This window comes from Luteimonas sp. A482 (genome assembly GCF_054072655.1).
The window spans coordinates 1-57,671 of the sequence record NZ_JBSVRO010000002.1 but is presented as its reverse complement, the minus strand read 5'-3'; the positions used below and the strand labels follow the sequence as shown (position 1 = coordinate 57,671).

The window sequence follows — 57,671 nt, the reverse complement described above, 5'->3', positions numbered from 1 at the left end:
AGCTTGCGGTCGATCTCGGCGATGTAGGCCTTGATCGTCTGCGAGACGTCGTCGGACACCACGTCGCCGCGGCCGAGCACCTGCTCGGCGAGCGTGCGCACGGCGGTTTCGACTTCTTCCTTGGCGCGCTCGCTCTTGGGCTTGAATTCCTTGCTCAGCAGCGAGGCGAAGTCGCCCGCATCGAGGCTCTTGGCTTCGGCGGTTGCGCCGGTTTCGGCAAGCTGTTCGGTGGCCATGTCGATTACTCCCCGTTGTCGCCGTCGGCGGGCTTGGCTGCGGACGTCAGCGCCTGCAGCAGCGCCGGATCGCGGATCGCCTGCGCGATCAGGTTCTCGGCGCCGGCCTTGCCGTCCATGTAGGTGTCGAGGTTGGCCAGCTGGGTGCGCGCCTCGAGCAGCTTGGCCAGCGGCTCGACCTTGCGCGCGACTGCGGCCGGCGAAAAGTCGTCCATGCTCTCGAAGGTCATGTCGACCGCAATCTCGCCCTCGCCGGTCAGCGTGTTGGGCACCTTGGCCACGACCCGCGGCTTCATCGACTGCAGGCGGCTGTCGAAGTTGTCGACGTCGATCTCCAGCGCCTTGCGCTCCTCCACTGGCGGCAGGTCCGCGGCATTGGCGCCGGACAGATCCGACAGCACGCCCATCACGAACGGGATCTGCACCTTCTTCTGCGCGCCGTAGACCTCGACGTCGTACTCGATCTGGACGCGCGGTGCCCGGTTCCGCGCGATGAACTTCTGGCTGTTTGCCATGGCTGTGGCCTCCGTCGGCGATGTTGGTGCAGGCCCCGCCCGGCCGCGCCTGTCACCGGCACGGCAGGCCGCCTTGCGGCAGGCCCGGGATACGCATCTGTCCGTCGCCGTCGCCACCCTGGTGGCAACCGGCCGACGGGCCCCGCTTGGCAACGATCCGCCCCATCCGATTCGTGTCGCGTCGGTGTGTGCCGGCTCCCTGCCCCGCGTACGGCCGGCCTGATGCAGGCCCGGCCAGCGCATCGACTTTAGGAACGCGCCTTCGGGCAAACCCGACATTTCGTCTCAGGCGCGCGCCGTGCGGGCCGGCCGGATGCCGGTGAAGGGTTTTGCCGCCCTTTTGCGCAATGGACAGGTAACGGGCACACGACCGCCCGCCCTGGAGACCTTGCGCAATGCACATGGACCGCCCCAACGACGCCGCCAGCGGGGGTACCGGCCAGCCCTTGCCGGCTGCAGCCATGCCGCCTGGCCTTGCCCGGCCCGCCGCACCGCCGGGGCCAGCGGCGCATCCGCGACTGCCGCGGATCCTGCGCTGCATCGAGGAGGAACTGTGCGACCCGGCGCTGGGCGGCGATGCCCTGCAGCGCCGATTCTTCGTCTCGCGGCCCACGCTGTACCGCATGTTCCGCCCGCTTGGCGGCGTCGCGCGCTACATCCGGGAACGGCGGCTGCTGCTCGCGCACAGGCGCCTGCGCGAGGAGCCGGACTGCACGATCACGTTCCTGCTGTACGACCTGGGGTTCGAATCGGAGCGCCAGTTCCAGCGCGCCTTCCAGGGCCGTTTCGGCATGTCGCCGGCGCGCTGGCGCAACGCCTGCCGCGCGCAGGTGCGTGCACGGGGCCAGACACCGTCGCGCCGCCGCACCGGGACCTGACTGGCGGCCGATGGCCCGCTCTAGGGAAGGTCTGAACAACTCACCTGTTCCGCGCGACAATAGCGCGACCTGATGCGGATGACGATCAATGCAGCTGACGTTCGGTGATGCCGAAGGCCTGCGCAAGCGCAAGCGGACGCGCCGGAGATCTTTCTGGCGGAGGTGGACCAGGTCGTCCCGTGGAAGGCGCTGCTAGCGCTGATCGAACCGCACTATCCGAAGATGGGCCGCCCTCGCCGGCAGCCGTATCCGCTGGCGACGATGCTGCGCGTCCACTTCCTGCAGCAGTGGTACGCCCTGAGCGATCCGGGCATGGAAGAGGCGTTGTCCGAGATCCCGACGCTGCGGCGCTTCGCGCAGCTGAGCGGCCTGGATGCGATTCCCGACGAGACGACGATCCTCAACTTTCGCCGGTTGCTGGAGACGCATGGCTTGGCCGCGAAGATCTTCGAACGGGTCAACGCGCATCTCTCGCGCAAGGGTCAGAGCCTGCGTGCGGGCACGATCGTGGACGCGACGATCATTGCGGCGCCGAGCTCGACGAAGAACGCCGACGGCCAGCGTGATCCGGAGATGCACCAGACGAAGAAGTCCAACCAGTAGCACTTCGGGATGAAGTCGCACATCGGCGTGGATGAGGAGTCCGGCCTGGTGCACCACGGGGAATGCACGGCAGCGAACGTGGCCGACGTGACCCAGGTACACAAGCTGCTGCACGGCGAGGAAGAGAGGGTGTATTGGCGACAACGGCTATACCGGAGCGGACAAGCGTGAGGAACTGCAGGCGGTGAAGGCGGGTTTTCTGATCGCTGCGAAGCCATCGAAACTGCGGACGATCAAGAGCAAACGCGAGCGTCACTATGCAAAGCGTTGGGAGCGGCACAAGGCCAGCATCCGCTCGAAGGTGGAGCACCGTTCCGGGTGGTGAAGTGTCAGTTCCGCCTCGTCAAAGTGCGCTACCGCGGATTGGCGAAAAACACGTCACAGATGTTGCCGCTGTTCGCGCTGTCAGGTCAGGCCGCCAACGCATACGCCTCAGCTGGTGTCTTCATACCCCGCCCCCAGCGCTGAGCCGCGCGTCGCGCCACTACTTCGATTCCCGCTGCTCGTGTCGCAGCCGCGGTCCACGATCGCTTCCGCCGGCCGGCGCCCGGGATGGACACAGCCAGTTCACTCCCCGCGTCGCGGCCGGTCAAGTGCGCATTTCGCGGCGGCTGGTGCGTGCGCGCCGGCGGGGGCGAGCGACCTTGGCCCGGGGTGGCGGGCCTACGCCACACCCACGCCGCCGTCGACGTCGAGTACCGCGCCGGTGCACATCGCAGCCTCGAACGAGGCGAGGAAGCGCACGGCGCTTGCGATGTCGCCGGGCTGGACCCAGGTGCCCAGGGGAAAGTCGGCGTCCTGGCGCCGGGAGGTCCGGGTCAGCTCCGTCCGCGTCGGTCCGGGACACACCGCATTGGCGCGGATCCGGTACTTCGCCCATTCGTGGGCGGTCTGGCGCGTCAACGATAGAAGCCCGGCCTTGCTGGCCGCGTACGCTGCGCCCCCGAGCGGCGAGATCGAATGCGCCGCGATGGAGGCGACGTTGACGATGGAGCCTCCGCCGCGGCGGCGCATGGCGTCGAGCACGCCGCGGGTCGCGACGTAGGCCGAGGTGAGGTTCAGGGTCAGCGTGTCTTGCCAGTCCGCGAGGGTCATCTGTTCCAGCGTGCGCCGCGCCCCGCCGCCCACGTTGTTGACCAGGATGTCGACGCCGGGCTCTTGTGCGTCGATCCGCCTGAACACGCTGGCGAGCGCTTGCGGATCGGTGGCGTCAGCCGCATGGGCGACACCATCCACCTCGCTGGCGAGCCGGGCGGCACACTTGATGTCGACATCGACGATCACCACGCGCGCGCCCTCTCGGGCGAGCTCGCGCACGATAGCCTCACCGATGCCCTTCGCACCGCCGGTCACGACGGCCACTTTGTCGGCCAGAGTGGCGCTGCCGGATGTCTGCACTTGTGCTCAGCCGTGGCCGACGCCGCGTTCCGGCACCGCTTGCGTCCTGTCGAACGTGCCTGCAAGCGCGGCCCGTTCGATCAGCTCCAGCTGCACGGGTTCGGGCAACTGCGTGAAATAGGCGCTGCAACCGCCGATGCGGACGATCAGGTCGCGGTACTCTGCGGGCGTGGCGCGCGCCGCGGACAGCGTATCCGGATCGATCACGTTGAACTGGAGGTGCTTCCCGCCGCGTGCGAAGTGCTGGCGCACGGCGCCCGCGACTGCATCTCGCTTCTCCGGAGTGGAGAACGCATCGGGCTGCAGGAACAGCTCAAGCGACATCGACTGCCAGCGCTGCTGGTCGATCTTCTCGGCGCTGCGGAGCACCGCGCCCGGGCCATGCCGCTCGCGGCCGCTCATGGGCGTGAGCGACTCGGCCGCCAGGTTCTCCCCCGCGCGGCGCCCGTCCGGCGTCGCGCCGGTCAGGGCGCCGCCGGGCCAATTCGCCGTTCCGATCGTGATCGCCGCCGGGATGAACCGGCCGCCGTACACGGTCGTGAGCGAGGACACCTGGTCCGCCCAGAAGGCGTAGAGGTCGGCCGCGATCGCGTCGGCGTAGTCGTCGTCATTGCCGTACTTCGGGGCGGCCAGCGCGCGCTCGCGCAGCCCCGCGCCACCTTCGTTCTGCCAGTCGCTCTCCAGTGCTTCGTGGAACTGCGCGGCGCTCACGCCGCCGTCCTCGAACACGAGCTTCTTGATGGCCGCCAGCGAATCCACGACGTTGATCATGCCGATTGGATTGATGGCCGAGCCGTTCTCGAAGGGCAACGTCCGCCCGAGGATGTTCTTGTGTGACTGCAGGCCGCCCTCGGTGAGGGCCGTCTCGATCGTCTGCGGAAAGCTCTCGGCGTAGGCCTGCATCGTGACGTTGTTGAACTCGCCCTGCAGGGCGATGAAGTGCGAGAGCTGCGTCTTGAGGCCGGACACGAACTCCTCGTAGGAGTTGCACTGGGAGAGCGGCCGGGTCTCGGGCCCTACCTGCGCTCCGGTGCGCGGATCCTTGCCGCCGTGTATGGCGAACTCGAGTACGCGCGGCGCCGTGAACATCGGCCAAGCGATCGTCCGCGACTGCCCGGGGACGTTGACGCCGAGCGAGCCGGCGACGGCGTAGTTGCGGGCGTCCTCGAGCGACACGCCCTGCGATACCAGATACGGGATCGTCGATTCATCGCTGATCAGCGCCGGCACGCCGATGCCTGTCGCGATGAGGTCGAGCGCCTCGGCAAGCAACGCGTCCGGCGTGGCCGCGTGCACGCGCATCGTCACGGTCGGATGGGGGGTGGGGCACTCGCGCGCGGCGCGCAGCACGAGATGGGACAGTGGAGTGGTTGCGTCCTTCCCCTCGGGCGTCTGCCCGCCGATCACGCAGTTGTGCCACTTGGCAAGACCGCCGTACTTCGAGCGGTGCGTGCGCCCGGCCGTGATCACGATCTGCGAATCCTTGATGCGCAGCCACTGGATCAGCTCGAGCGCTTCTGACTCGGTGATGCGCCCGGCTTCGAGGTCGGCCTGATAGTACGGATGGAGATACTGGTCAAAGCGGCCGAACGACAGCACGCCGGACGGCAGCACCATGAGGATCATGAACCACAATGATTGCAACGCCTCGCGGAAGGTGCGCGCCGGGTTGGCCGGCACGTGGCGGCAGATGCGCGCGAGCTCGAGCAGCTCCTCGCGCCGCGCGGGGTCGCGCTCTGCCTGCGCGGTCTGCTCCGCCAAGTCCACGAACCGGGATGCATAGTGCTTCACCGCCTCGAGGGCGATCAGGATGGCGCGCAGCTGGTCGATCTTTGCCACTGCCTCGGCACTGAAGATCCGTGTCTGGGCGAGCTCGCGCCTGGCCTCCCCGATCAGCCCGTCCAGGCCGGACTGGATCACCTTTTCGAACTGGAACACACCGATGATCTGGCTGATCTCGTGGTGGATCCCCCATCCACAGCCGATCATGCCACCCGGGCCCCAGCCTTCCTCCTTGCTGCGGAACGGAGGGAGCACCACGCCGAGCTGCGCGTACGGCCACAGATGCTCCTCGTCGTAGAGCGAGGTCATGCGCGCCGTCATGCAGCGTGAGCGCCAGTAGCCGTTCATCTCGCGGATGCGCGGCCGGTCGGCATCGGCGACGGCGAAGCCACCTGCGCACAATGCGTCCAGTTCCTCGTCCGGCCAAGTGGCCCACAGGCAGCTGAGTTCCACCGCCGCGGGGCGGCTGGCGAGGTTGCCCAGCAGGAGATCATCCGCGTCGATGTGGATCGGGATCTCGTCGAGGACGCGCGCAAGCGCACGACCGCAGCGAACGACCTGCGGCTCGCCTTCGCTGGCGCGGAATGCTTCCGTCACCAGGACGCCCTTCGCGATGCTGACGTCGAAACGGCAGTCGCGCACGTTGTCCAATGATCTCATGAGCCGCTGTATTCTGGGTGTCACGCTGTCCGAAGCCTCGCTGCCGTTGCGCATGGGGATAATGAGCCAGCTATACTATTTCTTGCTGCGCAAGTGCCGATACACCGGCACGGTCATACTGGGTATGCACAACTCGAATATCGCGAAGCTTGAGCTGCGGGCCCTGTTCGCTCTGGAGGCACTGCTGCGTGACCGCAGTGTCAGCAAGGCGGCGCAGCGCATTGGGTTGAGCCAACCTGCGATGAGCCACATGCTCGCGCGCCTCAGGAAGACGTTCGGCGACGACCTGCTCGTGCGCGGTCGCGACGGGTTCGTGTTGACCGAGTATGGCCATAGGTTGCTGGCGCACGTCACCCACCTTGTGCCGCAGATCGAGGTGCTGGGGCGTGCAAACCAGTTCGTGCCGGGCGACAGTGATGCCACGTTCCGCCTGGCGTGCACCGACCACGCGGCCGTTGTGCTGCTCCCCCCCCTGCAGCGCCTGTTCGCCGAGGCCGCGCCGCGCGCCACCTTGAAGGTGCTGTCGGTGCACAGCCGCCGCCTGGACATGAACCATCTGGAGGCCACCCGGTTCGACCTGCTGGTCGGGTGGTTCCAGGCGCTCCCCGCGGACTGGCACCTCAGGAAGCTCTTCGAGGAGCGCCTGGTCGTGATCAGCGGCGCGGACAACAAGGCGATCGGCGATGAGTTGGACGTCGAGACGTTCCTCTCGCTCAAGCATGTCGTGCTTTCGCCGGACGAGCGTACCGCGCAGAACATGGCGGAGATGACGCTCGCCGCGCACGGGTTGCAACGCAATATCGGCGCCCTCGTGTCCAACTTCTCGGCGACCCCGTTCGTCGTGCTCGAGTCTCCCCTGATCGCGATGGTCCCTGCGGCACTCGCGTCGCGCTATGCCCAACTGCCGGGGCTGCGCATCCACGAGTCGCCACTCGAGTTCCCGCCCTTTGCGGTGTCGATGGCATGGCACCCGCGCGTGCACGACGAACCCGGGCACCGGTGGCTGCGGGCGATGATCTCCGAGGCGGCGCGGCAGGCAGTCGGGGACCGCCCTTGAGGGGATATTCGCGGCCCGCATAGTCGAAATCGATGCGCGAAATTGACTTGGCGTCCCCTGCTCCTATCTGATTGCCGAAACGGCGGCGATGCCCGTCGCACCGCCGACGTCCATCAGGAATCCTTCACAGCATGCCCAGTCAGAACTCTGCAGCTGCCGACAGTTCCAACGCAGCGATCGCAGAAGTGTCGGCGGCGCGGCGCTATTACCTGCTCGCGCTCTTGACGCTCCTCAACCTGCTGCTAGTCCTTGACAAGATCGTACTCAGCATCCTGATCGAGCCCATCCGTGCGGAGTTCGGCCTGTCGGATGGCCAGCTTGGCGCATTGATGGGGCTGGTCTACGCCATCTTCATGGGCGCGGCCGGCCTGCCGCTTGGCATGCTTGCGGACCGCATGAACCGTCGCAATCTCGCCGCCATCTGTGTTTCCGCCTGGTCGGCCATGACGCTCGCCTGCGCGGCGGCACAGAACATGTGGCACCTGCTTCTCGCCAGGATTGGCGTCGGGGTCGGCGAAGCCGGCGGGGGGCCCACTGCGCTATCGATGATCGCGGACAGCTTCGAGCCGCGCCGTCGCGCGACGGCGATGGCCGTGTTCGCGACGGGAACGCAACTGGCGGCGCTCATCAATCTCACGTTCGCGACCCAGATCGCGCACACCTACGGGTGGCGCATGACCCTCGTGGCCGCGGCGCTCCCCGGGTTCGCGCTGGCGCTGTTGCTGCTGACGGCGCACGAGCCGGTCAGGGGCCTCGCCGACCGCAGGCAGAGCGCGGACGAAGCGCCGCCGCTGCGGGAAACGCTTGCCCACATCTGGCGACAACGATCGCTGCGCCATCTGTTGATCGGCGCCACGCTTTGCTACGTGGTCGTGGCCGGCATGGGGTCCTGGCACTTCTCCTTCCTCGTGCGCAGCCACGATCTCAAACTCCACGAGGTGGGACCGATAATCGGCATCGGCATCGCGGTGCTGGGGATGGCGTCCAACCTGATCTCCGGCACCCTGTCGGACTTCCTGGGCGCCCGAGACGAGCGAAACCGCACGCGCCTGATCGGGTTCGCCGCGATCGCCACCCTGGGAATCGGCACCTGGTCCGTTCTCACCACCAACCCGAATGCGGCGCTTGCGGGCGTTGTGGTTTTCGCCGCCGCGGTCTTGTTCTGGTTTCCGACCGTCGCGGCGCTAAGCCAGAGCCTGGTCGCACCGCGCATGCGCTCCACGGTGGCCGCCTTGCTGTTCGTGCTGTCCAATCTGGTCGGCTACGGAATTGGCCCGATTCTGGTGGGCGCGATCAGCGATCTGCTTGCACCGGCGCTGGGAGAGCACTCGCTGCGCTACGCGATGTTGTGCGTGCTCAGCCTGGCCGCATGGGCGGCTGTGCATTTCTTCCTGGCGGGTCGCGACCTGCGAAAGAATCTTTCGGCCGCCTAGGACATCTGGATCCAAAAGGGCGTGGCGTGGGACCGAGGCGTTCGCGCGCCTGGCGGTGTCGGCGCGCGCATCGCCGTTCGGAATATCCGGAATCACCCTCGTGCATGCCGACCCGGGGGGAACAGCGCCTATGATCGAAAACACAAAGAAAACGCCGATCCATTCGCTACCCGGTCGCTCGGATCGCGCCACATCCATTCCAGGTCGGTCGCCCGACGCCATCTCTTGGGGGAACCAATAGTGAAGAAGTTTGTACTCAGACCCATTCCTGGGATCAGCCTGCTGTCGCTGGCGGTCGCGTGTGCTTCGGCACTCGCGCAGGAGGTTCCCAGCACCGACGATGGTGAGGCGGAGACCACGCTCGAGAGCGTGGTCGTCACGGGTACGCGCATCCGCGGCGCGGCTCCGGTCGGCGCCCCGGTGCTGTCCCTCGGTCAGGAGCAGATCCGGTCCGCGGGCGTGACCACCCTCACCGACGTGCTGCGGAACGTGCCCCAGGTCGCAAACCTCGGCGCGGACGACAGCCGCTTCAACGCGGTCCAGGGTGCGAACGGCAACCTGACCGCCGGCTCTGCGATCAACCTGCGCGGGTTCGGTCCCGATGCGACGCTCAGCCTGATCGGCGGCCGCCGCGTGCCGATCTCCCCAACGCTCGGCACCACCGCGGGCACGGGTGCGTTCGACGTTTCGCTCCTGCCGACGTCGGCGGTCGAGCGCGTCGAGGTCATGGCCGACGGTGGTTCGGCCCTTTACGGCGCCGACGCCGTGGGCGGCGTGGTGAACATCCTGCTGCGCAGTCCGTTCGATGGCGCGGAGGTCGGCATGCGGCACGGCTGGGCCGATGGCTTCGACACCAACTCCGTCGACGCCGCGGTCGGCAGGACCTGGAGCTCCGGTGGCCTGATGATCGCCGCCCAGTGGCAGGAGCGCGACAACCTGGCGGCGGCCGACCGCAGCTACTTCACTGATGACCTGCGTCCCTACGGTGGCCCGGACGGCCGCTCGTACAGCGCGACGCCCGGCAACATCGTGGTCGGCGGAGTGCGTTACGCGATCCCGGCCGGCCAGGATGGCACCGCGCTGACGCCCGCCGACCTCATCGTGGGTGCGCCGAACCGGCAGAGCGCCCACACGCGCGCCGACGCCCTTCCCAGGCAGGAGCGGCGCTCGGTCGCGCTGAACCTCGAGCAGGAGTTCACCGAGTCGGTGCGCTTCAAGGCGCAGGGGCTGTACGCCGTGCGCGAGTCGGAGCGCAGCTCAGGACCCGGCAACTTCCTCCAGACGCTCACCGTGCCGGGCACGAATCCGTTCTTCGTGCACCCGACCAACCCGGCGGCGACGTCCGCGTCGGTGGCGTACAACCTGCAGGCGGATTTCGGCAACCAGGTGCGTGAGGCATCCGAGCGCGTCGCATTCCTGACGACGAGCCTGGAGTTCGACGTGGGCAGCTCATGGACCGCGGAGGTGTTCGGCAGCTACGGGTACAACCACCAGGAAACCACCCGGAACGAGATCAACAGTCGGGCCATGGCGGCGGCGCTCGCCGACAGCAATCCGGCGAACGCCTTCAATCCCTTCGGCGGTGGCGGCCTGACCAATCCGCAGACGCTCGCGAGCATCCGCGCGACCAACGAGATCGACTGGAGCTACGAGATGCTCCACTTCGGCGTCGGCGGCAGCGGCGATCTGTTCGAGCTGCCGGGTGGCAAGGTCAAGCTGGCCGTAGGCGTCGAGCATCTGCGCAGCGAGCTGGGCACCTTCGAGCGGCGCAATACAGGTACGGCGGACACGAGCCTCTACGCGATCAACGACGTCAGCGGCGTGCGTCGCCTGAACTCCGCCTACGCCGAACTGCTGGTGCCGGTGATCGGGCGCGAAAACGCCAGGCCCGGCATCCAGCGCCTGTCTTTCTCGCTCGCGGCCCGTCACGACGATTACAGCGACGTCGGCACCACGACGAACCCGAAGCTCGGCGTCAGCTGGGTGCCGACGCAGGGCGTGCAGTTCCGCGGCAGCTATGGCAAGTCGTTCAAGGCGCCTGCCGGCCCCGGCGCAGACAAGGGCCTGGTCATCTCCGTGATGGACTTCGTCGATCCGACCGCGGCGGGCGGAATCGCCCGCACGCTGTGGGTGCGCAGCGGCGTCGAGGGCCTGCGTCCCGAGACCGCGACCATCTGGTCGCTCGGCGCCGACCTGAGCCCGCCGTCCCTGCCGGGCCTCAACCTGTCGCTCAACTACTTCAACGTCGACTACACCGACCGGATCGCGGCGCCGGGCAACGACAACTCTCCGCTGACGAAGGAGGACATCCTCGCCGACTTCATCATGCGCAATCCGCCGGCGGACCTGGTCGATTACTATCTGTCGATGCCCAGCTACACGGGCCTGCCGCAGAATCCGGCGACGATCGTGGCCTTCGTTGACGGCCGTCCACGCAACATCGGGCGGGTCAGGACCGATGGCGTGGAGCTGAGCGCGAGCTATGGCTGGTGGAGCGATACGGACGACTGGACCATCGGTCTGGACCTGCAGCACGTGCGTGGCTACGAGCAATCGCTGATCCCGTCGACACCGATGGTCGACTTCGCGAACACGATCAACTACCCGCTCGGGTGGTCCGGGCGCGGGCGCGTGCGCTGGGAGCGCGGGCCCCTGTCCGTCGCGGCTTACCTGAACTACACCGGCAGCTACGACAACACGTCGGTGACGCCGGTGGCCTCCGTGGACTCCCACACGACCGTCGACCTCGCCCTAAATTACGTCCCCGCAACCGACAGTTCCCTGCTCCGCGACGTGAGCTTCTCGCTGGGCGTGAACAACCTGTTCAACGAGGAGCCACCGGTCGTGATCAACGGCAATCTCGCCTTCGACCCGCAGGTCGCCAGCCTCATCCAGCGCCAGATCATGTTCGGGATCCGAAAGCAGTGGTAACGCGTCCGTCGTGAAGCTCACCAGACGACAGCTTCTCGCCAGCTCGCTGGCCGCACCCGCGCTCGGCGCGGGTGCGGCGCTTGCCGGGGCGGTTTCCCCGCCGCCGCGCACGGGTGACGTGGCCGATCCCGACGCGGTTGCGGGCTTGTCCGCGCGTCTCGCCGAGTTCGCGTCGAGTCTGCGTTACGAGGAGTTGCCCGAGCCGGTCGTCTCGTGCGTGCGCCGCTCGATCCTGGATGCGCTCGGTGTGGGCCTGGCGGCCTCGGGGCTGGAGCCCGTATGCACGCCCTTCGTCGAGCACGCGCGCGCGCTCGCCGGGCAGGGGCGTGCGCATGTCCTGGGCTTCGGGTTCACCGCGCCCGCGTCGTATGCGGCGCTGGCGAACGGTGCCCTGGCGCACGCCCTCGACTACGAGGACGTGCACGAGGCCTCGTCGACCCATCCCAACGCCGCGACCATCGCCGCCGCGATGGCCCTGGCCGAGGAGCTCGGCCAGGTCGACGGCAAGCGGCTCATCGCGGCCGTCGCGGCCGGCAGCGAGGTCGCCATCCGGCTGGCGCTGGCGCGCACGGACGACTGGACGCGCCACGGGTGGTACATCCCGCCCATCGTGGGCGCGTTCGGCGCCGCTGCCGCGGCCGCCAACCTGCTGCGCCTCGACGTGCAGCAAACCCTGGCCGCCTTCTCCATGACGTTGTGCCAGTCCTCGTGCAGCGCCGAGATCCTGTACAGCCCGTCGGCGGACATCCGCGCCGTGCGCGACGGCCTGGCCGCGCAGGCCGGCCTCGTCTCCGCGCAGCTGGCCCGGAGCGGGGTCGTCGGGTTCGAGCGTCCGTTCGAGGGCCAGGCCGGCTTCTACGAGATGTTCGCGCGCGGCCTGTATCGGCCCGAGATGGTGGTCGACGGGCTCGGGACGCGCTTCCACAACGCGGACGTGGCGTTCAAGGCATGGCCGTCCTGTCGCGGCACGCACCTTTACGTGCAGGCCGCGATCGACCTCCATCGGCAGGGATTGACCGACCCGGAAGAGATCGTGTGCACGATCCATCCGCGCAATGCGGAGCTGTGTGCGCCGGAGAAGCAGCGACCGGTCAGCGCGATCGACGCCAAGTTCAGCATTCCATTCTGCGTGGCTACGGCGCTGCGCACCGGCCAGGTGACGCTGGCCTCGTTCAGCGACGCAGCACTGGGGGATCCCGCGACGCTGGCGCTCGCCGCCCGGGTGCGCGCAGTACACGACGCGCAACGCGCGCGCCCCGCCAGCGCCGGCGGCGGCGCCGTGGTCGAGCTCGTCATGGCCGATGGGTCCCGAAATGCACGCGATGTCCAGCACCTGCGCGGATCCGTCGAGGATCCGCTGACGCATCAGGAACTGCACGCGAAGTTCATCGAGTGCGGACTGCTGAGCGCGTCGCGTCCGCAGCGTGACCGGATCGAACAGCTTGCGTCGTCCGTGGCATCCTTGGATGAAATGGGCGACGTGGGAGCATTGTTGACAGGCATATGAACCGTACCTACCTCAAATTTGGTTTTGCCGCAGGCGCAGTTGCGCTGGCGTTCTTCTTCAGCCCGAAAGCCGTGGATGGCGCGCCCGGGGGCGCCGCGTCCGCGCAAGGCGACGGGCACGTCGAGGTCGTCCCTGGCGAGCGGAGGTGGTGGCGTCCGGGCGAGAAGCGCCATTGGCATCCGCACATGCGGTTCGAGGGGCGGAGCGTCGATATCGAGACCATCGGGCCGGACTTGCCGGTCGATGCGGCGGACCACCCGTTCTTCGCGCCGATCGGGGCGAACGGCCGGGCTTGCGTCACCTGCCACCAACCCTCGGACGGCATGAGCTTGTCCACGGCGACCATCCGCGAGATGTGGGCGCTGTCGGGAGGCAAGGACCCGCTGTTCGCGATGGTCGACGGGGCGAACTGCCCCAACGGCACGCCGGGCGAGCGCGAGTCGCACTCGCTGTTGCTCGAGCGCGGCCTGATACGTATCGGCCTGCCGTGGCCGCCGAAGCTACCGGAGGGCGAGGCGCTGGAGTTCTCGATCGAAGTCGTGCGCGACCCGACCGGCTGCAATCCAAGCCCGGAGTACGGCCTGGCCAGCGCGACGCCGACCATCTCCGTCTATCGCCGGCCGCGACCCACCGCGAACCTCCGCTACATCCTCACGGTGCCGAACCTGTTCAACATCAAGACCGGCGTTCCCGTGATGCGGGACCCGGAGACGGGCGAGCGCCAGAACATGAACCTCCTGTCCGATGCGAGGTTCCTCACGCTCCGGATGCAGTCGCGCGACGCGGCGAAGACGCATCTCCAACGGAGCGAGCCGCTCAGCGAAGCGGACATCCTGGAGCTGGACCGGTTCCTGAGCGGCGTCTACATGGCCGCCGTGAACCACCACGTGGGCGGTCGCCTCGATGCAGGCGGCGCGACCGCCGGTGCCGCCTCGGTGGTGGAAGGCAAGCCGTTGTTGGGCGACTACGTCGAGCGTCGCGTCTTCCCATACTTCGAGGCCTGGAAGACGCCGGCGGGTGGCGACGTGACGGCGGAGCAGCGCGCGTTCCGGGAGTCCGTCGCGCGTGGCGAGGAGATCTTCATGATGCGGCCGTTCTACATCCGGGACGTGACGCACCTGAACACGATCATCGGTATGGGCAACCCGATCAAGCGCACCTGCGCCACATGCCACAACATGCAGCACGTCGGCATCGACGGCGCGCCCGGGTGGATGGACCTCGGGACCAACACCCTGCCGTTCGCGGAGAAGACGGACGACCTGCCGCTGTTCAAGGTGACCTGCGCCCCGACGACGCGCCCGCATCCGTACCTCGGACGGACCATCCTGACGACGGACCCGGGCCGCGCGCTGATCACCGGCAAGTGCGTCGACGTGGGCGCCGTGAATCTGCAGCAGATGCGCGGACTTGCAGAACGTGCGCCGTACTTCGCGAACGGTGTGGCGGCGGACCTGATGGAGGTCGTCGATTTCTATGATCGCCGCTTCGAGATGGAGCTCGGCGAGCAGGAGAAGCAGGACCTGGTCAACTTCATGAGTACGCTGTGATGCGAAGGCGCGCGTGGTGGATCTTCCTGGCGGTGGTGTGTTCGACCATCGCGGCTGCCGGGACGCTCCCCGAAGCAGGGCGTCATCTGAGTTTCGTCGCTTGCCCGATCATCCGCGATACGGAGCTTCCCTGCTGGCTGGCGGAGTACGAGGACGAGCTGTACTTCCTGGGCCTGCAGGGCGACAGTGCGTCGAGCTTCTACTCGCCGCAGTTCAAGCACAAGGCCCTGATCGAGGCGAAGGTGGCGGGCGGCGCGCGCATCTGCGGTGGCATTCCGCTCGAGGCCGTCCAGGTCTCCGTGATGCACGAGATCGATCCGTCCTGCCAGACGATCCTGCCGACGGATGGCTTCGAGCCTCCGCCGTACCAGCGCGGCCCGGGCCCCGCCGTGCGGCCGCACCCGCCGACGCCGCGGGTCGATCCCGAGCCACCCTATGTGAGCCGCCAGTACGTGCTCGAACTCCAGTTCGACAGCGAGTTCCTGGCCCGACGCAACACGCGCAAGCTCGAGGAGTTGGTGCGCTTCATCGAGCTGAGCAAGCCGCACGCGGTTCGGATCGAGGCGACCCGTGGCGTCTCGCGACTGAACAATGGCGAGAACCTGGTCGAGCCCGCCGACATCGCGGAACGGCGCGCCACGCGAGTCAGGAGGACGCTGGTCGACCTCGGCGTCTCGGAGTCCCTGCTCGACGTGCACTGGTCGACGCAGCCCTTGCCGGGCAACGGCATCGACGACCACACGCGACGCCGGGTGACCATCACCGTCGAGGTGGGGACTTCCACCGAATGATGGCTGCGCCTTCCGTGCAGCGCTGAGGTCCTTCGCATATCCAGACCGGCTTCGGCGCGCCAGGTCGGACCGGCCCCTCCGACGGGCCGGGGGCGGACGAACTGGATACTTGCAGTGGGGGCAGTGCCGCGCGACACCCGGGATCCGTGGGGGGGGGGGGGGGGTGGACATGTCGCGTTGGATCGTCGGCGGCGTTGCTGCTGGTGGGCGTCATGGCAGGCGTGCGTGCTCAGGGCCGCCTGCCGCCACCGGACCCGGACCTGTCGAGTGTGGAAGAGATCCGGACCGACTACCGGTGCTCCGGATGTCTTCCGCGACGTAATGACCCGGTACACAAGCTGCTGCACGGCGAGGAAGAGACGGTGTATGGCGACAGCGGCTATACCGGCGCGGACAAGCGTGAGGAACGGCAGGCGGTGAAGGCGGGTTTTCTGATCGCTGCGAAGCCATCGAAGCTGCGGACGATCAAGAGCAAACGCGAGCGTCACTATGCAAAGCGTTGGGAGCGGCACAAGGCCAGCATCCGCTCGAAGGTGGAGCACCCGTTCCGGGTGGTGAAGTGTCAGTTCCGCTTCGTCAAAGTGGGCTACCGCGGATTGGCGAAAAACACATCGCAGATGCTGACGCTGTTCGCGCTGTCGAATCTGTGGATGGCGCGCCGGCAGTTGTTGCGTGCGGTGAGATAGTTGTGCCTGAAATGCGGGGAAACCCGCACGAACACGCCGAAAGCGGCGCGAATCAGGCTTGCTCAAGGTTGCTGACGCAGCAGAAGACCGAAATTACAGCGTCAGGGCGAACTGTTCAGAGATTCCCTAGGGAATCTCTGAACAGTTCCGGCGAGATCGGCATCCCGGCGTGGCGTGCTGCCGTCCGGGCAAGGGTTCATGCAGGGGATCGTGGCCTCACCGCCCATCGCGGCTGAAGGCGCTCCTGCAGACCGCGATTCGCGGCCGGCGCCGGGAGGGGAACGCTCGACGCGCGAACCCGCTGCAGGAGCGGCTTCAGCCGCGACCACCTTCGGCACAACCTTCGCCGGCAGCGCCATCCAGCCACCGCCGGTATCCACCGCGGTGCGCGCCGGAACGGACCAGCCGGCGCTGTCTGCCTACCCGCCCAGCATCCGTTCAAGCCGGTCGAGCACCCGGTAGCAGGGCAGCACGGAAGCGACGCTGGCCTGCGGCTCGCGGTTGCCGCGGATCGCGGCGAAGAATTCGCGATCCTGCAGCTCGATGCCGTTCATGCTCACATCGACCTTGCTCACGTCCACCGGCACCTCGCCGCCCTTGCCGCTGGACTGGACCAGTTCGTCGTAGCGGGCAATGTAGGTGGCGGTGTCGCCGATGTATCGGAAGAACGTGCCCAGCGGGCCGTCGTTGTTGAAGCTCAGCGACAGGGTGCAGATCGCGCCGGTGCTGCACGCGAGCTGGATCGACATGTCCATGGCGATGCCAAGCTCGGGATGGATCGGGCCCCGGATGGCGTGGGCCTGCAGGATCTCCCCGCCGGTCTGGTGCGCGAACAGGTCCACAGTGTGCGCGGCGTGGTGCCACAGCAGGTGGTCGGTCCAGCTGCGCGGATCGCCGAGGGCATTGATGTTGCTGCGGCGGAAGAAGTAGGTCTGCACATCCATCTGCTGGATGTTGAACTCGCCATTCTCGATGCGCCTGCGCACGTACTGGTGGCTGGGGTTGAAGCGGCGGGTATGCCCGCACATCGCGACCAGCCCGCTCTGCCGCTGCAGCGCGACCACCGCCTCGGCATCGGCCAGGCTGTCGGCAAGCGGGATCTCCACCTGCACATGCTTGCCGGCGCGCATGGCGGCCATGGCCTGGGCGGCGTGCATCTGGGTGGGCGTGCACAGGATCACCGCGTCCACCTGCGGCAGCGCCAGCGCCTCGTCCAGGTCGGTGCTGACGTGTGCGATACCGTAGCGGTCTGCGACCGCACGGGTCTTGTCCAGGTCGCGGCTGACCAGCGACACCACCTCCACGCCATCAATCCCGGCGATCGCGTCCAGGTGCTTGATGCCGAATGCACCGGCGCCTGCCAGCGCCACCTTGATGCTGCTCATCTCAGCTTTCCTCCAGGATCAGATGTCCCACCGCCGTGTTCGAGGCGGGGACATGATAGAAACGGTGCGCCAGTCGCGGCGCCGCGCCGCCGGCCGCGTCGGCCATCGCGCCGCGCGCGATCAGCCACATCACCAGCTCGATGCCCTCCGAACCGGCCTCGCGCACGTAGTCGATGTGCGGAATCTCCGACACCGCGCCCGGGTCCGCGATCAGCTGGTCCAGCCACGCGTTGTCCCACTCGCGGTTGATCAGGCCCGCACGCGGTCCCTGCAGCTGGTGGCTCATGCCGCCCGTGCCCCAGATCTGTACGTTGAGGTCCTGGTCGAAACTGTCCACCGCGCGACGGATGGCTCTGCCCAGGTTGTAGCAGCGGCGTCCGGAGGGTGCCGGGTACTGCACCACGTTGACCGCGAACGGGATGATCTTGAACGGCCAGGCCTGCGGCTGTCCGCACATCAGCGACAGCGGCACGGTCAGGCCGTGGTCCACGTCCATGCGATTGACGATGGTCAGGTCGAACTCGTCCTGGATCACGCTCTGGGCGATGTGCGCAGCCAGTTCCGGGTGGCCGTGCACGGTGGGCACCGGACGCGGCCCCCAGCCCTCGTCAGCCGGCGCGTATTCGGCGCCGGTGCCGATCGCGAAGGTCGGGATAAGCTCCAGGCTGAAGGCGGTGGCGTGGTCGTTGTAGACCAGGAACACCACATCCGGCGGGTTGTCCTGCAGCCACTGTCGCGAGAAGTCGTAGCCGGCGAACACCGGCTTCCAGTAGTCCTCGCCAGCCTTGCCCAGGTCCAGGGCCGCGCCGATGGCCGGCACGTGCGAGGTGTACACCGATGCGCTGATGCGGGCCATCAGTCGTTCTCTCCCCGGGCGCTGGTAGCGTCACCGTGCGGCTGCGCGTCACCCGTCTCGCCGAGGCGGCGATTGCCCTCGGCCGAACGTCCACCCTTGATCATCATTTCGCGGTACTCCTCTTCGGTCATGCCGGTCATGCTTCCGGCCATCTGCTGGAATGACTTGCCGTCGGTGGCGCCGAGCTTGGCCAGGAAGTAGATGTTTCCGCCCAGCGCCAGGCAGCGGTTGAGGTCGCGGTCCAGCAGCGCCTGCTTCTGCTCCACGCTCAATTGCCATTCGTCCAGGTAGGCGCGTTCGTTGGCCTTGAACCGCTCGCGGTTCTCGGCCTTGATCAGCGACATGCAGAACTGGTTGATCCAATACCCCTTGCGCGACTGATCGGCGTCGAAAATGGTCGTGCCGGGGATGTCCAGGTAGGGTTTTTCCAGTGCCATGGCTCAGCTCCAGTAAAGCCGCATCGGGTTGTCCACCAGCAACCTGCGCTGCAGGTCGGCGGTGGGCGCGATGTGGGGGATGAAGTCGACCAGCAGCCCGTCGTCGGGCATGTGCGTGGTGAGATTGGGATGGGGCCAGTCGGTGCCCCACAGCACCCGGTCGGGAAAGGTCTCGACGATGCGCCGCGCGAACGGCACCACGTCGCGGTAGGCGTGTCGCTCGCCGTCGAGAGCGGGCGGGCCGGACACGCTCAACCGCTCCGGGCAGGTGACCTTGCACCACACCGCCGGGTTGTCGGCCATGAAACGCACGAAGCGGTCGAACTCCGGGCCGTCGGCCGGCTGGCTGACGTCCGGGCGCCCCATGTGGTCGACCACCACCGGCGTCGGCAGCGAGGCGAAGAAGTCCCGGTAGCTGGCCAGGTCGGCCGCCTCGAAATAGACCACCACGTGCCAGCCCAGGTGCGCGATGCGACCGGCGATGGCGGCCAATTCCTCGCACGGGGCGGCGTCGACCAGCCGCCTGACGAAGTTGAAGCGCACACCGCGCACGCCGGCCTCGTGCAGCGCCTGCAGTTGCGCATCGGTGACCGTTGCGCGCACGGTGGCCACGCCGCGCGCGGTGCCGCCGGCGTGTCGGAGCGCATCGATCATGGCCCGGTTGTCGGCGCCGTGGCAGGTGGCCTGGACAATCACGCTGCGCGCGAAACCCAGCTGGCCGCGCAGGGTGAACAGCTGCTCGCGGCTGGCGTCGCAGGGCGTGTACTTGCGTTCGGGCGCATAGGGGAACAGGTGTCCGGGCCCAAACACGTGGCAGTGCGCGTCCACCGCGCCTGGCGGCAGGCGGAATGCGGGGTGGCTGGGCGCCGGATGCCAGTCCAGCCAGCCGGGGGTTTTCTCGAATGCCATCAGCGTGTCCCCGGCGTGCGGCCGAGAATGCGATCGGCCTCCACGCGCCAGTCGGCGCTGCGGGCGTAGCCGACGTCCTCGCGCGCACCGAAACACCCGGCGTCGGCCAGGTCGGCCATCCAGCCCTGGCGCTCGGCCGCGGCAGAGGCCGACAACGGTTCCAGTCCGGCTCCCGTCACGCTGCGCGCCGCCTCGCGCATCTCCTCGCTGCGGCGGCGACCATGCTCAATCGTGCGCTGGAAGAAGTAGCTGGCCTGGCTTTCCCAATGGATGCCAGGAAAGGTTTCGCGCGGCGACACCAGCACCGCATCCTCCACGCCGTAATGGCGCGCGGCGGGCGAGGCACTGTTGAGGTCGAGGAAGAAGGCGTCGGCCCGCAGTCCGGGCGCGCAGTCCGCCGCCGCGTTGACCGTCTGGCTGGCGGTGACCACGCTGACCACCAGGTCCGCGCCTGACACCGCCGCGGCTGCCGAAGCGCCCAGCGCCACCCCGTGCAGCGCGGCGTGGCTGCGCATGGCGTCGCCGCGCGGCGCATCGAGGTCACGGTCCCAAGCATGCACCTCCAGGTCGCGGGCGCGCAGGTCTTCGGCCAGGATCTTGCCGACCTCGCCATAGCCGATCAGCGCGATCCTGCGCATCAGTCGATGTACCTCAGCCCGGCGCGCGCCAGCGGCTCGCGCATGGCGTACATGTCCAGGCCCAGTTCCCCGGCCGCCAGGCGCCTGCGCTTGGCCTCCTCGCCGGCCTCGCGAACGCGCGCCGCCTCGAGCGTGGCGGCGGCCATCGCGCGCGGCACGCAGACCACGCCATCGTCGTCGGCCACGATCACGTCGCCCGGGCTGACCCACATGCCCGCGCACACCACCGGGATGTTGACCGAGCCCGGGGTCGCCTTGATGGTGCCCCTGGAACTGATGGCGCGGCTCCATACCGGGAAGCCCATCTCGCCGAGCGTCCTGACATCGCGCACGCCGGCATCGATCACCAGCGCGCGCGCGCCGCGCGCCTGGAAGCTGGTGGCCAGCAGGTCGCCGAAGTAGCCGTCGCTGCATTCGGAGGTGACCGCGGCCACCACGATGTCGCCGGGACGGATCTGTTCGGCGGCCACGTGCATCATCCAGTTGTCGCCCGGCTGCAGCAGGACGGTCAGCGCGGTGCCGGAGACCTGGGCGCCGGCGTGGATCGGGCGCATGCACGGCTTGAGCAGGCCGACCCGGCCCATGGCTTCGTGCACGGTCGCCGAGCCCAGCGCGGCCATGGCCTCGGCCACCGCCGGCTCGGCGCGCTCGATGTTGCGGTAGACCACTCCAAGTTCGTACATGACTTACCTGCCCTGCTTCTTGAGCGCCGCATCCAGGCGCGGGAACACCCGCCGCGCGTTGCCCTCGTAGATCTTCTGCCGGTCCTGCGCGGTCAGGCCGGGGCTGGCCTCGATGTAGCGAAGGGTGTCGTCGTAGTAGTGCCCGGTCTCCGGGTCGATGCCGCGCACCGCGCCGATCATTTCGCTGGCGAACAGGATGTTGTCGACGGGAATGACCTGCGCCAGCAGATCGATGCCCGGCTGGTGGTAGACACAGGTGTCGAAGTACACGTTGCGCAGCAGGTGCTGGGCCAGCAGCGGCTTGCCCAGCTCCTGCGCCAGCCCGCGGTAGCGGCCCCAGTGGTACGGCGCCGCGCCGCCGCCGTGCGGGACGATCATGCGCAGCTGCGGGAAGTCGCGGAACAGGTCGCCCTGGATCAGCTGCATCACCGCGGTGGTGTCGGCATTGATGTAATGGGCGCCGGTGGTGTGGAAACAGGCGTTGCAGCTGGTGCTCACGTGCACCATGGCCGGGATGTCGTACTCGACCAGCTTCTCGTAGATCGGATACCAGGAGCGGTCGGTCAACGGCGGGGCCGTCCAGTAGCCGCCGGACGGATCCGGGTTGAGGTTCACCGCCACCGCGCCCAGTTGCTCCACGCTGCGCACCAGCTCGGGGATGCAGGTGGCCGGATCCACGCCGGGGCTCTGCGGCAGCATCGCCGCGGGGATGAAGTGCCGCGGGAACAGCTGGCTGACGCGGTGGCACATGTCGTTGCACAGCGTCGCCCAGGCCGAGGACACCTGGAAATCGCCGATGTGGTGCGCCATGAAGCTGGCGCGCGGCGAGAAGATGGTCAGGTCCGCGCCGCGTTCGCGCATCAGCCGCAGCTGGTTGGTCTCGATGCTCTCGCGGATCTCGTCATCGGAGATCTGCAGTTCCGAGGCGCGCGGCATCGCGGACGGGTTGCCGATGGCCGCCACCTGGCGCTTGCGCCAGGCTTCCAGCGCCGGCGGCGCGGTGGTGTAGTGACCGTGACAGTCGATGATCATTGCGTGTGTTCACTCCATGCTGAAGCCGGGATCATGAGTTCGCCGCGCATGATCAGCCGCGCGGTGCGCAGCAGGCCCGCGCGCACCACGTTGCCGCCACGCTCGGCGTCCAGGCCGAGTTCGACCGCGAACCGGCCGCTGGGGTGTTCCACCTCCACCTGGCGCAGGCGGCCTTCGCCGACCCGCGCCACCTCGTGGGCGATCGAGCCTTCCAGCACCGCCGCGGTGGCCACGGTGACGGCCGCGAGTACGCCGACCGCGTCATGGCACACGTGCGGGATGAAGCTGCGCGTGCTGATCGAACCGCCGGCGGTGGGCGCGGACACCAGGGTCATCTTCGGGTAGTTGCGCGCGCTCACGTCGCCCAGGCCCAGGCCTGGGGACACCGCCAGGCGCAGCGCCTCAAGACGCGCCTTCAGCGCAACGTCGGCGTTGAGCTGCTGCGGTGTTTCATGCCCGTCGATGCCGAAGTCCGCAGCGCGCACGATGACCAGCGGCATGCCGTTGTCGATGCCGGTGTACTCCACCTCGAACGGCTCCACCCCCGGGCCTTCGACCTGGATGCGATCGCGCACGTTGCCGGTGGGCAGCAGCGAGGGACAGACCGAACCGGCCACGTCCAGGAAGTCGATGCGCACCGGCGCGCCGGTGCCCGGGACGCCGTCGATGCGGGTATCGCCCTCGTAGCTGACCCGCCCGCCGGGCGTGCACACGGTGATTTCGCAGACCATGCCGGTGTTGCGGGTGAGCACGCGCAGGGTGGTGGTGTCGCCCTGCGCCGCGCACAGCCCGGTTTCGAGCGCGAACGGGACCACTGCCGCCAGCATGTTGCCGCAGTTGGGGCGTGTATCGACGGTGTCCGCATCCGGCTGCAACTGTGCGAACAGGAACTCCACGTCGATCCCGGGCGCAGTGCCGGCGCGCACGATGCCGATCTTGCTGGTCAGCGGATGGCCGCCTCCGAGGCCGTCGATCTGGCGCTGGTGCGGCGATCCCAGCGCGGCGAGCAACACCCGGTCGCGCACGCCCGTGTCTGCCGGGAGGTCCGATTCCAGGAAGAAGGGTCCGCGCGAAGTACCGCCGCGCATGATCAGGCTGGGGATGGCGCACTGCATGATGGACATTGTTTTGATCGGGGGCGGTCCCGACCACCCCGCCTGCGCACTAGCTGTTATCGAATTCGGGCATGGCCGACTTGCCCTCATGCCCGGGACGTGGGGCCGCAGGGGCCGCAGGGGCCCGCCACGTGCGCCGGGTGATCCACCAGGTCAATGCGCCGGCCACCAACAGCACCGGCACCAGTGCCAGCAGCACCTGGTTGGCGCTGCCGCCACCGCCGATCAGCATCGCCGCCAACAGCGGGCCGGCGGCCGAACCCAGGCGCCCGACCGACACGGCCGCGCCGACCCCGGTGCCACGCACCGCGGTGGGGTACATGTTCGGCGCCAGCGAGTAGAGGATGGTCTGGGTGGAGGAAACGGTGGCACCGATCGCGAAGCCGCACAGCATCGCCACCAGCGGCGCGGCCGGTGACACCGCCATGCCCACCAGCGCGGCGATGGTCGCCAGGAAGGCGACCGGCACGCCGACGTTGCGCCAGCGCCCGTCCATCACCCGGCCGGTGGCGATGCTGGCCACCGCACCGCCGATGTTGAACAGCATCTGCACCCAGGAAGCGTCCTTGACGCTCAGCCCGCGTCCCACCAGCAGCGAGGGCAGCCAGTTGAGCAGGAGGTACATGGCCAGCAGGGCGAGGAAGAACGCCGCCCACAGCGCCACCGTGGACACGCCACGGCCCTCGCCGAACAGCGCGCGGCCGACGCCGACGCGCACGCGTGTCTCCAGGCGACTTTGCTCGCGCGAATCGGGCAGGAACAGCATCAGCGGCACGACCAGCAGGATCGGTGCCAGGCCGCCAACCAGGAACACGTTCTTCCAGCTTTCCGGCTCCACGCCGAAGGTGTTGGTCAGCGCCGCCAGCGCGCCGCCGGTGGGCAGCCCCGCGTACAGGGCGCCTACCACGAAGTTGCGCCGGTTCGGCGGCGCGTTCTCGGTCACCAGCGCCAGCAGCGTGGGCAATGCGCCACCGAGGCCCACGCCAGTGAGGAAACGCGTGACCAGCAGGCTGTTGGCGTCCCAGCTGAAGGCGGTGACCGCCGACATCGTGCCGAACACCAGCACCGAAGCCACCAGCACGTTCTTGCGACCCAGGCGGTCGGACAGGCGCCCGCCGATGGCCGCGCCGATCATCAGGCCGAACGTGGCGGCGCTGAAGAACCATCCCAACTGCTCCGGCCCCAGCTCGAACACGCCCGCCAGCCGCGGCGCGACCACGCCTGCGGCCTGCAGATCGAAACCTTCGAACACGGACACCGCGCAGCACAGCGCCAACGTCAACCATGCCGTCCTGTGCGTCGCCCCGCGACCACCCTGCGTCATTCCAGTCCCCAGTTGCCTGCCGTCATCAGCCACCGCAACGTGGCGCCAGCGGTCGAGAAAGCCACAGCAGATAGTTATTGTCAATAACTTCTTTCTTCCGGCGCAGCCCCATCTTCCACCTGCGGCGCCGCGCGCCAACCGGCTTTGCGCCATGCGTCCACCACCACGCCCCGGCCGCCTTGATCACGCGGCCGCGCATCGCGATGCACCGAACTTGACTCATTGGTCACTATATGACCGAATGGTCATTAACGCCCGCCAGCCCGCGCTTCGCGCCGCTGCGGGCCACGCCGCGCCCCTGCGGCGACCGCAACGTGGGAGACGTCGATGGACAACAACCCCCTGCAGCGGGCGCGGCCCCGCCGCGCGCGCCGCGCCGCCGCAATCGCGCTGCTTGCGTGCCTGCTGCCGGCCGCCGCGGCCGGCGCCATGGACTACGACGAGGCGCTGACCCGCATCGGCAAGGTGGGCGCGGCCGACGAGATCGTGCGCTTCCACCATATCTACGGCTTCCAGCAGGACCACCTGCTGAAGTCGGCACAGGCCGGGCTTGCGCATCCGGACGGGACGTTCCTCTACAAGTACGGCGCCTGGAACGGCCTGGATGGCGCGCATCGGCTCTGGGTCGGCTACTGGGGCACCTATACCGGCTATGTGGACTGGCCCATCTACGGGGCGTTCATCGACCACAAGATGGCGCAACCGGTGATCACCGTCTCCGACGACCTTGAGCACGCCAGCGCGTATTTCCGCACCTCGTCCGACCGCTTCTTCTCGCACCGTCCACGCAACAACTTCAACAGCCTCAGCCGCGAAGGCGCCGAGCACTCGGTGTGGTACCGCACCGGCTACCGCAGGCACGAGGGCGTGTGGAAGATGAGTTTTTTCCAAGTGTGCATCGTCGCCGAAGGCGCCATCGCCACCGGCATGGCCAACCTGCCCGTGGCCGGCGTATTAGGCGCGCCGGCTGACATGCCGCAGGACTGGTGGAAAGGCCAGGAGCGGCTGGACGAGGATGCCTCGGCGCAGACCACCACGCTGTACCCGGAAAACTGGCGCGGGCCCGACCGGACCATCCCGATCGACGAGTTCGGCTGCTACTTCGCCAAGAACCAGGTGATGGTCCGCTCGGTCAGCCTGCCGTTCAACTTCCCCAACCCGGTCACCGGCAAGGAGGTGGTGTGGAAGAACCATTGATCCGGAGCGGCCTGTCCGGCGGGCGCCTTGAACATGCCCGCCGCCGCACCTGTCCAGGAGCAGTTGCATGTTCGCCCTGAATGCGTGGTACGTGGCCTGCACCCCGGACGAGATCGAAGACAAGCCACTGGGCCGCCGCATCTGCGGGCTGGCCATGTGCCTGTATCGCGACGGCCAGGGCCAGGCGGCGGCGGTGGAGGACTTCTGCCCGCATCGCGGCGCGGCGCTGTCGCTGGGTTCGGTGTGCGAGGGCCATCTGGTGTGTGGCTACCACGGTCTGGTGATGGGCCGCGACGGCTGCACCGTGTCGATGCCCGGCCAGCGCGTAGGTGGCTTCCCGCGCATCCGCAGCTATCCGGTGATCGAACGCTACGGCTTCGTCTGGGTGTGGCCGGGCGACCCGGCGCACGCCAGCGTCGACGCACTGCCCCACTTCGAATGGGCCGAGAGCCCGGAGTGGGCGTACGGCGGCGGCCTGTACCACGTGCAGGCCGACTACCGGCTGATGGTCGACAACCTCATGGACCTCACCCACGAGACCTACGTCCACGCCACCAGCATCGGCCAGAAGGAGATCGACGAGGCCCCGGTGTCCACCCGCATGGTTGGCCCGGAAGTGGTGACCAGCCGCTTCATGGAGAACATCACCGCGCCACCCTTCTGGCGCATGGCGCTGCGCGGCAACGGGCTGCCGGACGACCACTTGGTGGACCGCTGGCAGATCTGCCGCTTCACCCCGCCCAGCCACATCATGATCGAGGTCGGCGTGGCGCTGGCCGGCCACGGCGGCCATGCCGCGCCGGATGCGGTCAAGGCCGCCAGCGTCGTTGTCGACTTCCTCACTCCGGAGACGGAGACCAGCCACTGGTATTTCTGGGGCATGGCGCGTCGCTTCCAGGTGCACGACGACGCGCTCACCGCCAGCATCCGCGAGGGCCAGGGACACATCTTCGCCGAGGACATGGAGATGCTGCAGTCGCAGCAGCGCAACCTGCTCGCGCACCCGGGACGGGAGTTGCTCAAGCTCAACATCGACGCAGGCGGCGTACAGGCCCGGCGCATGATCGAGCGCATGATCGCCGCCGAGGGCCCCGGTACCGTGTCGTGACCGCGACCCTGCAGGCGCGCGTGCTGGGCCGCGCGCCCGAGGCCGAGGACGTGGTCTCGCTGCGCCTGGCCGCGACGGGCGGCGAGGCGCTGCCGGCGTTCGAGCCCGGTGCGCACGTGGACCTTCACCTGGGCCCGGGCCTGGTGCGCCAGTACTCGCTGTGCAACCTTGCGGGCGAACCCTGGTACGAACTGGGCGTGCTGCTGGATGCGCAATCGCGCGGCGGCTCACGCGCGGCGCACGAGCTGCGCGAAGGCGACGTGTTGCGCATCGGCGTACCGCGCAATTCGTTTCCGCTGGCTGCCGCCGCGAGCCACCATCTGCTGCTTGCCGGCGGAATCGGCATCACCCCACTGCTGGGCATGGCCGCCGCACTGCACCGCGATGGCCGGCACTTCAGCCTCCACGCCTGCGCGCGCAGCGCCGCCCGGCTGCCGTTCCGGGACCGGCTGCGCGACGGCCCATGGGCCTCGCGGGTGCAGATCCACATCGATGGCGATGGCGGGCCCGGCCACTGCCTGGACGATATCGTCGGGCGGGCGCCGCCGGACACCCACGTCTACGTCTGCGGGCCGACCGGCTTCATCGAGGCCGCGCGCCGCGCCAGTGCCGCCGCGGGCCTGGGCGAGGACCGGCTCCACTCCGAGTCGTTTTCCCCGACTGCGGGCGCCGACGCTGCGGACCTGCCGTTCGAGGTTGAACTCAACGGCGGTCGCGTGCTGCAGGTGGCCGCCGGGCAGACCGTGGCGCAGTGCCTGGAGGCGCATGGCGTGTTCGTGCCGCTGTCGTGCGAGCAGGGCATCTGTGGCACCTGCGTCACACCGTTGCGCGGCGGTATTCCCGATCACCGCGACAGCTATCTCACCCCGGACGAACGCGCCTCCAACGCGCTGTTCACCCCCTGCTGTTCGCGCGCGCTGTCGCCGCGGCTGGTCCTGGATCTGGACGGTTGACCAGCGCCACGAGCAATGCGGCAATGCCTCTGTCGCCGCCTGTGCAAGGAGAAAGCGGATGGATCTGCGCCAGATCACGTATTTCGTCCAAGTAGCCGAGCTGGGCAGCTTCACCCGTGCCTCGCTGGTGCTGGACGTGGCGCAGCCAGCGCTCAGCCGCCAGGTGCGGCTGCTGGAGGTCGAACTCGGCCAACCGCTGCTGTTGCGCACCGGCCGCGGGGTGACGCCCACCGAGGCCGGGCGCCTGCTGCTGGAGCGCGGCCGCGGCCTGCTGCACCAGGTCGACAACCTGCGCGACGAACTGGCGCGGCTGGGCGAAGGCACCCGCGGGCGGGTCGCGCTGGGCATGCCGCCGACGCTGTCCAAGGTGCTGACGGTGCCGCTGGTACGCGCAGCCGCGCGCCACCTGCCGGGGGTCACGCTATCGATCAGCGAGGGCCTCAGCTCCGCCACCCTCGAAGCGCTCGGCAGCGGCTCTCTGGACGTGGCCCTGGTCTACGAACCGGTGTCCTGGCCTGGCATCGCCAGCGAGCCGGTGTACGAGGAAGCGCTGCTGCTGGTGTCGCGCGCCAGCGCCGGTGCGCAACCCGACCCGATTGCGCTGAGCGAGGTGGCCAGGCGGCCGCTGGTGATTCCACGCCGGCCCAACACCCTGCGCATGCTGGTCGAGAGCGCACTCGCCCGGCACGGGCTGGCGCCGACCATCGCGATCGAGGTCGACGGCGTCGATGCCATCCTCGGGCTGGTGGCCGACGGCGTGGGCCATGCGTTGCTCAGCGCCAACGCGGTACGTACCGCCGCCGAGCCCGGGCGCTTCCTGGCCCGCCCCATCGTCTCGCCGACGCTGAGCGCGCGCATCCTGCTTGCCACCAGCGCGCAGCGGCCGACCACCCAGGCGCAGCAATCGATGATCACGCTGTTGCGCTCGGGCCTGCCGGCGGCGCTGGATCCGGCGCGCGACGATCGCGACGGTGCGCCGACCTTCTGGCTGTGACGCCGCTGAAGATTCGCCCTGGAAGGGCTTCAGTGGCGAACAGCGAAGGCACGCCACATCCGCGCCCCCGTACCGGACGCAGCCACCACTGCAATTGTCCCGCGCCTGCCTAGTCCAGCTCGGGAAACGGCAGGCCCACGTAGTTCTCGGCGATGGTCCTGCGGCCCGCCTCGCTGCCCAGCAGGTAGGACAGTTCGGCCTCGCGGATGCGGCCGTCGAATGTCGGCGTGTCGGGGAAGTCGTGCAGCAGGCTGGTCATCCACCACGAGAACCGCTGCGACTTCCAGATCCGGTCCAGGCACAGCGGCGAGTAGCGCGCGATGACCGCCGGGTCTCCGGCGCACAGCGCGCGTTCGAGCACCTTCCAGGCCGCGAACACGTCCGAGGCGGCCAGGTTCAGGCCCTTGGCGCCGGTGGGCGGCACGATGTGCGCCGCATCGCCCACCAGCAGCATGCGGCCGTACTGCATCGGCTCGACCACGAAACTGCGCAGCGGAGCGATGCTTTTCTCCAGCGAGGCGCCGGTGACCAGGCGCGCGGCGTGCGCCGGCGGCAGGCGGCGGCGAAGCTCGTCCCAGAAGCGTTGGTCCGACCAGTCCTCGACCTTTTCGGTGAGCGGCACCTGCAGGTAGTAGCGGCTGCGGCTGCGGCTGCGCATGCTCGACAGCGAAAACCCGCGCGCATGGCGTGCGTAGATCAGCTCCTCGTCGACCGGCGGCGTATCGGCCAGCAGGCCCAGCCAGCCGAACGGATACACGCGTTCGTGTTCCGTGATGACCCCGGCCGGGATGCTGCGACGGCTGATGCCGTGGAAGCCGTCGCAGCCGGTGATGTAATCGCACTCGATGCGCTGCTGGCGGCCTTCATGGGTGAAGCTCACCGCCGGGCGGGCGCCATCGATGTCGTGCAGCGCCACGTCCGCGACGCCGTAGTGGATCACCCCGCCCTGTGCCTGGCGCAACTCCATCAGGTCGCGGGTGAGTTCGGTCTGGCCGTAGACCATGACCTGCCTGCCGGTGAGGCCCTTGAGGTCGATGTGGTGCAGCTCGCCGTCCACGCCGATGTGAAAGCCCTCGTGCGGGATGCCTTCGCGATCCATGCGCTCACCGGCGCCGGCCAGGCGCAGCAGGTCGACGGTGCCCTGCTCCAGCACGCCGGCGCGGATGCGCCCCAGCACGTAGTCGGGGGTCTTCCGCTCCAGCACCACCACCTCGACCCCCGAATGCGCCAACAGCTGCGACAGCAGCAGCCCCGAGGGGCCGGCGCCGATCACCACGACCTGGGTCTTCATCTGAACTCCAACGGATCCGGCGCACGTCGCGCCCTGACCGATTCTTGGCGGGCGCGCGACGATGCGGAATGCACGCAGGCGCACATTTGCAGGGACTTTCCGCGCAGCAAGGCCGGACATCCTGGAGCACGGGGCGGGCGTGGCGGGCCGGAACGCCGCCACGATTGTAGTTATACTACATAACGTCTTTCCCGGGCCAACCACGGAGGACCCGAGTGGCCGATGCCAGCCCCCGCACCTGCGACGGCACGTCGATCCCGCTGTTCCCGCTGTATGGCGATAGCGCGCCATGGCCGCTGCCGGACCTGCTGCATTGCGAAACCATTGCTGCGCGCAGCCGCGTGCACGGCTGGGTCATCGCGCCGCACCGGCATTCGGGACTGGCGCAGTTGCTGTGGCTGACGGGCGGACAGGTACGCATCCAGCTGGACGGGCAACAGCACAGGGCGCAGGGTCCGGTGCTGCAGTACGTGCCGCCGCTGTGCGTGCACGGCTTCGTCTTCAGCGACGACGTGCAGGGTCACGTGGTCACGCTCGCCGCACCGCTGCTGGCGCGCCTGGGCGACGAACTGGGTGCAGGCGACCGGCTGCGACATCCCATGCGCATGGTCGCGGGCGAAACGGACGCGACATTGGCCACTGCATTCGCGCAGCTGCACCGCGAATACCTGCATGAGGCCCCGGCCCGCGAGCCGATGATGCATGCCCTGTGTCTGCAGATCCTGGTGCGCATGCTGCGCCACCAGTCCAGCGATGCGCGCCTGCCGTCCGGCCCGCGACCGGTACGCGAGCGGCAGCTGGACCGCTTCCGCGCACTGGTGGAACAGCACTACCGCAAGCACCTGCCGCTTGCGTACTTCGCCCGGCACCTGGGCACCAGCACCGCCAGCCTCAATCGCACCTGCCGCGACCTGGCCGGTGACAGCGCACAGTCGCTGCTGCACCAGCGGCTGGTGCTGGAGGCCAGCCGCCACCTGGCCTATACCGACAAGCCGGTGCAGGTGATCGCCGACGAACTTGGCTTCAGCGATCCGGCCTATTTCAGCCGCTTCTTCAGCCGTGCCATGGGATGTTCCCCACGCGACTACCGGCACCGGAGCGGTGCCCGGACGTCGGCACCGTCCTGAACCCTGGCCTCCACGCCGGGCCATGATCCGTCGGCATACGCAGCGCGCTCCGCGCGGCATCGGCGCAAGCGGTTGCCACGCTCGGCGCGCACTGCACATTCGCGCGCCACTCCCGCGACGCGCTCAGGGGGGGGATCTCAACCCTGCCCGATCCGGCCCGGTCGACGGCGGCTCAGCGCGTCTGCCGGCTGACGGCGTGGATCGCGGCGCGATAGGCGCCGCGGCCCCAGATCATCAGGGCGATGGTGATCAGCAACGAGGCGCCGGCCACGATCGCCAGCGAATAGCCCACCTTGGCAGGATCCTGGAACACCCGGTCGGTGAAGAAGGCGACCATGAACGGACCGCAGATGCCCGACACGATGTTGTTGAGCAGCAGAAAGCTGACCATGGCCTTGCCGCGCAGTTGGCTGGGCATCAGCTGCATCAGCGGGATCGCGCCGATGACATAGCCACTGGTGCCAACCGTCGTGAGCACCAGCAAGATCGAGGCGACGCCGGCATCGGCCACCCAGGGCAGCGCCAGGGTGGGCAGCACGCCCAGACAGGCCGCACCCAGCGACCATCGCAGCGCGCCATCGACCATGCCACGACGCACGGCGAAGTCCACGAACCAGCCGCTGGCCAGCGTCATCAGCACATTGGTCACCAGCGTCGCCTTGCCCAGCCATGCGCCCACGTCGGAAGGACTCATCCCGTGCTGGCGGATCAGGAACGTGGGCCCCCAGGCCAGGACGCTCTGGAAGGCCATCGAGTAGATCGCATAGCCCAGGATCACGCACAGCGTGGCGCGCCGGTATTCGCGGCAGAAATGCCACAGCTGGCGGTAGGACGACTCTGCGTCCTTGCCTTCGCTGGTGACCAGCACGCGCTGTCGCACCGGTTCTTTGAGGGTGAGCAGGCACAGCGGCGCGAGCACGATGCCCGGTAGGCCCACGCATGCCAGCACGAATTGCCAGGGGCGCAGCTGGCCCAGCACAGGCACGTCGACGTACTGCGCAGACCCCACCTGCGCCAGCAACGCGCCACCGATCAGCAGGGCAGCCGCACTGCCGATGGACGAACCCAGCGCGACCATCGCGATGGCCTTGCCCAGATGGCGGCCGTAGAACAGGTCGGTGATCAGCGACTTGGTGGCCGGCTGCAGCGCCGCCTCGCCGGCACCGACCACCGAGCGGCACACGAACAGGAACGCAAAGCTGCGCGACAGGCTGCTGACGGTGGTGGCAAGGCTCCACACCAGCAGCCCGCTGGCGAGGATCACCACGCGCGATCCGCGGTCCACCCGGGCGCCGATGGGCAACCCGGCAATGGCATAGAAGAAGGAGAAGGCCAGCCCCGTCAGGAGGCTGAATTGGATGTCGGTGATGGCCAGATCGCTTTTGATAGGATCCACCAGCAGCGACAGGATCTGGCGGTCCAGCACGGCGATCGACGAAATCAGCATGCAGATCGCGACCGCATACCAGGCGGCGAACGGGATGCGCGGGGCGCCTGCATCGGACGTCGCGCTAGGGGCAGTGGAGCCACTCATCGTTGTGCTCACGCTGAATTGTATACTTGAGCACAAGAATGCATTCGCCCGCAAGCATGCGCAAGTGTGTGCGGGTATACACCCTGTGCGACATCAGTAGAATGGGCGGCTGCCGTGGCCGCCGGCCCGGCGGGGACTTCCTGCATACAGAGACAACCTCGAGGGGACGCATGTTGGCAGCCAACGCTCGCCTGGCCCTGGTTCGCGCGCATTTCGATCGTGAAACGGAAGGCCCGTTGCGTGAGCGCGTCTATCGCGCGCTGCGCGCCGCAATCCTGACGCGCGATCTCATCGGCGGCGACCGGATCACCGAAGTGGAGCTGGCGAGCGCGCTGGACATCAGCCGCACGCCGCTGCGCGAGGCCTTCCGCCTGCTGCAGTCCGGCGGGCTGGTGTCGATCTCCGACCGCCGGGGCATCATCGTGCGCGGGCTGGGGCCGCAGGATTTCCAGGAGATCTACGAGATTCGCGCGCCGCTGGAAGCCATCGTCGCCCGGCGCGCCGCGCTCAACCCGGATCCGGCATTCCGGCGCCAGTTGCGCGACAACATCGAGTTGTGCGAATTCCTGCTCGAACGCGAGCGCTGGCAGGAACTGCGCGACGAGTTCATCAAGTTCCACGCAATCCTGCAGGAATCCAGCGGCAATACCCGGCTGGCGGACCTGCTGGGCGAACTGCTGGAATATTCGATTTCGTCCAACCGGGGCGAGGGGCCGGACCCTGCCCATGCGCCTTCGACCCTGGCCGACCATCGCCGGATCTGGAAGGCGATCGAGGACGGCGATGCCGACGCCGCCGCAACCCACGCGCTGGCGCATGTCCATCACGAAAGCGACGCGGTCCTCGTCGCCCCCGCGAAAGCCAGCGCCCGTACGAAGACAAAAGCCAGGAAGTAACGGCCACATCCCGGCGGCACGCGGCCGCCGGACCCATCCGGCCGCACATCGCGCGCGGCCTGCACGCTTGCTCGCAGCACGCTGCACGCCGTCCGGTTCGCATCGCGGTGCACGGGTCTCCAACCTGTTGACCGGTCGCCGCCTGGCGACGGCATCGCTGCCGCCCCGCGGCCGGACCAATGGCGCGCCGCAAGGACCGCTGGCGCCACCGGCATGGGCGGGTGGCCGGGGAATTGCATCCATGACTCATTGTATGCAAGTATTCACTTGCCCGGTGAGTCGTGACGACGGGCCGCGTCCACTGGTTTTCGCCAAGGACTTCCATGCCTGCCCAATTCCCCGATGTGGCCGCTCCAGGCCCAGCACCTGACGCCAGCACAGCGCGCAGCCAGCTGCGCGACCTCTACTCGCGCCTGGACGTCGCGGCTGCGCAGGCTCACTCCAGCGGGCTGCCGGTGGTGGGCGTGCTGGGCAATACGGTGCCGGTCGAACTGATTCGCGCCGCCGGCGGCTTCCCGCTCACGCTGACCGGGCGCGCGGGTCCCACGCCCGAAGGTGACCGCTGGATGGAGCCGTTCTTCGAGCCGGAAGTGCGCGCGGTGTTCGACGGGCTGCTGACCGGGCGCTTCGGGCCGCTGGCCCTGTGCGTGATCCCGCGCACCTCCGACCAGTACTTCAAACTGTTCCTGTACCTAACCGAAGTGCAGCGCATCGGCCACGGCGCGCAGGTGCCGCCGCTGCACCTGTACGACCTCCTGCACACCCGCACCCAGCGCAGTCGCAGCTACGGCATCGAGCGCACGCGCGAACTGCTGGCGCGACTGGCGCAGTGCGCCGGACGCCCGATCACCGACGACGACCTGGGGCAAGCCATTGTCGAATCCAACCGTCGCCACGTCGCCCGCGGCGCGCTGCTGGCGCGGCGCGGGAATTCCCCGGCGCTCGAGTCGGGCACCGATGCGCTGATGCTGCTGGGCGCGGGTCGTTTCATGCTGCCCGACCACTACAGCGCGCGCCTGCTCGACGCGCTCGCCGACGGCGGCCGGGAATGCCCTGGCCCGCGCCTGCTGGTCCGGGGCTTCCCGCTCAATCACACGGGGCTGCACGCGGCGGTGGAAGCGGCCGGCGGCGTGGTCGTGGCCGAGGATGATCCCTGGGGTTCGCGCAGCACCGGCCATCCGATCGACCAGGACGGCGATGCGCTGCTTGCCATCTTCGACAAGTACTTCCGCGACGAACCCAGCGCGCGGGTACATCCCGACAGCCTGCGCCGCCAGTGGTACACACAGCGCCTGGCCACCGGCGACATCGACGGCGTGATCGTCTATGCGCCCGACTTCGATGACCTGGCCGGCTGGGACGTCCCGGGCGACCTGGCCGTGGCCCGTGAACTGGGCGTGCCGGCCACTGTGCTCAGGGGCGACGCGGAGCGGATCACCGACAAGGGCAGCAGCCAGATCGCAGTATTCGTCCAGGGATTAGGCCATGACTGAGCCAGCCAAGCCGATCGACAAGCAGCTCGACGCCAGCCGCGCGGCGGCCGCGCACCAGAAGCAGTGGTTCGCGCAGCTCAGGCAGGACGTGTTCGAGGACGGCGCGCCCTACGTGATCGCCAACGTCGATACGCCCGCCGACGTGTTCCAGTCGATGGACGTGCCGGTGGTGCCCAACCAGTGGTGGTCGGCGGTCGTCGCCTCGCGCGGCATGGCCGACTTCTACTTCGACGGCCTCAAGGCGCTGGGCTACGAGGGCAAGCTGTGCCGCTACTGTTCCACCGGCCTGGCGTCCACCCTGGTCGACGCCGGCGACCGTGCGCCATGGGGCGGCCTGCCGCGCCCGGCGATGCTGGTCACGCGCCTGGCCTGCGACTGCATGCAGCGGGTGTTCTCGCTGTGGGCCAAGGCCTTCGACGCGCCCCTGTTCCTGTTCGATTCCACCGGCGCCAGCGACTTCCAGCTGCGCTGGTGGAGCGACTGCCGCGCCAACTGGGAGTCCTTCCACCAGACCCACCGGCTCGACCACATGACCGCCCAGTTGCACGACATGATCGCGCTGGGCGAGGAAGCCACGGGCCGCGCGTTCGACACCGGCCGCCTGCGCAGCGTGCTGGAGCTGACCAACGCGCAGCAGGAGTACTACGACCAGATCCGCACCCTGGTGGCCACCGCGCCGCAAAGCCCGATCCGGATCATGGAAGCGCAGGGCACATCGATGCTGGCGCAGTGGCATCGCGGCACCGCATGGGCGGTGGATCATGCCCGCGCCTTCCGCGATGAAGTGGCCGATCGGGTGCAGCGTGGCATTGCCGCCTGCCCGGACGAGCGGCTGCGCCTGATGTGGGTGGGTGCCGGCCTCTGGCACAAGGGCGGCTTCTACCAGCGCTGGGAACAATCGCACGGCGCGGTCTTCACCTGGGCCGAGTACCCGGCCTTCGGCGCCGATGCCTACCTGCGCTACGGGCTGGAGGATCCGGTCCGGGCGCTGGCCTCGCGCTATGTCGCGATCCGCGAATGGCTGCACGACCCGCCCTGGGCCGGCGCCTGGTACGCGGAGGAGGCGCGCCGCAACCGCATTCACGGCGCCGTGGTGCTGGTGCCGACCAACTCGCGCCCCTCTTCCACCGGCTCGCTGTTCATCGCCCACGCACTCGAAAGCGCAGGCATTCCGACGCTGATGCTGTGGGCGGACATGGTGGATCCCGCGAGCTGGGACGACCGCAGCATCGACGCGCAGATGCTGGATTTCCTCGAGCGCCGCGTGGCGCCCAAGGCCCGATGAGTCATCCCCTTCCCACCGCCGGCGCTGCTCTGCGCGACGGCCCACATGACCAGGATCGATCCATGACCCACTCCCTCGTCGACCCCTTCGCCCAGGGCCCGCTGGCAGGCGTGATCGTCATCGACATCTCGCAAATGCTCGCCGCGCCCTATGCCGCGATGCTGCTCGCCGATTTCGGCGCCACCGTCATCAAGGTCGAGCCTCCGCACGGAGACGCCTCCCGCCGCGCCGGCTACAACGTGGAGGGCACCTCGGTGTGGTGGCGCCACCTGGGCCGCAACAAGCACGCCGTCACCGCCAACCTCAAGGATCCACGCGGTCAGGCGCTGGTCCGGCGCCTGGTCGACCAGGCCGACGTGCTGGTCGACAACATGCGGCCTGGCAAGCTTGAGAAGGTCGGCCTGTGCCCGAAGGAACTGCACACCACCAACCCGGGCCTGGTGGTGCTGCGCGTCTCCGGCTGGGGTCAGGACGGTCCGTATCGCGACCTCCCGGCATTCGGTTCCCAGGCAGAAGCGCTGAGCGGCCTCGCCTATTCCAACGGCGAACCGGGCGGCAAGCCCATCCTTCCCGGCGTGCCGCTGGCCGACGCCGCTGCCGGGCAGATGGGGGCGTTCTCGGTGCTGATGGCCCTCTACCAGCGCGACCGGGATCCGGAACGCCGCGGCCAGGTGCTGGACGTGACCCTGATGGAGTCCATCTTCGGCATGCTCGGGCCCTGGGGCACGGCCTACCATGAACTCGGACACATCCCCCAGCCGCTGGGCGGACGCTCCCCGGCCGCCGTGCCGCGCAACGTGTACCTGGCCGCGGACGGAACCTGGGTCTCGATCTCCTGCGCCACCGACGAGATCGCGTTCCGCGCGTTCCGTGCAATCGGTCGCGAGGACATGACCACCGATCCGCGCTATGCCTCGCACGCCAGCCGGACCGGACAGATCAACGAGATCGACGCCCTTGTCGGCGAATGGATCGCTCGCCACGACAGCCGCGACGCCGTGCGCATCTTCAACGAACACGGGGTTCCGGTCGCGCCGATCTACAACATCAAGGATGTGGTCGAGGATCCGCATATGCAGGCCCGCGGCCTGATGACCGAAGCGATCGCGGAGGATCTGGGGCGCAACATCAGGATCCAGGCCGCCGCTCCCCGACTGAGCCGCACTCCCGGCGAAGTGCGCTGGACCGGGCGTGGCATCGGCGCCGACAACGAGGCCCTGTACTGCGGGCGCCTGGGGCTCTCCGCGCAGGAGTTGGAGCTGCTCAAGGAGGAAGGCGCGGTCTGAGCATCTATATTGACCGGGCAGTCACTTGCCGGTCGGATTGATGTATGCAAGTATCCATAGCAACATTCCTCATCGCATGAACCGGCTACCGGCCCGCGACGGCGGACCCGGTTGGCACCTGGCTCACCGGAGCACGGAACCGATGTCGCACCAAGCGCGGAACGGAAGTCATCGCCCCGGCCTGACCGTGATCGGGCTGCTGGCCCTGTGCCTCGTGCACGGCGGATGTGCGGCGCCGCCGCAGGCATCCGATGCGCCGACGGACGTGGCGCAGTGGCGCGCACCGGGCCAAGCCTGGCACCTGGCCGAGGACACCCGCTGGACCAACCCGGCCGGCGCCCACGAGATGTATCTGCAGGGCGGCGGTATCGACGCTGGCCAGCATCCGTTCTTCGTCCCCGGTCCCGGTAACGGCCGTGCCTGTGTGACCTGCCATCAGCCCACCGACGCGATGAGCCTGTCGGCGGACAGTGCGCGTGCGCGCTGGGAAGCCACCCGCGGTACCGATCCCCTGTTCGCCGTATTCGACGGCGCCAACTGCCCTTCGGCCAGTCCGGGCCAGCGCGCGTCGCACAGCCTGCTGCTGGAGCGCGGTCTGTTCCGCACCCCCATGCCGTGGCCACCGCGCGCGCGCGACGGTCGCCAGATCGAGCCCGAGTTCGACATCGAGGTGGTGCACGATCCCGCCGGCTGCAACCTGGACCCCATCTACGGCCTGCATTCGCCGACACCGACCGTTTCGGTGTTCCGCCGCCCGCGGGTGGCGGCCAACTTGCGCTACATCACCCGCCCGGGTTCGCCGATCAACCTCAAGAACGGCCATGCCATGGACACCGACCCGGACACCGGCCTCCCGGTCACCATGAACCTGATGGCGGACGCGCGGCATCCGACGGTGAAGCTGCAGGCCATCGACGCATCGCTGACCCACCACCAGAGCCCGCACGCGCCCGCCGGGGAGGCCCTGGAACAGATCCTGGACTTCCTGGCCCGGGTCCATGTCGCGCAGGCTGAGGACCATGTCGCCGGCGACCTCACCGCCGGTGGCAGCTCGCCCATTTTCGGCGCCCGCGCCATGGCCGACGCCCAGGTCGGCGTGCTGGGCGACAACCTCGACCGCCCGGTGTTCGGTCCGCTGGAGCAGTGGGGCGACGACGCGCATCGCGCCTCCGTGGCGCGCGGACACGAACTCTTCATGCTGCGCCCGTTCTGGATCCGGGACGTGACCTATCTCAACAGCATCGGCTTGGGCAATCCGGTCAAGCGCACCTGCACGACCTGCCACAACCACACCATGACCGGGATGGACCTGGCGCCGGGCTGGATGGACATCGGCGTGGCCAACCAGCCCTGGGCCGATCCCAACGACGATCTGCCGCTGTTCCGCCTGACCTGCCGCGCCGACGCCAATCCGCACCCCTACCTGGGTCGCAGCGTGCTGACCAGCGACCCCGGGCGCGCCCTGGTGACCGGTCGCTGCGTGGACATCGGTTCGATCAACATCCAGCAGATGCGAGGACTGGCCGCACGCGCGCCGTACTTTTCCAACGGCTCGGCGCGCACCGTCGAGGACGTGGTGCGCTTTTATGACCGGCGCTTCGAGATCGGCCTGAGCGAAGCCGATGTCGAGGACATGGCCAACTTCCTGCGCACCCTGTGAGGTCCCGGCCATGACGCGCACGCTCCCCTCGATTGCACTTGCCGCACTGCTGCTTGCCGGTGCGGCCCCGGCCGCGCAGCCGGGGCCCGGAGAGCACCTGGCCTTCGTCGCCTGCCCCATCGTGCGCGACACCGCGCATCCATGCTGGCTGGCCGAGTACCAGGGCGAGCTGTACTACCTCGGCCCGCAGGGCGGCTCCTCCTCGCCCTTCATCGCCCCCCAGCTGCGCCACCGCGCACTGGTGGAAGGTCGCCTGACCGATGCGCCGCGCATCTGCGGCGGACGCGTGCTGGAGGACGTCACCGCCTCGGTGCTGCCCGAGGTGGATGATCGCTGCAACACCATCCTGCCCGCCGACGACCACCCCGATCCTCCGACCGTCGAGCGAGGCCCGGCACCGACCCACCGCGACAACACGCGCCTGCGTCGGCGTCCTCCGATCGAGGATCTGCCGCAGCCATTCGTCGAACGCGATTACCAGGTCCAGTTCACCTTCGACGTGGAGGAAGCCTTCATCGGCAATCCGTCCCACACCGGCGTGCGCCCGATCCAGGCCGCCGCACGCCATGCGCTGGCGTTGGGCGATGCTGCGCGCGTGCGCATCACCGGGCACCGCGCGCGGGTGCGCCTGAGCGACGGCAGCGACCTGTTCGAACGTGCCGACATCGCCCAGCGGCGCGCGCGCTACCTGGTCCAAACCCTGCACGGGCTCGGTGTTCCCGCACAACTCATCGAGGTCCTCCCGTCCGCGCCCGTGGTGGGCGACCGGCCGACCGATCGTCGGGCGGTCATCCAGGTATCACCCGCCAGCCCATAGGCGGGCGGCGTACCCGGCCCGGACAGCTGCGCCGCCGCTGCGTTGTCGCGCGGACGCGCATACCCCGCGCGTACCGACGCCATTCCATCCAGGGCTGCACCGGCGCCGTATCCGGCCGGTCCGGTCCGGTCCGGTCCCCATCAAGGAGCTTGCACGCATGACTGCCCCCCACCCCTCCTGGCTGCTTGTCGTGGCCGCTGGCCTGGCCGCGACCGCCTTTGCGGGCCAGGGCGGTCCCGCGCTGGCCGCAACGCCGACGGCCACGCCGACGCAGGCCGATGACGCAACGCCGCGACGGGTGTCCGCGCCTGGTCGCTACCAGGGCTATTCCGAGCCGGTGTTTGACGGCTCCGAGCGCAGCTCGTTCCATATCCAGGTGCGTGATGGAACCCGCTTGGCGGTGGACCTGTTCCGTCCCACCCGCGACGGCCGCGCGAGTGCCGAGCCCCTGCCCGTGATCTGGATGCACACGCCGTACAACCGCCGCAACTACCGCCGGGGGCCGACCATCGACCATTACACCGGCTACGCCGCGCAGCTGCTGCCCTACGGCTACAACGTCGCGGTGGTCGACTACCGCGGCGTCAACGCCTCGTTCGGCCAGAATCACGCACGCACCCGCGGGCAGTGGCTTGAGCATGCGCGCTGGGACGCCTACGACGTCACCGAATGGCTCGCGCGCCAGCCATGGAGCACTGGCCGCATCGGCATGTGGGGCTGTTCGGCCACCGGCACGAGCCAACTGCAGGCCGCGACCACCCGGCCGCCTTCGCTCAAGGCCATCATGCCGCTCAGCATCGAGTTCGACTCGATGCCGCTGGGCGGAATCGTCGACCCGGTGCAGTTGCCGCAGCCGGGGCAGACGCCCGACCTGGACGTGAATCCGGCGCCGGTGGACGGCGCCAACGGCGACGCGCTGCTGGCTCAGGCCCTGAGCGAGCACCGCCACAACATCCTCTCGGTTGGCGACGTGCCGTTCCGCGACAGCGTATCGCCCACCCTGGGCGTGCAATGGTGGCTGCAGGGCAGCCCGGTGTCCTACCTGGACGCCCTGCGCGCATCAGGCATCGGCATCTACGTCAGCAACGCCTGGGAAGAGGCCGGCGCCCGACGCGGCGGCTTCGACCTGTTCAACAACGTCCCCAACGTCAAGGCCATCGCCACCTTCGGTGCCCACTGCCGCTGGGATGATGTGAAGCAGGCATCGGGCTTCGACATCGTCGTCGAGGAACTGCGGTTCTTCGACCACTGGCTCAAGGGCATCGACAACGGGGTGATGGACGAGCCCGGCTTCACCTACTACACCTATCACGCCCCCGGCGATGGCTGGCGCCAGTCCCGCAGCTGGCCACCGGCCGGCAGCGTGAATACCGCCTTCCACGTCGGCAGCGGCAGCCTGCAGCCGGACTTCGGAACGCCCGGCGAAGATGTCGTGCTGACCGGGCCGCGGCCGAGCACCAACTCGGTCACCACACAGGTGCATCCGGCCAACGCCGGCATCAGCTATCTCGGCCCGCAGCTGGAAGGCGACGTCGAGCTGAGCGGGCACCCGGTGATGCGCCTGTGGCTGGCCACCGAACTCGAAGACGTCGACGTGCTTGCGCGACTCGACGACATCGCCCCGGACGGGACCGTGGCCAGCGCATCGCACTACATGCTCGGGCAGCTGCGCGCCACGCACCGCGCCCTTGCACAGGCGCCATACGACACCGGCAGCCGTCCATACCAATCGCACCGCAGCGGCGACGTGCTGCAGGTCGAGCCCGGCCAACCGATGGAACTGGTGTTCGAGCTGCTGCCGATGTCCTACGTGTTCCGCGCCGGGCACCGCATGCGCATGAACCTGAGCTTTGCCCGGCCCCACTCCCATCCGCAGGAGCCTGGCACGGTGCGGATACTGCGTACCGCGCAACATCCCTCGGTCGTCCTGCTGCCGGTCGTCGGCGTCGAGTAGGCACGGCGACTCTCCGGAGCCAGGTGCGCCGGCGCCGCTCGATCATGCGCCGGCAGCCGCCTGCCATCCTCGCCGCGCCGCCACGGCAGCGCGGTCTCCGCCAACCGCCGGCTACTGTTCCTTCATCGCGTCTTCGATCGATGCGATCAGGCATTCCTGGGCCACGGCCAACACCCGGTCAACGCCCTGCACACCGATCACGAACGGGTGCGGCGCATCGCTGCGCCTTGTCGCAAGCCGGGGCAGCCGCACACTGGTCAGATCATTGGCCGGATGGTTGCTGAGGAACACGTCCGCACGCGCATCGAGCCCGATCGTGCGCATCTTCAGCGTGGACTGCAGGAATTCCTCCATCCGCGCCAGCCCCCCCATCGCACCGGATCCGCCGCGATAGAAGGCGACATGCTCCGCTTCCCCATCCCTGAGCGGGAAGGTGGCCGACAGGGTGCCTGGCGTATGGCCCGGGGTCAGGTGGAAGCTGATGGTGGTGTCTCCCAGGCTCAGGGTCTGCCCATCGTCCAGGAACAGCACCCGCTCCGGCTTCCGCGCCGCGGCGAGCTCGGGCGGCACGACCAGTTCCTGCATGTGCTGGTAGTCGAGCTTCGACATGTAGATGTCCGCGCCCGAGAGTTCCTGGAGATACGGAGCACCGCCATAGTGGTCGGCGTGGCCATGCATGATGACGATCTTCCTAATCTGCAGGGGATCCAGGCCCTGTGACCTGAGGCCCCGGACGATGTACCGCTCGGCTTCATCGTCGCTCGCCAGCGGATCGAAGATGACGATCCCGTCGCTGGTCAGCAGCGCCCACGCGTTCCACTTGTTCGGGTTGGTCCCGAAACCGAGGAAAACCAGATTGTCGAATATCCGCGAGTCGGCGTATTCCACCGGGCTCGGCGGCGGGGTGTACTTGCGCCGGTAACAGAACTTCATCGCCGACTCGGCGAACTCGTTCCCGGCGATCCGCATCGCGATGGCGCGATGGGGATTGTCCTCCGCCCGTGCGTGGAGCGCAGCGGAGGCAAGCAGCACCATCGCACCGCAACCCAGGACCGCACGGCGCCAATCGATTGCATCCAACCAGGCCATCACCCTCTCCTCTTCACGACTGTTTCCCCATTCGCGCGGATCCGGGAACGCGCGCCCCGAAACAAAACACGGCAACCAGGCGACTGCGTTGAAGCGGTCGACCTGGCTGCCGTGCACCACCAGCCTTGCAAGGCGCGGCGAAGCGACTACCAGTTCTTCGCCACGCCGATCGTGAAGATCCGCCCCAGCGCACTTGCCTTCTCGCCGTCGTAGCCACCGGGCGTGTCGACGAAGTTGGGCGAGCGGTCGAGCAGGTTCTGCACGTCCAGGCTGAGGGTCAGCCCATCGGTGACCCAACCCTTTCCGTAATCGAACTGGTAGCCGAGGTAGAAGTCAGCGGTACTCCACGAGCCAACCTTGTCCTGGCGGCTGGAAGTGGTATTGCGATAGCCGCCGATGTGGGTGAACGACAGCCGCGTGTTCCAGTTCTGGTCGAACCAGCCGATGTTGCCGCGGAAGGACAGGTCGACGGGGTAGTTGATCGTATTGAGTACGTCGGTCGCATCCGCGCCAGCAGCGACCAGCGTTTCATACTCGTTGTAGTAGGTGGCGTTCGCATTCAGGCGCAGGTTGCCGCGGCCGAGTTCGAACACGTGGCCGGCCGACAGATCGATGCCGCTCGCCCGGGTGATGGCCAGGTTCTGCCTTCTCGCGTCGAGGATGAACTCCGTGGTCGCCGGGTTGATTGCTCCCGACAACCGGTAGGCAGCCATCAGGCTGTTGACCTGGTCAAGCGTCGGGTTGCGGATGATGTGGTCCGCGTACACCGGCTCCCGGATCAGGACGTCGTTCACCGTGAACAGATCGACCACCTGCCCCGAGTAGTCCACCGACCAGTAGGTTGCGTTGAGGAAAAGGCCCGGAATGGATTCGGGTTTCCAGTCGATGCCGGCCGTCCAGGTCTTCGCCATTTCCGGACCGAGACCGGGGTTTCCACCGGCGAGGATGACGCCCAGCGACTGGCCGGAAGGCGCGGTGGGATCGATCCGGGTGCGCTGGTAGAGCACGTTGTTGGACGCATCCAGCTCCGACAGGCTCGGCGCGCGGAACGATTCACCGTAGGTGGCCCGCAGGGCGACCGCCCTGGTCGGCGCGTAGGTGATGCCGACCTTCGGGTTCGTGGTGGATCCGAAGTCGCTGTAACGGTCGTAGCGCATGGCCAGCGACAGGTCGAGGCGGTGGATACCCGCGCGCTCGTTCTGCGCGCCCACGAATGGCAGATAGGCCTCCGCGTAGGCGCTGCTCACGTCGCGCCCGACGGTCGCCTCGCGCAGCTCCTCGGGGCTACCCGGCCGGAAGGTCAGCGTCGCCGTGTACAGCTCGTCCTCCCTGTGCTCGACGCCCACGGCGATCCGTGCATTGCCGCCCCACATTTCGAACAGGCTTCCGTCGGCCTGGGCCTCGAACATGCGCATCGTCGAAGAGGGCGGCTGGTAGGTACTGCCACGCAGGAAGTCATACACCGACTGCGGGCTGTTGGCGCCAGACCCGAACGGATTGAGCGCAAGCGATGGGTCGGTTGTGGATGTCGCGACCGCGAGATTGGCGGCGTTGACGATGTTGCGCGCGTCGTTGACGTCCAGCGAGTTGCCGTAGACGTAGTTGAACGCGCCGTTCCAGTCGCCCCAGAGCTGTGCATCGAGGCCGACGGTCCACTGCCGCACGCGCGCCTGTCCCTGGGACTGCGCGAGCCCGAACTCCTCGGCCGGCATCATGTAGTTGACGCTGACCGAGCTCGCGCCGGGGACCGGGCTGATGAAGTAGGGGTTGGTGTTGCGGAGCGCGATCGAGGCGGTCCTTCCGCCCGAGACCTGCTTGAACTCACGCTTCGAGTACAGGTTCTCGACCCTGAGCCTGAGCCGCTCGCCCAGGTCCTGCGAGGCCTTGATGTAGATGCTGTGGCGTTCCTGCCGCGGAAGCAGCCAGGCGGATTCGAGCGAATCGCACAGGTTGCCGGTGCCGGTGCCGGTGCCGGCGACGAGGGACGCAGGATCGATGCCGACGCCGTTGCCCGGCGGCAACGCATAGGTTTGCCCGCCAACCACGAGCGTTCCCGGGTTGCACTGGTTGGCGCGGTAGTCCATTCCGCCGAAGGGGGTCAGGTCCTGGCGGTAGAACGACCGGTCGGACGCTTCCAGCTCGCTGCGCTCCGTGTGCTCGAACGCGACCATCACATTTCCCGAATCCCAGGAAAAGCCGGACACGTGCCCGAACTGGAAGCGGTCCAGGCCGTCGCCCGCGCCATAGCGGATCCGGGTCTCGTGCCCCTCGAACTGCTCGCGTGTGATGAGGTTGACCACGCCGGCGATGGCGTCCGACCCATACAGCGCCGACGCGCCGTCGGCCAGGACCTCGATGCGCTCCAACGCAAGCGTGGGGATGATCGACGGGTCCATGTACTGGCCCTGCGTGCCGCTGGGCACCACGCGGCGCCCGTTGATCAGCGGCAGCGTCGTGCTTCCGCCGATGCCGCGCAGGTTGATCCCGCTGGCATTGGTGCTGTTGAGCTGCGCGTTCTGGCTGCCCTTGTGCGATTCGTCCGTGCCCAGATTGATGACCTGCGGGATCTCACGCAGGATGTCCGTGGTCGTCACCGACGAGGACATCTCGATCTGTTCCCGGTCAAAACCGATGACGTGGGACCCGACGGTTTCGGCACCGCGGATCCTCGAACCGGTCACGGACACCGTGTCCAGCGAAACCGGGTCATCTCCGGCGCCCTGCTCCTGGGCGTAGGCCGCGCTCGATGCAGCTGCCGCAATCACGCCAAGCAGCAGGCATCTGCCGATCGATATCGACAATGTATTCGTTCTGATGTCGCAGGCCGTGCGCATAGGTCGAAGTCCTCCCAATAGGTTGTTTTGAATCTCTTGTTTCTGGTTGCCTGCCCGAAGATCGGCTTCGTACCCATGGCGTCAGGCGTGTTGGCGATTTGTCCCCGTCCCTTGGCGTGCAGCTTCCCGTCGTCCCATGCAGTGCGCGGGGCTGCCGCGTGCGGCCGGCTGCCCGCTCCGCCCGGAGACCGCGGGGGCGGATTCATCCCGAACTTGAGGTTCCGGCCCTGGCCGGGGTCCAATCCTTCATGCGCTGCATGTGTCCCGATGCACATGAATACTTGCATACAAGAATTCCGATTCGCAAGCTGCATCGCACCATCAAGTGGGCGGCCAGCGCGGCTGTTCTGCGACATCGGAGGGGGGCCGGCACACGGCGCGGACATGAAAACGGCGGCGCGAACGACAGGAAGATGTCGCCGCCTCGACGCGGACGTCGGGCTGTTCATGTTGGGCTGTTCGTGTCTGGCGGCCTGTGCGCCGCGAAAGCGCGCAAGGCGACCCGGCGCGGCTTCGCCACCCCGTCGTACCTGATGGGACAGCGGGCTCACATCGAAACGCAGAGTCGGCGCTGTCCGAGAAATGCGCTGGCCGCGACGCGGTCTCAAGCGCCCACCGATCACCGCCCGGGCGTATGCCGGGCAATCGCCCGGATTCGGGCGGACTGCTTGCCGCCCGCTCCCCGCGCCGGACGCGGCGCGGGGGTGGCACGCCCTGGTCAGGGCTTGTGGTACGGCTCGCCGGTGACCGGGTGCACGAAGTGCGGCTTCGGGCTGAGGCCGTAGTTGGGGAACTGGTGACAGCCTTCGTTGGTGTACCAGTCCGGGCCGTCCGGATCGCCGGGGTAGAACTCCGGCACCGGGCCCGGTTCGGGCAGGGGCATGTCCAGGTAGCTGGTCAGGTAGGGCACGCTGTAGCGCGTGCACTCGACCAGGCGCCGGTACAGCCACTGCCCGTCGACCTTCACCAGCTGGCCTTCATAGGCGCCCAGCGAGTAGGTCTGGTTGACGCCGTGCACCGCCTGCTGGGTCCAGTCCTTGAAACGGATCTTCGCCGACTGGCCGTCATCGGCCACGGTGATCGTGTGCTGGAGCAGGATGCGGTCGTTGAGCACGCCATGCTGCGGGCCCTGCACCCGGGGCGGCGCGCCTTCGGGCCGGTAGCGTGCGCTGGCAAGCAGCCGCCCGATGGAATCCCTGCCCCGGTAGCGGCCGTTGAAGATGTGGTACTCGGCATCATCGGTGAACACGCGCAGCGTCTGGTCATCAAGGAACTTGTCGCGGTAGTAGCCGAAGGCGTAGGTCAGGCGCTTGATGGCCGCCACGTCCTCGGCCCGCACGACCTCGTGCTCGAGCTTGTCCAGTTGTCCGGTGGTCGGTACGGATGCGGTGGCCGTGGCAGCGGCCGAAGCCAGGACGATTGCCGCGACCGTGCAGATGGTCTTGATACCCATGGAACAGTGCCTCCCGGTCGGGTTCAATAGTTTTTCCAGAGCACTTCCTCGCCCGTCACCGGGTTGGGGAAGTTGAACGGAAGCAGGACGGAATGGATCATCACCTGGTTCTTGGCGAAGTAGCAGCCGAAGTCGTCAGGCTCGAACGCGTAGTCGGGACCACGCCAGTTTTCCGGACGCGGCTCGACGGTCGAGGCGTAGTCCTCGACCAGGCGCTCCTGACTCTTCCACCAGTCTTCTGGCATGTCCTCCGGCGCACCAAGCACACCGGCCTTGGGCAGGTTGGCCATGCCGGTGGCGATGGCGCCTTCGGCGACGATGCACACCTGGAAATGGCTCATCTTCCACAAGCCTTCGTGCCTGGTGTACTCGATGTCGTACCAGATCGAATGATCCGATCCTTCCTTGCTCAGGCTCGAGAACGGAATGCTGCGGGGCCGGTGCGAGAAGAAGCGGTCGGCGGACGTGCGGATGTAGGCCTTGACGTGGTTGAGGTCGTCAGACACGGTCAGCACCGGCTGCGCCATCTTGTGGTCGATGAAAGCGCCCTGGACCGGCCAGTCGGCATAGCCGGTGAACGCGCCCCAGTGGCCGACCCAGAGCCGTTGCGCGCCGTCCAGCCCCTTCCATGCGCCGTACTTGTAGAGGAACGTACCGTCGGGATGGGCCAGTTCGGACTGCGCCGACTTCAGCAGATGGTCCTGCTGGAAACCGTAGACGTGGTGGAAGCGGACGATCTCGTCCTCCACGTTGACCTTGCCGATGCGGTTGAGCGCCTGCTCGTAGGTCATCTCCTGCGCGTGGGCGGCGGTGCAGGCCAGCACCGCCGCGATCGCCAGGACCGTGGCGCGAAGTGCCGGCGTGGAAATGCGGCTGGTTCCGCCCCGGGCGGCGTTGTGGTTGTGGTTGTGGTGGCTGCGCATCACGATCCTCCCACCGGATGTTGGAAGTGGAAGTCCTCGGTCCCCACGTCGGGATAGCGGTCCTTGCACTCCTCCGCCGCGGAGGCCTGGCGCGAAGGCGCGATGCCGGCCGGCTTGGCGGGCATCCACTCCGGGTTCGCGCTCCACCTGACGTCCTGCCAGCCTTCGGTATAGCCGGCCGACCAGGGGCTGCAGAACTTCATGCTGCTGATCTTCCACACGCCGTCCTCCTTCACGTATTCGTTCTCGAACACGCCGGCGATCCACAGCTCCTTCTCGCGGTAGTACGCCATCTTGGCCAGGGTCCGGTAGCGCGACCTGGCGCTGAGGTTGTCCTCCGACACGGTGACGATCTCCTGCCACTGCGGCAGTTCGAACAGGCGACCGGGCACGGGGCCGAAGGTGCCGTTGCTGAAGGTGGCGCCGAAGTAGTCGACCCACATGCGGTTGATCGCCTCCTTGCCCTCCCACACCTCATGGATCCACTGCACCTTGCCGTCGTCGGTGAACAGCGTCGGCAGCTCCTTGAAGAGCATGCGGTCCTGGTAGTAGCCCGAGATGTACTGCAGGCGTTCGACCGCCTTGACCGCTTCCAGGCGCTCGATGCGGTGCTGCAGCTCGGACCAGCGCTGGCTGCGCTCGGCGGCACTCTCACGTCGCGGCTGGGCGGCCCATGCCGTGGCCGCGCCCGCAGCGAGCACGAGTGCGACGGCCGCTGCGACGGTACGCGTAGTCTTCGTTGTCACTGTGTTTCCTCGCTTGGCTTCGATCGGTTGGGGTCGGGGACGCACGGTCGTGTCCGCCCCCGAGCCGGGGAGTGCGCACCGGAGCTCTGATTCCCGGACCGGTGGCGGTACCCGGGACGGCCTGGTCGGCCACGTCCCGGGACGACGGTCACCACTTCTTGCTCACCTGCAGGGTCACGTAGCGACCAAGGGCGCTGGCGACCTGCGGGTCGAACAGGATGTTGCTGTTGAGCGCGAACGGCGGATCCTCATCCAACAGGTTCTGCATGCTGAGGTTCAGGGTGGCGCCGCCCAGCAATCCCTCCAGCGCCGGGGTGTAGCTGAAGCTGGCGTCGAAGGTGTTGTAGGCATCGATATCGCGGTATTCCACCGGCACGTTGAGCGTGTTGGTGTAGCTGTTGCGGTAGTTGTAGAACAGGTGCGCCGACCATGCATCGCGGCTCAGTCCCACCTGCACGCGGCCGCTCAGGCGCAACGGGCTGTAGATCTCGTTGAGCGTGTCGCGAAGCTCGCCCGTGGCCACCGGCGAGTTTTCCCAGCTCAGCGCGTAGTTGGCCGTCAGGCCGAGCAGCCAGTTGCCCCAGTCGTTCTGCAGCCGCTGGTAGACGCTGATGTCGAAACCGTCGGTCAGCAGGCGGCCGGAGTTGGAGCGGCGTGCGTCGTTGACCGCCGCCACCTGGTTGACCGGGCCGATCGCCCCGGTGAACGCCGGAGTCGATCCGTTGATCAGTGAAGAGACGTAGGCGTCGTAGCCGGCCTGGCTGCTGGTGTCGAAACCGTTGAAGTTGCCGTTGCTGGCGGCACGCTCCGGGAAGTACAGCGGGTTCAATGCCAGGAAGGGATCGTACAGGCGCTCGACGTGGGTGATCGCGCCGACCGATCCCATGTCCGAGGACGGGGTGCCGATGCGGTTGCGATAGTCGATGTTGTAGTAGCTCACCGAAGCTTCGAAGCCGGGCAGGCCGGCCGGATGCAGATCGAAGCCCGCGGTCCAGGTCTTGGCCGTCTCCGGCTGGAGCCCGAGCCGCCCGCCCTGCGTGCCGATGACGTACAGCTGCTGGTCGGCCGGCACCGAGGTGACGCCCAGTTCCGCGGCGCTGTGCACGCCGCCGCCGGGACGACCCGCGGCCACGTTCGCCGTCGCCATCGGCGAGGCGTCGGCCAGGGTGGGGGCGCGGAAGGACTCGCCGTAGGACGAGCGCAGGGTGAGGCTGTCGCCGGTCTTCCAGGTCAGGCCCACCTTGGGATTGGTGGTCGAGCCGAAATCGGAGTAGCGGTCGTAGCGGCCGGCGATGCTCAGTTCCAGCGAACGCGCCCAGGCCAGCTCCTGGTGTTCGCCCACCAGCGGCACGTAGAACTCGGCGTAGGCCGACTTCACGTCGCGGCTTCCGCTCCAGTCCGCGGTCTGGAACGAGATGTTCCTCGGCGAGGTGTAGACGAGGCCGGTCTGGGTGTCGTTGTAGCCGGACATACGATCGCTGCGATAGGCGATGCCGGCGGCCATGCGCACCTCGCCTCCGCCGATCTCGAACAGCGGGCCATCGGCCCCCACCTGCACGTCGACCATGTCGTACTGGCTGCCGATGTACTGTGCGCCGCGGATGAAGTCGGCCGTCGCCGGGTCGTTGCAGCCGGTGCAGAACGGGTTGAGCACCGGGATGGCCGCGGGCAACGAGACGCTGCCGGGCGTGCCTGGTGCCACGACAGCACCGGTGGTGCCGCTCACCGAGTTGCCCACGGACATCGCCAGGGCGGCGTTGTTGATCTGGTTGCTCAGACCGCGATGATCGCGGGCGCCGGAGTAGCCGACCGATCCCTTGATCATCCAGGCCTCGCCCAGCGGCATGTCCGCACCCACATTGGTGAAGTATTGCTTGGCGTAACCGAATCGCTCGGCCACGCCCAGATCGCCGATCGAGCGGTAGTACACGCGCATGTCCTGGTCGGCGCAATCGATGCCGAGCGGATTGGCGACGTAGTTGGTCGTGGCGCAGGGGCTGTATGGGTTGCTGGCGGGCACCAGCAGGGTGGACTGGGTGGCGGTGGCGTAGGCGTAGGGTTCGCGGAACGAGCGATCAGAGTACAAACCGGTAAAGCTCAGCTGCACGCCGCTCTCGAACAGGTGCCTGACGTTCCACAGGAACGAATCATTCTCCGAGTCCGGGATGATCGCCGTGTTTTCCCAGGTGTTGAGCCTGTGTGGATCGGCGCTGGAGAGGCCTGAGAGATCCAGCGCGCCGCCGACATGCTGGGGCAGCGCGTAGAGCGTCGGCGCACCGGCGGGAACCTGCGCAGCGGAGAACAGGATGTTGCCCGGAACCGCATAGAGGCTGCGCCCATCCGCGCGTCCGTATGGGGTGAAGTTGGCGTCGTACAGGTGCGGCCGCGTGGTCGACAGGGTCAGGTCGGTCTGCTGGCGCTGGTAGGCGACATAGCCGCCACCGCCGCCCCAGGTCTTGCCGAAGAGCTGGCTGAAGTTCCAGCTCGAAGCATCGTCGCCAAGACCATATCCCATCCTTGTTTCGGCGCCGTCGAAGGGTCTGCGCAGGATCAGGTTGACCACGCCGGCGACCGCATCGGAACCGTAGATCGCCGAGGCGCCGTCGGCCACCACCTCGATCCGGCCAAGCGCGGCTTCCGGAATGGCGGACACGTCGGTCAGCTGCGCCGCGACGCTGCCTGGTGCAAGGCGCTTGCCGTCCAGCAGCACCAGCGTCGAGGAGGTTCCCACCGCGCGCAGGTTGATGCCGCGCCCGTAGGTGATGTTCTGGGTGGAGTTCTGCACCGCGCCACCGCCACGCAGCGAAGAGTCCGCGCCGAAGTTCATCACCTGCGGGATCGTGCGCAGGATGTCGGTGGTGTTGGTCAGGCCGGTGGACTCGATCTGCTCGCGGTTGAATCCGAGCGCGGCCGATCCCACCGGAGCGACGCCGCGGATGCTGGAGCCGGTGACCACCACCGAATCCAGGGTGAGTGCTTCGCTGGGGGATGCGTCGCCCTCTTCCTGCGCATGCACGGCGCCAGCCAGGCACGCGGTCATCGCGATGAACAACATGGAACGACTAAGCTTGGCACAGGACATGCGGCAAACCCTCCAAGAGACGAATCGATGAGTTGTACGTGTCGATGCCCCGACCGCCGGAGTGGCGCTGCGGGACTGTTCAGTGCGAGCGACTGGCGCCCGCGCGAACCTTTCATTGCCTTGTTTTCGGGCTGTCGGTGGCGTGCTCAACGCGCTGCCCAGGCACGGGGTGCCGGCATGGGGAAGTCGCTTCGCAAGAGGATCGCGACGCCGGGCGAGCCGGCTCCACCACACGCGTTCACGCGCAGCGTCGCTGCCATGCCCACGTGAGCCCCTGGACGGATTTCCTGCCGAACGTGCGCCTGGTGCTGCAGGTCGTGCATTCGCTACCGCTCTTCCGTTTCGCGGGTGCCATGCCTGCGGTCGACTGCCGCGGCATGGTCCGGATGGCCTTGCCCGCGGTGGCGGGATCGGCCATGGATTCGGCTTGCCGGATCTATCTGCCGGACGCCTTATGACCATTTGGTCATAATTGTTCGAACCAGTCAACCATTCTCTGATCGTCCGTTTTTGGCTACCTTTCGGAAGTCGCCAGGGAGAGACCCATGTCCGCCAACCCCACTTCCGCCACGTCCGCGAGCCGCCCCGACCGGCGCCCCGACCGGCGCCGCGACCGCACACGCGACGCGCTGTTGCGCGCCGGCCGCACCCTGTTCGCGCAGCGTGACGTGGACGCAGTCAGCATCGACGAGATCGTGAACCTTGCCGATGTGGCCAAGGGCAGCTTCTACAACCACTTCCAGGACAAGGACGCGTTCGCGCGCGAGATCGGCGCGGAGGTGCGCCGCAAGGTCGAAGCGCAGATCAGCGCAGTGACTGCCGACGTGGATGATGCGGCGCTGCACGTGGCGCTGGCGCTGTGCGTGTTCGCCCGGTTCGCCACCCGCTCGCGCGATGCAGCTCGCGTGCTGTACAAGCTCAATGACGGTTCGACCATGACCCAGGCCCCGATCAATCGGAACATGGGCGAGGTAATGGCGCGCGGGCTGGCATCCGGCCGGTTTCGCGGGATCGATCTGGAATGCGGGATCCTCGTGATCATGGGGTTGACCGTGATCACGGTGCGCCATGTGCTGGAAGAGCGCCTGGCCACGCCCCCGGCTCAGATCGGCCGCGACATGGCCCAGGCGATGCTGCGCTCACTCGGCGTGTCGCTGCCGCAGGCACGCTCGCTGGCGACACGCGCCTCGGTGCGAATCTTCGAGAATGGCGCGGCCGAAACCGGCGCGCTCAACGGCGCCTGACCGGCCGCTGTCAGCTGGCGCGCACGCGCGCCAGCTGCGCGTTGAACTCCAGCCGCAGCTCGCCAAGCATCCACGTGGCGCGTTCACCGCGGGCCCGCGCCGGCGGTGCGGGGTTGTCCGCCACCACCTGCGCGGTGCGCACGCACACGTAGGCCAGCAGCACCTGTCCGGTGGCGCGCAGGAAGGCATCGGCCACGCGCGCCGGCAATTCCGGGTCCAGGACCGCGCCGTCGCGCAGCCGCCGCAGCGCAGAATCCAGCCGCCGGCACATCCTGCGCAGGACCCGCGCCGGGCCCGCCAGGCCCGCGGCCTCGGCGCGCATGGCGATGTCCGCGCAGACGGCGGTGAACACCGCCAGCCGCGCCCCGCCATCGGCCAGCAGCTTGCGCTGCACCAAGTCCAGCGCCTGGATTTCGTTGCTGCCCTCGTAGATCAATGCGATGCGGCTGTCGCGCACCACCTGCTCGATGCCGTACTCGCGCACGTAGCCGTAGCCACCGAACACCTGCAGGGCGCGGTTGGCCAGCAGGTGGCCGCATTCGGTGAAGTGGGCCTTGGCCACCGGCGTGAGCAGCTCCACCAGCATGCGTGCATGGGTGCGCGTCTGTTCGTCCTGCGCGTGCCCGGACAGGTCGATCTGATGCCCCAGCCAGTAGGCGGCCGCGCGCATGCCCTCGCTCCACCCCTGCAGCGTGCGCAACAGGTGCCGGATCGGCGGGTGGGCGGCGATCGGATCGGCCGGCTGCTCCGGGTCCACGCGCGGCTGCACGCGCATCTGCCGGCGCTGCTGCGCGTAGTCCCGCGCCAGCGCGCTGGCGCGGGCGGCGTGCGCCACGCCCTGCATGGCCGCGTGCAGGCGTGCGGCATTCATCATCACGAACATCGCGGACAGGCCACGATGGGGCTCGCCCACCCGCCACCCCAACGCGCCTTCGAAGCGCAGGCTGGTGGTGGCGCTGCCGTGCAGCCCCATCTTGTGTTCGATGCCGTCGCAGTGCACGCCGTTGCGGCTGCCGTCCTCCAGCACGTCCGGCACCAGGAACAGTGAAATGCCGCGCGTACCCTCCGGCGCGTCCGGCAGCCGCGCGAGCACCAGGTGGACAATGTTGTCGGTGAGGTCCTGGCTACCGCCGGAAATGAACAGCTTCGCTCCGCTGATGCGCACACTGTCGTCAGCGTCCGGTTCGGCGCGCGTGCGCAGCAGGGCCAGATCGCTGCCGGCCTGCGGTTCGGTCAGGCACATGGTGGCCAGCCACTGGCCGCTCACCAGCGGTGGCAGGAACCGCGCCTGCAGCTCCGGCGTGGCATGCGCCTGCAGGCAGGCCACCGCGCCGCCCAGCAGGCCCGGATACATCGCCCAGGCGTGGTTGGCGCCCACCTGCATCTCGGAGAAGGCCAGATCCAGCAGGCCGGGCAGGCCCTGCCCTCCCCACTCGGGATCGCGCGCCAGCGCCGGCCAGCCGTCGTCGACGAACTGGCGGTACGCGGCGACGTACCCGTCGGGCGTGCGCACCTGGTCGTCCACCACGCGGCAGCCCTGGGCATCGCCGGTGGCATTGAGCGGGGCCAGCACAACGGCGCAGAAGCGACCGGCTTCGGCCAGCACCGCCTGCGCGGTGTCCAGGTCGATGCCGGCCAGGCGCGGCATGCGCACCCAGTCCTGCTCGGCCCGCAGCCAGGGGCCGAGCAGGAAGCCGGCGTCATCCAGCGGGGGTTGCCACTCGAGGGCCATCGCGCCTACTCAGAACGGGTAGTGGCGCGGCTCGTTCTGGATCGTGATCCAGCGCAGCTCGGTGAATTCGGCGATGCCGGCCTTGCCACCAAAGCGGCCGTAGCCACTGTCCTTGACGCCGCCGAAGGGCATCTGCGCCTCGTCATGCACGGTCGGGCCGTTGATGTGGCAGATGCCCGACTCGATCCGCGCGGCCACGCGCCAGGCGCGCGACACGTCGCGGCTGAACACCGCCGCGGACAGGCCGTAGCCGGTGTCGTTGGCCACCGCGATGGCCTGCTCCTCGCCGTCCACGCGGATCACCGATACCAGGTTGCCGAACGACTCCTCGCCATACAGACGCATCTCCCGCGTCACCCCGTCGATCACGGTGGGCTGCATGATGGTGCCTTCGATCTGGCCGCCGCAGGCGATGCGCGCACCCTTCGAGACCGCGTCGTCGATCAGCTCGCGGCAGTGCGCGGCGGACTCGGGCGAGAACAGCGCGCCCAGCGGCGTGTTGTTCTCGGCCGGGTTGCCGGCCTTGAGCGTGGACGCCTTGTCGGCGACCATCGACACGAAGCGATCGGCGATGGTTTTGTCCACGACCAAACGTTCGGTCGACATGCAGATCTGGCCCTGGTTCATGAAGGCGCCGAATACCGCGCCGTCGCGCGCCGCTTCCAGGTCGGCATCGTCGAGTACCAGGAACGGCGCCTTGCCGCCCAGCTCCAGTACCGCCGGCTTCAGATACTCCGCCGCCAGGCGGCCGACGATGCGGCCCACGCGGGTGGAACCGGTGAAGTTGACCCGACGCACGCGCGGGTCGCGGATCAGCGCGGCCACCAGATCCGGCGCGTCGGCCGGGGCGTTGGTGATGACGTTGACGATGCCTTCGCCCAGCCCCGCCTCGACCAACACTTCGCCGATCATGACGTGCACGCCCGGGCAAGCCTCGGATGCCTTGAGCACGACGGTATTGCCGCAGGCCAGCGGCAGCGCCATGGCACGGGTGGCGAGGATCACCGGGGCGTTCCACGGCGCGATGCCCAGCACCACGCCGGCCGGCTGGCGCACGGCCATGGCCAGGCTGCCGGGCACATTGGAGGGAATGAGTTCGCCGGTGATCTGGGTGGTCATCGCCGCCGCTTCACGCAGCATGTTGGCCGCCAGCATCACGTTGAAGCCGTACCAGCCGGCGGTGCCTCCGGTTTCGGCCACGCCGACGCGGATGAAATCGGGCGCGCGCGCATCCATCAGGTCGGCCGCCTTGAGCAGCTTCGCACGACGCTCGCCGGGCGAGGTTGCCGACCAGGCGGGGAACGCACCGGCGGCGGCGTCCACCGCGGCGGTGGCGTCCTCGAGGGTGGCCGCCGGCGCGCGACTCGCGACCGTGCCGGTCACGGGGTCGAGGCGCTCGAACGTGGCGCCCTTGGCGGCGCCGCGACGGGCACCGCCGATCAGAAGTTCCATCGCATGCACGTCTATTTCTCCTGGCCAGGCGCCGCCGGATCGGGCACGTCGCGCCGGTAGGTCTGCAGCCCCGGCTTGATGGTCTTGTCGTCGAGGAACTGCTTCAGGCCCTGGGCGCGACCGCACTCCGGGTCGCGGTGGTTGGACTGGTCCACCTTCGCGTACAGGTAGTCCTCGCTCTGCTCCCAGGTCAGCTCGCGGCAGCGCTTGAATCCGTGCCGGGCAAAACGCAGTACCACCGGATTCTTCTCCAGCAGCGTGGCCGCCAGCGCCTTGACCTCTTCGCGCAGTCGCGCTCGCGGCACCGACGCATTCACCAGGCCCATCGCCGCCGCTTCCTGGCCGGTGAAGGTCTTGCCGGTCATGATGTAGTACAGCGCCTGGCGGTGGCCCATCGTGTCGGCCACGGCCTTGCTCACCAGGTTCCCGGGCGGAATGCCCCAGTTGATTTCCGACAGCCCGAACACCGCCTCGTCTGCCGCGATCGCCAGGTCGCACGCCACCAGCGGCGAGAACGCGCCGCCGAAGCACCAGCCATTGACCGCCGCGATCGTGGCCTTGGTGTAGAACCGCAGCCGCTGCCACTGCCAGGCCGAGCACTCGCGCCGGATCCGCTCCTGCGCGATCTCGTCATGACCGTCGGTCTCGCGGAAGTATTCCTTCAGGTCCATGCCCGCCGACCACGATTCGCCCGCGCCGGTGAGCACCAGCACCTGCGCATCGCGGTCCAGCTCGACCGCATCGAGCACCTCGAGCATTTCCCGGTTCAGCGTCGGGCTCATCGCGTTGCGCTTGGACGGACGGTTCAGCGTCACCCATGCAACGCCATCTTCCACCTGCACCTCGACGCAGCTCCAGCGCCCCTGATAGTCAGCCATCTACCTCTCCTGCTACGTCCACGTCGCCGGACACATCCGTCCGCCCGATCATTGTTGTTATGAACTATAACAACAATCGTGGCCACGTAAAGCCCTCTGCCGGGCACGGGACCCACGACACAGGGCGGCGGGGCGGCGGGGCGGCGGGGCGGCGGGGCGGCGGGGCGGCGGGGCGGCGGGCGGCGGGCGGCGGGGCGGCGGGCGGCGGGGCGGCGGGGCGGCGGGCGGCGGGCGGCG

Annotated in this window: 45 protein-coding genes and 2 pseudogenes (1 of these 47 running past the window's edge); 23 read left to right on the top strand and 24 right to left on the bottom strand. The window is 68.3% G+C overall.

All coding sequences use genetic code 11. The features are described 5' to 3' along the window. Positions 1-236, bottom strand: partial view of a type VI secretion system contractile sheath large subunit gene (gene tssC / locus ACW5DW_RS08930; protein ID WP_457018486.1) — the beginning only. The gene continues 1,264 nt to the left of window position 1, outside the view; the window shows 236 of its 1,500 coding nt (coding positions 1-236); the start codon lies at positions 234-236; the stop codon falls past the left edge of the window. A 5-nt stretch (positions 237-241) separates the two neighbouring features. Beyond that, positions 242-751, bottom strand: a complete 510-nt coding sequence (gene tssB / locus ACW5DW_RS08925; protein ID WP_457018485.1) for a type VI secretion system contractile sheath small subunit — start codon at positions 749-751, stop codon at positions 242-244. 401 nt (positions 752-1,152) lie between these two features. Here tssB and ACW5DW_RS08920 point away from each other — a divergent pair, with 401 nt between their 5' ends. Continuing rightward, complete coding sequence (locus tag ACW5DW_RS08920) at positions 1,153-1,629, top strand: helix-turn-helix domain-containing protein (RefSeq protein WP_457018483.1); 477 nt, start codon at positions 1,153-1,155, stop codon at positions 1,627-1,629. A gap of 88 nt (positions 1,630-1,717) precedes the next feature. After that, positions 1,718-2,700: pseudogene (locus ACW5DW_RS08915) on the top strand (IS5 family transposase). Between the two features lie 195 nt (positions 2,701-2,895). Here ACW5DW_RS08915 and ACW5DW_RS08910 read toward each other — a convergent pair. Both ACW5DW_RS08910 and ACW5DW_RS08905 read right to left on the bottom strand, forming a co-directional pair. Continuing rightward, positions 2,896-3,630, bottom strand: coding sequence for an SDR family NAD(P)-dependent oxidoreductase (locus ACW5DW_RS08910; protein ID WP_457018482.1), 735 nt, complete (start codon positions 3,628-3,630; stop codon positions 2,896-2,898). Positions 3,631-3,636: 6 nt separating this feature from the next. Further along, complete coding sequence (locus ACW5DW_RS08905; RefSeq protein WP_457018481.1) at positions 3,637-6,072, bottom strand: pyruvate formate lyase family protein; 2,436 nt, start codon at positions 6,070-6,072, stop codon at positions 3,637-3,639. Here ACW5DW_RS08905 and ACW5DW_RS08900 point away from each other — a divergent pair. The 7 genes and pseudogenes from ACW5DW_RS08900 to ACW5DW_RS08870 all read left to right on the top strand — a co-directional run. Then, positions 6,071-7,129: a LysR family transcriptional regulator gene (locus ACW5DW_RS08900; RefSeq protein ID WP_457018480.1), complete on the top strand. Its 1,059-nt coding sequence runs from the start codon at positions 6,071-6,073 to the stop codon at positions 7,127-7,129. The genes ACW5DW_RS08905 and ACW5DW_RS08900 overlap by 2 nt on opposite strands. A gap of 131 nt (positions 7,130-7,260) precedes the next feature. Beyond that, positions 7,261-8,562, top strand: a complete 1,302-nt coding sequence (locus ACW5DW_RS08895; protein WP_457018479.1) for an MFS transporter — start codon at positions 7,261-7,263, stop codon at positions 8,560-8,562. Positions 8,563-8,583: 21 nt separating this feature from the next. After that, positions 8,584-11,493 (top strand): TonB-dependent receptor plug domain-containing protein, encoded by a 2,910-nt coding sequence (locus tag ACW5DW_RS08890; protein WP_457018478.1) that lies wholly within the window; start codon positions 8,584-8,586, stop codon positions 11,491-11,493. Between the two features lie 118 nt (positions 11,494-11,611). Next, a complete protein-coding gene (locus tag ACW5DW_RS08885) occupies positions 11,612-13,000 on the top strand; it encodes an MmgE/PrpD family protein (RefSeq protein WP_457018477.1) in 1,389 nt (462 codons plus the stop codon). Beyond that, complete coding sequence (locus tag ACW5DW_RS08880) at positions 12,997-14,550, top strand: hypothetical protein (protein ID WP_457018476.1); 1,554 nt, start codon at positions 12,997-12,999, stop codon at positions 14,548-14,550. Before ACW5DW_RS08885 ends, ACW5DW_RS08880 begins: the two co-directional genes overlap by 4 nt. After that, entirely contained in the window at positions 14,550-15,341 is a 792-nt protein-coding gene (locus ACW5DW_RS08875; RefSeq protein WP_457018475.1) for a hypothetical protein, read from the top strand. Before ACW5DW_RS08880 ends, ACW5DW_RS08875 begins: the two co-directional genes overlap by 1 nt. 332 nt (positions 15,342-15,673) lie before the next feature. Beyond that, a pseudogene (locus tag ACW5DW_RS08870) lies at positions 15,674-16,027 on the top strand (transposase); the annotation flags it as partial. A 419-nt stretch (positions 16,028-16,446) separates the two neighbouring features. Here the strand turns inward: ACW5DW_RS08870 and ACW5DW_RS08865 are convergent. The 9 genes from ACW5DW_RS08865 to mhpT are packed head-to-tail and all read right to left on the bottom strand — an operon-like array spanning position 16,447 to position 24,406. Further along, on the bottom strand, positions 16,447-17,412 hold the full coding sequence (locus ACW5DW_RS08865) for a Gfo/Idh/MocA family oxidoreductase (RefSeq protein ID WP_457018474.1): 966 nt from the start codon (positions 17,410-17,412) through the stop codon (positions 16,447-16,449). A gap of 1 nt (position 17,413) precedes the next feature. After that, positions 17,414-18,268 (bottom strand): class III extradiol dioxygenase subunit beta, encoded by an 855-nt coding sequence (locus ACW5DW_RS08860; protein ID WP_457018473.1) that lies wholly within the window; start codon positions 18,266-18,268, stop codon positions 17,414-17,416. Beyond that, on the bottom strand, positions 18,268-18,705 hold the full coding sequence (ligA, locus tag ACW5DW_RS08855) for a protocatechuate 4,5-dioxygenase subunit alpha (protein ID WP_457018472.1): 438 nt from the start codon (positions 18,703-18,705) through the stop codon (positions 18,268-18,270). The genes ACW5DW_RS08860 and ligA overlap by 1 nt, the downstream gene beginning before the upstream one ends. Before the next feature lie 3 nt (positions 18,706-18,708). Further along, complete coding sequence (locus tag ACW5DW_RS08850) at positions 18,709-19,614, bottom strand: amidohydrolase family protein (RefSeq protein ID WP_457018471.1); 906 nt, start codon at positions 19,612-19,614, stop codon at positions 18,709-18,711. Beyond that, complete coding sequence (locus ACW5DW_RS08845) at positions 19,614-20,252, bottom strand: DUF1932 domain-containing protein (RefSeq protein WP_457018470.1); 639 nt, start codon at positions 20,250-20,252, stop codon at positions 19,614-19,616. Before ACW5DW_RS08845 ends, ACW5DW_RS08850 begins: the two co-directional genes overlap by 1 nt. Continuing rightward, on the bottom strand, positions 20,252-20,935 hold the full coding sequence (gene ligK / locus ACW5DW_RS08840; RefSeq protein WP_457018469.1) for a 4-carboxy-4-hydroxy-2-oxoadipate aldolase/oxaloacetate decarboxylase: 684 nt from the start codon (positions 20,933-20,935) through the stop codon (positions 20,252-20,254). Before ligK ends, ACW5DW_RS08845 begins: the two co-directional genes overlap by 1 nt. Positions 20,936-20,938: 3 nt before the next feature. After that, on the bottom strand, positions 20,939-21,967 hold the full coding sequence (locus ACW5DW_RS08835; RefSeq protein ID WP_457018468.1) for an amidohydrolase family protein: 1,029 nt from the start codon (positions 21,965-21,967) through the stop codon (positions 20,939-20,941). Continuing rightward, complete coding sequence (locus ACW5DW_RS08830; RefSeq protein ID WP_457018850.1) at positions 21,964-23,082, bottom strand: 4-oxalomesaconate tautomerase; 1,119 nt, start codon at positions 23,080-23,082, stop codon at positions 21,964-21,966. The genes ACW5DW_RS08835 and ACW5DW_RS08830 overlap by 4 nt, the downstream gene beginning before the upstream one ends. A 49-nt stretch (positions 23,083-23,131) precedes the next feature. Further along, positions 23,132-24,406 (bottom strand): 3-(3-hydroxy-phenyl)propionate transporter MhpT, encoded by a 1,275-nt coding sequence (gene mhpT, locus ACW5DW_RS08825; RefSeq protein ID WP_457018467.1) that lies wholly within the window; start codon positions 24,404-24,406, stop codon positions 23,132-23,134. Positions 24,407-24,733: 327 nt separating this feature from the next. On the opposite strand from mhpT, the gene ACW5DW_RS08820 reads away from it, so the two are divergent. From ACW5DW_RS08820 to ACW5DW_RS08805, 4 genes are all read left to right on the top strand, one after another. Beyond that, entirely contained in the window at positions 24,734-25,603 is an 870-nt protein-coding gene (locus ACW5DW_RS08820; RefSeq protein WP_457018466.1) for a hypothetical protein, read from the top strand. 67 nt (positions 25,604-25,670) lie between these two features. Beyond that, a complete protein-coding gene (locus tag ACW5DW_RS08815; protein ID WP_457018465.1) occupies positions 25,671-26,711 on the top strand; it encodes an aromatic ring-hydroxylating dioxygenase subunit alpha in 1,041 nt (346 codons plus the stop codon). Further along, positions 26,708-27,664: a PDR/VanB family oxidoreductase gene (locus ACW5DW_RS08810; RefSeq protein ID WP_457018464.1), complete on the top strand. Its 957-nt coding sequence runs from the start codon at positions 26,708-26,710 to the stop codon at positions 27,662-27,664. Before ACW5DW_RS08815 ends, ACW5DW_RS08810 begins: the two co-directional genes overlap by 4 nt. 58 nt (positions 27,665-27,722) lie before the next feature. Beyond that, positions 27,723-28,658 (top strand): LysR family transcriptional regulator, encoded by a 936-nt coding sequence (locus ACW5DW_RS08805; protein ID WP_457018463.1) that lies wholly within the window; start codon positions 27,723-27,725, stop codon positions 28,656-28,658. Positions 28,659-28,767: 109 nt separating this feature from the next. Here ACW5DW_RS08805 and pobA read toward each other — a convergent pair whose 3' ends face one another. Next, on the bottom strand, positions 28,768-29,949 hold the full coding sequence (gene pobA, locus ACW5DW_RS08800; protein ID WP_457018462.1) for a 4-hydroxybenzoate 3-monooxygenase: 1,182 nt from the start codon (positions 29,947-29,949) through the stop codon (positions 28,768-28,770). A 215-nt stretch (positions 29,950-30,164) separates the two neighbouring features. On the opposite strand from pobA, the gene ACW5DW_RS08795 reads away from it, so the two are divergent. Beyond that, positions 30,165-31,076, top strand: coding sequence for a helix-turn-helix domain-containing protein (locus ACW5DW_RS08795; protein WP_457018461.1), 912 nt, complete (start codon positions 30,165-30,167; stop codon positions 31,074-31,076). A 172-nt stretch (positions 31,077-31,248) separates the two neighbouring features. On the opposite strand, the gene ACW5DW_RS08790 is transcribed toward ACW5DW_RS08795, so the two are convergent. Beyond that, positions 31,249-32,610: an MFS transporter gene (locus ACW5DW_RS08790; RefSeq protein ID WP_457018460.1), complete on the bottom strand. Its 1,362-nt coding sequence runs from the start codon at positions 32,608-32,610 to the stop codon at positions 31,249-31,251. Between the two features lie 173 nt (positions 32,611-32,783). On the opposite strand from ACW5DW_RS08790, the gene ACW5DW_RS08785 reads away from it, so the two are divergent. The 7 genes from ACW5DW_RS08785 (at position 32,784) to ACW5DW_RS08755 (ending at position 42,001) form a co-directional block, all read left to right on the top strand. Then, positions 32,784-33,506 carry a GntR family transcriptional regulator gene (locus ACW5DW_RS08785; RefSeq protein WP_457018459.1) on the top strand — a complete coding sequence of 241 codons (723 nt, stop codon included), beginning with the start codon at positions 32,784-32,786 and terminating at the stop codon, positions 33,504-33,506. A 323-nt stretch (positions 33,507-33,829) separates the two neighbouring features. Further along, a complete protein-coding gene (locus tag ACW5DW_RS08780; RefSeq protein ID WP_457018458.1) occupies positions 33,830-34,999 on the top strand; it encodes a 2-hydroxyacyl-CoA dehydratase in 1,170 nt (389 codons plus the stop codon). After that, positions 34,992-36,284: a 2-hydroxyacyl-CoA dehydratase gene (locus ACW5DW_RS08775; protein ID WP_457018457.1), complete on the top strand. Its 1,293-nt coding sequence runs from the start codon at positions 34,992-34,994 to the stop codon at positions 36,282-36,284. Before ACW5DW_RS08780 ends, ACW5DW_RS08775 begins: the two co-directional genes overlap by 8 nt. 62 nt (positions 36,285-36,346) lie before the next feature. Continuing rightward, complete coding sequence (locus ACW5DW_RS08770) at positions 36,347-37,570, top strand: CaiB/BaiF CoA transferase family protein (RefSeq protein WP_457018456.1); 1,224 nt, start codon at positions 36,347-36,349, stop codon at positions 37,568-37,570. 142 nt (positions 37,571-37,712) lie between these two features. After that, a complete protein-coding gene (locus ACW5DW_RS08765; RefSeq protein ID WP_457018455.1) occupies positions 37,713-39,230 on the top strand; it encodes a hypothetical protein in 1,518 nt (505 codons plus the stop codon). A gap of 10 nt (positions 39,231-39,240) precedes the next feature. Continuing rightward, complete coding sequence (locus tag ACW5DW_RS08760) at positions 39,241-40,047, top strand: hypothetical protein (protein WP_457018454.1); 807 nt, start codon at positions 39,241-39,243, stop codon at positions 40,045-40,047. A gap of 157 nt (positions 40,048-40,204) precedes the next feature. After that, a complete protein-coding gene (locus ACW5DW_RS08755) occupies positions 40,205-42,001 on the top strand; it encodes a CocE/NonD family hydrolase (RefSeq protein WP_457018453.1) in 1,797 nt (598 codons plus the stop codon). A 111-nt stretch (positions 42,002-42,112) separates the two neighbouring features. On the opposite strand, the gene ACW5DW_RS08750 is transcribed toward ACW5DW_RS08755, so the two are convergent. The 6 genes from ACW5DW_RS08750 to ACW5DW_RS08725 all read right to left on the bottom strand — a co-directional run bounded on the left by ACW5DW_RS08750 (position 42,113) and on the right by ACW5DW_RS08725 (position 52,101). Further along, positions 42,113-43,090, bottom strand: a complete 978-nt coding sequence (locus tag ACW5DW_RS08750) for an MBL fold metallo-hydrolase (RefSeq protein WP_457018452.1) — start codon at positions 43,088-43,090, stop codon at positions 42,113-42,115. 146 nt (positions 43,091-43,236) lie between these two features. Next, a complete protein-coding gene (locus ACW5DW_RS08745) occupies positions 43,237-45,891 on the bottom strand; it encodes a TonB-dependent receptor domain-containing protein (RefSeq protein ID WP_457018451.1) in 2,655 nt (884 codons plus the stop codon). Between the two features lie 751 nt (positions 45,892-46,642). Further along, positions 46,643-47,377 carry a nuclear transport factor 2 family protein gene (locus ACW5DW_RS08740; RefSeq protein ID WP_457018450.1) on the bottom strand — a complete coding sequence of 245 codons (735 nt, stop codon included), beginning with the start codon at positions 47,375-47,377 and terminating at the stop codon, positions 46,643-46,645. A gap of 23 nt (positions 47,378-47,400) precedes the next feature. Next, complete coding sequence (locus ACW5DW_RS08735) at positions 47,401-48,300, bottom strand: hypothetical protein (protein WP_457018449.1); 900 nt, start codon at positions 48,298-48,300, stop codon at positions 47,401-47,403. Beyond that, positions 48,300-49,046: a nuclear transport factor 2 family protein gene (locus tag ACW5DW_RS08730; protein WP_457018448.1), complete on the bottom strand. Its 747-nt coding sequence runs from the start codon at positions 49,044-49,046 to the stop codon at positions 48,300-48,302. The genes ACW5DW_RS08735 and ACW5DW_RS08730 overlap by 1 nt, the downstream gene beginning before the upstream one ends. Positions 49,047-49,194: 148 nt before the next feature. Continuing rightward, positions 49,195-52,101, bottom strand: coding sequence for a TonB-dependent receptor domain-containing protein (locus ACW5DW_RS08725; RefSeq protein ID WP_457018447.1), 2,907 nt, complete (start codon positions 52,099-52,101; stop codon positions 49,195-49,197). A gap of 293 nt (positions 52,102-52,394) precedes the next feature. Here ACW5DW_RS08725 and ACW5DW_RS08720 point away from each other — a divergent pair, with 293 nt between their 5' ends. After that, positions 52,395-52,586: a hypothetical protein gene (locus ACW5DW_RS08720; RefSeq protein WP_457018446.1), complete on the top strand. Its 192-nt coding sequence runs from the start codon at positions 52,395-52,397 to the stop codon at positions 52,584-52,586. Between the two features lie 87 nt (positions 52,587-52,673). Further along, positions 52,674-53,372, top strand: a complete 699-nt coding sequence (locus tag ACW5DW_RS08715) for a TetR/AcrR family transcriptional regulator (protein ID WP_457018445.1) — start codon at positions 52,674-52,676, stop codon at positions 53,370-53,372. Between the two features lie 10 nt (positions 53,373-53,382). Here ACW5DW_RS08715 and ACW5DW_RS08710 read toward each other — a convergent pair whose 3' ends face one another. From ACW5DW_RS08710 to ACW5DW_RS08700, 3 genes are read right to left on the bottom strand one after another with little or no spacing between them, the layout of a single operon-like run. After that, positions 53,383-55,104, bottom strand: a complete 1,722-nt coding sequence (locus tag ACW5DW_RS08710; RefSeq protein WP_457018444.1) for an acyl-CoA dehydrogenase family protein — start codon at positions 55,102-55,104, stop codon at positions 53,383-53,385. Positions 55,105-55,113: 9 nt separating this feature from the next. Next, positions 55,114-56,556 (bottom strand): aldehyde dehydrogenase, encoded by a 1,443-nt coding sequence (locus ACW5DW_RS08705; RefSeq protein ID WP_457018849.1) that lies wholly within the window; start codon positions 56,554-56,556, stop codon positions 55,114-55,116. 11 nt (positions 56,557-56,567) lie between these two features. Further along, positions 56,568-57,434, bottom strand: a complete 867-nt coding sequence (locus ACW5DW_RS08700; RefSeq protein WP_457018443.1) for a p-hydroxycinnamoyl CoA hydratase/lyase — start codon at positions 57,432-57,434, stop codon at positions 56,568-56,570. Positions 57,435-57,671 lie beyond the last annotated feature (237 nt).

Bases quoted from the DNA above. Each gene is read 5' to 3' on its own strand.
- ACW5DW_RS08760 (WP_457018454.1), top strand. From the start codon at position 39,241: ATGACGCGCACGCTCCCCTCGATTGCACTTGCCGCACTGCTGCTTGCC.
- ACW5DW_RS08725 (WP_457018447.1), bottom strand. From the start codon at position 52,101: ATGTTGTTCATCGCGATGACCGCGTGCCTGGCTGGCGCCGTGCATGCG.
- ACW5DW_RS08780 (WP_457018458.1), top strand. From the start codon at position 33,830: ATGCCTGCCCAATTCCCCGATGTGGCCGCTCCAGGCCCAGCACCTGAC.
- ACW5DW_RS08860 (WP_457018473.1), bottom strand. From the start codon at position 18,268: ATGGCCCGCATCAGCGCATCGGTGTACACCTCGCACGTGCCGGCCATC.
- ACW5DW_RS08735 (WP_457018449.1), bottom strand. From the start codon at position 48,300: ATGCGCAGCCACCACAACCACAACCACAACGCCGCCCGGGGCGGAACC.
- ACW5DW_RS08765 (WP_457018455.1), top strand. From the start codon at position 37,713: ATGTCGCACCAAGCGCGGAACGGAAGTCATCGCCCCGGCCTGACCGTG.
- pobA (WP_457018462.1), bottom strand. From the start codon at position 29,949: ATGAAGACCCAGGTCGTGGTGATCGGCGCCGGCCCCTCGGGGCTGCTG.
- ACW5DW_RS08920 (WP_457018483.1), top strand. From the start codon at position 1,153: ATGGACCGCCCCAACGACGCCGCCAGCGGGGGTACCGGCCAGCCCTTG.
- ligK (WP_457018469.1), bottom strand. From the start codon at position 20,935: ATGTACGAACTTGGAGTGGTCTACCGCAACATCGAGCGCGCCGAGCCG.
- ACW5DW_RS08850 (WP_457018471.1), bottom strand. From the start codon at position 19,614: ATGGCATTCGAGAAAACCCCCGGCTGGCTGGACTGGCATCCGGCGCCC.
- ACW5DW_RS08755 (WP_457018453.1), top strand. From the start codon at position 40,205: ATGACTGCCCCCCACCCCTCCTGGCTGCTTGTCGTGGCCGCTGGCCTG.
- ACW5DW_RS08710 (WP_457018444.1), bottom strand. From the start codon at position 55,104: ATGGCCCTCGAGTGGCAACCCCCGCTGGATGACGCCGGCTTCCTGCTC.
- ACW5DW_RS08865 (WP_457018474.1), bottom strand. From the start codon at position 17,412: ATGAGCAGCATCAAGGTGGCGCTGGCAGGCGCCGGTGCATTCGGCATC.
- ACW5DW_RS08820 (WP_457018466.1), top strand. From the start codon at position 24,734: ATGGACAACAACCCCCTGCAGCGGGCGCGGCCCCGCCGCGCGCGCCGC.
- ACW5DW_RS08900 (WP_457018480.1), top strand. From the start codon at position 6,071: ATGAGCCGCTGTATTCTGGGTGTCACGCTGTCCGAAGCCTCGCTGCCG.
- ACW5DW_RS08880 (WP_457018476.1), top strand. From the start codon at position 12,997: ATGAACCGTACCTACCTCAAATTTGGTTTTGCCGCAGGCGCAGTTGCG.
- ACW5DW_RS08895 (WP_457018479.1), top strand. From the start codon at position 7,261: ATGCCCAGTCAGAACTCTGCAGCTGCCGACAGTTCCAACGCAGCGATC.
- ligA (WP_457018472.1), bottom strand. From the start codon at position 18,705: ATGGCACTGGAAAAACCCTACCTGGACATCCCCGGCACGACCATTTTC.
- tssB (WP_457018485.1), bottom strand. From the start codon at position 751: ATGGCAAACAGCCAGAAGTTCATCGCGCGGAACCGGGCACCGCGCGTC.
- ACW5DW_RS08715 (WP_457018445.1), top strand. From the start codon at position 52,674: ATGTCCGCCAACCCCACTTCCGCCACGTCCGCGAGCCGCCCCGACCGG.
- mhpT (WP_457018467.1), bottom strand. From the start codon at position 24,406: ATGACGCAGGGTGGTCGCGGGGCGACGCACAGGACGGCATGGTTGACG.
- ACW5DW_RS08790 (WP_457018460.1), bottom strand. From the start codon at position 32,610: ATGAGTGGCTCCACTGCCCCTAGCGCGACGTCCGATGCAGGCGCCCCG.
- ACW5DW_RS08815 (WP_457018465.1), top strand. From the start codon at position 25,671: ATGTTCGCCCTGAATGCGTGGTACGTGGCCTGCACCCCGGACGAGATC.
- ACW5DW_RS08775 (WP_457018457.1), top strand. From the start codon at position 34,992: ATGACTGAGCCAGCCAAGCCGATCGACAAGCAGCTCGACGCCAGCCGC.
- ACW5DW_RS08705 (WP_457018849.1), bottom strand. From the start codon at position 56,556: ATGGAACTTCTGATCGGCGGTGCCCGTCGCGGCGCCGCCAAGGGCGCC.
- ACW5DW_RS08830 (WP_457018850.1), bottom strand. From the start codon at position 23,082: ATGCAGTGCGCCATCCCCAGCCTGATCATGCGCGGCGGTACTTCGCGC.
- ACW5DW_RS08740 (WP_457018450.1), bottom strand. From the start codon at position 47,377: ATGGGTATCAAGACCATCTGCACGGTCGCGGCAATCGTCCTGGCTTCG.
- ACW5DW_RS08905 (WP_457018481.1), bottom strand. From the start codon at position 6,072: ATGAGATCATTGGACAACGTGCGCGACTGCCGTTTCGACGTCAGCATC.
- ACW5DW_RS08875 (WP_457018475.1), top strand. From the start codon at position 14,550: ATGCGAAGGCGCGCGTGGTGGATCTTCCTGGCGGTGGTGTGTTCGACC.
- ACW5DW_RS08835 (WP_457018468.1), bottom strand. From the start codon at position 21,967: ATGATCATCGACTGTCACGGTCACTACACCACCGCGCCGCCGGCGCTG.
- ACW5DW_RS08845 (WP_457018470.1), bottom strand. From the start codon at position 20,252: ATGCGCAGGATCGCGCTGATCGGCTATGGCGAGGTCGGCAAGATCCTG.
- ACW5DW_RS08805 (WP_457018463.1), top strand. From the start codon at position 27,723: ATGGATCTGCGCCAGATCACGTATTTCGTCCAAGTAGCCGAGCTGGGC.
- ACW5DW_RS08770 (WP_457018456.1), top strand. From the start codon at position 36,347: ATGACCCACTCCCTCGTCGACCCCTTCGCCCAGGGCCCGCTGGCAGGC.
- ACW5DW_RS08750 (WP_457018452.1), bottom strand. From the start codon at position 43,090: ATGGCCTGGTTGGATGCAATCGATTGGCGCCGTGCGGTCCTGGGTTGC.
- ACW5DW_RS08700 (WP_457018443.1), bottom strand. From the start codon at position 57,434: ATGGCTGACTATCAGGGGCGCTGGAGCTGCGTCGAGGTGCAGGTGGAA.